The sequence below is a fragment of the Paenibacillus sp. NMA1017 genome (genome assembly GCF_058895805.1).
Window position 1 is genome coordinate 57672 of record NZ_JBZXYR010000001.1, and the last position, 57671, is coordinate 115342.

General features: G+C 46.7%; 48 protein-coding genes (2 of these 48 cut by a window edge). 4 read left to right on the forward strand and 44 right to left on the reverse strand.

All coding sequences use genetic code 11. From position 1 onward, the window contains the following. The 9 genes from AC5ELV_RS00300 to AC5ELV_RS00340 all read right to left on the reverse strand — a co-directional run. A protein-coding gene (locus AC5ELV_RS00300) for an MFS transporter (protein ID WP_049827761.1) crosses the window boundary here: on the reverse strand, positions 1–1070 show its 5' portion. It extends 313 nt beyond the left edge of the window; the window shows 1070 of its 1383 coding nt (coding positions 1–1070); it begins with the start codon at positions 1068–1070; its stop codon lies beyond the left edge, outside the window. Positions 1071–1163: 93 nt separating this feature from the next. Next, the gene (locus tag AC5ELV_RS00305; RefSeq protein ID WP_493428702.1) at positions 1164–1631 is read right to left on the reverse strand and encodes a MarR family winged helix-turn-helix transcriptional regulator; all 468 of its coding nucleotides are present in this window, start codon (positions 1629–1631) and stop codon (positions 1164–1166) included. 228 nt (positions 1632–1859) lie between these two features. Continuing rightward, complete coding sequence (locus AC5ELV_RS00310) at positions 1860–4865, reverse strand: GAP1-N2 domain-containing protein (RefSeq protein ID WP_493428703.1); 3006 nt, start codon at positions 4863–4865, stop codon at positions 1860–1862. Continuing rightward, positions 4862–6127, reverse strand: coding sequence for a TRAFAC clade GTPase domain-containing protein (locus AC5ELV_RS00315; RefSeq protein WP_023988391.1), 1266 nt, complete (start codon positions 6125–6127; stop codon positions 4862–4864). The genes AC5ELV_RS00310 and AC5ELV_RS00315 overlap by 4 nt, the downstream gene beginning before the upstream one ends. A 16-nt stretch (positions 6128–6143) precedes the next feature. Beyond that, on the reverse strand, positions 6144–6797 hold the full coding sequence (locus AC5ELV_RS00320) for a beta-mannanase (protein ID WP_493428704.1): 654 nt from the start codon (positions 6795–6797) through the stop codon (positions 6144–6146). 18 nt (positions 6798–6815) lie between these two features. Continuing rightward, positions 6816–8105 (reverse strand): vWA domain-containing protein, encoded by a 1290-nt coding sequence (locus AC5ELV_RS00325; protein WP_493428705.1) that lies wholly within the window; start codon positions 8103–8105, stop codon positions 6816–6818. A gap of 45 nt (positions 8106–8150) precedes the next feature. Continuing rightward, the gene (locus AC5ELV_RS00330) at positions 8151–10517 is read right to left on the reverse strand and encodes a transcription initiation factor TFIID (protein ID WP_493428706.1); all 2367 of its coding nucleotides are present in this window, start codon (positions 10515–10517) and stop codon (positions 8151–8153) included. Positions 10518–10520: 3 nt separating this feature from the next. Continuing rightward, the gene (locus tag AC5ELV_RS00335; RefSeq protein ID WP_493428707.1) at positions 10521–13910 is read right to left on the reverse strand and encodes a tubulin-like doman-containing protein; all 3390 of its coding nucleotides are present in this window, start codon (positions 13908–13910) and stop codon (positions 10521–10523) included. A 24-nt stretch (positions 13911–13934) separates the two neighbouring features. Then, on the reverse strand, positions 13935–15737 hold the full coding sequence (locus AC5ELV_RS00340) for a vWA domain-containing protein (protein ID WP_493428708.1): 1803 nt from the start codon (positions 15735–15737) through the stop codon (positions 13935–13937). 317 nt (positions 15738–16054) lie between these two features. Here AC5ELV_RS00340 and AC5ELV_RS00345 point away from each other — a divergent pair, with 317 nt between their 5' ends. After that, positions 16055–16207: a hypothetical protein gene (locus AC5ELV_RS00345; protein ID WP_023988385.1), complete on the forward strand. Its 153-nt coding sequence runs from the start codon at positions 16055–16057 to the stop codon at positions 16205–16207. Further along, complete coding sequence (locus AC5ELV_RS00350; RefSeq protein WP_493428709.1) at positions 16200–17117, forward strand: hypothetical protein; 918 nt, start codon at positions 16200–16202, stop codon at positions 17115–17117. The genes AC5ELV_RS00345 and AC5ELV_RS00350 overlap by 8 nt, the downstream gene beginning before the upstream one ends. A gap of 144 nt (positions 17118–17261) precedes the next feature. On the opposite strand, the gene AC5ELV_RS00355 is transcribed toward AC5ELV_RS00350, so the two are convergent. The 3 genes from AC5ELV_RS00355 to AC5ELV_RS00365 form a co-directional block, all read right to left on the reverse strand. After that, the gene (locus tag AC5ELV_RS00355) at positions 17262–20018 is read right to left on the reverse strand and encodes a PHB depolymerase family esterase (RefSeq protein ID WP_493428710.1); all 2757 of its coding nucleotides are present in this window, start codon (positions 20016–20018) and stop codon (positions 17262–17264) included. 194 nt (positions 20019–20212) lie between these two features. Continuing rightward, entirely contained in the window at positions 20213–21343 is a 1131-nt protein-coding gene (locus tag AC5ELV_RS00360) for a bifunctional cystathionine gamma-lyase/homocysteine desulfhydrase (RefSeq protein WP_493428711.1), read from the reverse strand. 1 nt (position 21344) lies between these two features. Then, entirely contained in the window at positions 21345–22268 is a 924-nt protein-coding gene (locus AC5ELV_RS00365; RefSeq protein WP_023988377.1) for a PLP-dependent cysteine synthase family protein, read from the reverse strand. Between the two features lie 255 nt (positions 22269–22523). Between AC5ELV_RS00365 and AC5ELV_RS00370 the strand changes: the two genes are divergently transcribed. Then, entirely contained in the window at positions 22524–22886 is a 363-nt protein-coding gene (locus AC5ELV_RS00370) for a hypothetical protein (protein WP_493428712.1), read from the forward strand. 123 nt (positions 22887–23009) lie between these two features. Here the strand turns inward: AC5ELV_RS00370 and AC5ELV_RS00375 are convergent, their stop codons facing one another. The 28 genes from AC5ELV_RS00375 to AC5ELV_RS00510 form a co-directional block, all read right to left on the reverse strand. Continuing rightward, complete coding sequence (locus AC5ELV_RS00375) at positions 23010–23303, reverse strand: DUF6509 family protein (RefSeq protein WP_493428713.1); 294 nt, start codon at positions 23301–23303, stop codon at positions 23010–23012. Then, a complete protein-coding gene (locus AC5ELV_RS00380) occupies positions 23297–25264 on the reverse strand; it encodes an ATP-dependent DNA helicase (RefSeq protein ID WP_493428714.1) in 1968 nt (655 codons plus the stop codon). Before AC5ELV_RS00380 ends, AC5ELV_RS00375 begins: the two co-directional genes overlap by 7 nt. Positions 25265–25765: 501 nt before the next feature. Then, complete coding sequence (locus AC5ELV_RS00385) at positions 25766–26485, reverse strand: hypothetical protein (protein ID WP_493428715.1); 720 nt, start codon at positions 26483–26485, stop codon at positions 25766–25768. A 78-nt stretch (positions 26486–26563) separates the two neighbouring features. Next, positions 26564–27058, reverse strand: a complete 495-nt coding sequence (locus AC5ELV_RS00390) for an RDD family protein (RefSeq protein WP_493428716.1) — start codon at positions 27056–27058, stop codon at positions 26564–26566. A gap of 397 nt (positions 27059–27455) precedes the next feature. Beyond that, positions 27456–28592: a glycoside hydrolase family 88 protein gene (locus tag AC5ELV_RS00395; protein WP_493428717.1), complete on the reverse strand. Its 1137-nt coding sequence runs from the start codon at positions 28590–28592 to the stop codon at positions 27456–27458. Positions 28593–28648: 56 nt separating this feature from the next. Further along, entirely contained in the window at positions 28649–30559 is a 1911-nt protein-coding gene (locus tag AC5ELV_RS00400; RefSeq protein ID WP_493428718.1) for a glycosyl hydrolase, read from the reverse strand. A 28-nt stretch (positions 30560–30587) separates the two neighbouring features. Beyond that, positions 30588–32492: a heparinase II/III domain-containing protein gene (locus tag AC5ELV_RS00405; protein WP_493428719.1), complete on the reverse strand. Its 1905-nt coding sequence runs from the start codon at positions 32490–32492 to the stop codon at positions 30588–30590. Positions 32493–32698: 206 nt separating this feature from the next. After that, complete coding sequence (locus AC5ELV_RS00410) at positions 32699–33691, reverse strand: cation diffusion facilitator family transporter (RefSeq protein ID WP_025724173.1); 993 nt, start codon at positions 33689–33691, stop codon at positions 32699–32701. A gap of 239 nt (positions 33692–33930) precedes the next feature. Continuing rightward, positions 33931–34200: a 30S ribosomal protein S14 gene (gene rpsN, locus AC5ELV_RS00415; protein ID WP_493428720.1), complete on the reverse strand. Its 270-nt coding sequence runs from the start codon at positions 34198–34200 to the stop codon at positions 33931–33933. 262 nt (positions 34201–34462) lie between these two features. Continuing rightward, positions 34463–35431: an ABC transporter ATP-binding protein gene (locus AC5ELV_RS00420; RefSeq protein WP_493428721.1), complete on the reverse strand. Its 969-nt coding sequence runs from the start codon at positions 35429–35431 to the stop codon at positions 34463–34465. Then, entirely contained in the window at positions 35424–36407 is a 984-nt protein-coding gene (locus tag AC5ELV_RS00425) for an ABC transporter ATP-binding protein (RefSeq protein ID WP_493428722.1), read from the reverse strand. Before AC5ELV_RS00425 ends, AC5ELV_RS00420 begins: the two co-directional genes overlap by 8 nt. Before the next feature lie 13 nt (positions 36408–36420). Continuing rightward, positions 36421–37347: an oligopeptide ABC transporter permease gene (opp4C, locus tag AC5ELV_RS00430; RefSeq protein ID WP_493428723.1), complete on the reverse strand. Its 927-nt coding sequence runs from the start codon at positions 37345–37347 to the stop codon at positions 36421–36423. 15 nt (positions 37348–37362) lie between these two features. Continuing rightward, a complete protein-coding gene (locus tag AC5ELV_RS00435; RefSeq protein WP_307350198.1) occupies positions 37363–38316 on the reverse strand; it encodes an ABC transporter permease in 954 nt (317 codons plus the stop codon). Between the two features lie 107 nt (positions 38317–38423). Beyond that, positions 38424–40145, reverse strand: a complete 1722-nt coding sequence (locus AC5ELV_RS00440) for an ABC transporter substrate-binding protein (RefSeq protein ID WP_493428724.1) — start codon at positions 40143–40145, stop codon at positions 38424–38426. 202 nt (positions 40146–40347) lie between these two features. Continuing rightward, positions 40348–41283, reverse strand: coding sequence for an ArsR family transcriptional regulator (locus AC5ELV_RS00445; RefSeq protein ID WP_493428725.1), 936 nt, complete (start codon positions 41281–41283; stop codon positions 40348–40350). Positions 41284–41536: 253 nt separating this feature from the next. Then, positions 41537–42946 carry a discoidin domain-containing protein gene (locus AC5ELV_RS00450; protein WP_493428726.1) on the reverse strand — a complete coding sequence of 470 codons (1410 nt, stop codon included), beginning with the start codon at positions 42944–42946 and terminating at the stop codon, positions 41537–41539. Between the two features lie 370 nt (positions 42947–43316). Then, on the reverse strand, positions 43317–43670 hold the full coding sequence (locus AC5ELV_RS00455) for a hypothetical protein (protein ID WP_493428727.1): 354 nt from the start codon (positions 43668–43670) through the stop codon (positions 43317–43319). A 76-nt stretch (positions 43671–43746) separates the two neighbouring features. Next, positions 43747–44025, reverse strand: a complete 279-nt coding sequence (locus AC5ELV_RS00460) for a hypothetical protein (RefSeq protein WP_493428728.1) — start codon at positions 44023–44025, stop codon at positions 43747–43749. Positions 44026–44236: 211 nt separating this feature from the next. Further along, positions 44237–45394, reverse strand: a complete 1158-nt coding sequence (locus AC5ELV_RS00465; RefSeq protein ID WP_493428729.1) for an amidohydrolase — start codon at positions 45392–45394, stop codon at positions 44237–44239. Positions 45395–45450: 56 nt separating this feature from the next. Then, a complete protein-coding gene (locus AC5ELV_RS00470; protein ID WP_493428730.1) occupies positions 45451–46467 on the reverse strand; it encodes an LLM class flavin-dependent oxidoreductase in 1017 nt (338 codons plus the stop codon). Between the two features lie 15 nt (positions 46468–46482). Then, positions 46483–47235 (reverse strand): amino acid ABC transporter ATP-binding protein, encoded by a 753-nt coding sequence (locus AC5ELV_RS00475; RefSeq protein WP_025722945.1) that lies wholly within the window; start codon positions 47233–47235, stop codon positions 46483–46485. Next, positions 47232–47942 (reverse strand): amino acid ABC transporter permease, encoded by a 711-nt coding sequence (locus AC5ELV_RS00480; RefSeq protein WP_493428731.1) that lies wholly within the window; start codon positions 47940–47942, stop codon positions 47232–47234. Before AC5ELV_RS00480 ends, AC5ELV_RS00475 begins: the two co-directional genes overlap by 4 nt. Continuing rightward, positions 47939–48718 carry an amino acid ABC transporter permease gene (locus tag AC5ELV_RS00485; RefSeq protein ID WP_493428732.1) on the reverse strand — a complete coding sequence of 260 codons (780 nt, stop codon included), beginning with the start codon at positions 48716–48718 and terminating at the stop codon, positions 47939–47941. The genes AC5ELV_RS00480 and AC5ELV_RS00485 overlap by 4 nt, the downstream gene beginning before the upstream one ends. 76 nt (positions 48719–48794) lie before the next feature. Then, positions 48795–49646: a transporter substrate-binding domain-containing protein gene (locus AC5ELV_RS00490; RefSeq protein ID WP_493428733.1), complete on the reverse strand. Its 852-nt coding sequence runs from the start codon at positions 49644–49646 to the stop codon at positions 48795–48797. Between the two features lie 160 nt (positions 49647–49806). Further along, positions 49807–50697, reverse strand: coding sequence for a LysR family transcriptional regulator (locus AC5ELV_RS00495; RefSeq protein WP_493428734.1), 891 nt, complete (start codon positions 50695–50697; stop codon positions 49807–49809). Positions 50698–50806: 109 nt separating this feature from the next. Next, entirely contained in the window at positions 50807–51337 is a 531-nt protein-coding gene (ssuE, locus tag AC5ELV_RS00500) for an NADPH-dependent FMN reductase (RefSeq protein WP_493428735.1), read from the reverse strand. 17 nt (positions 51338–51354) lie between these two features. Next, entirely contained in the window at positions 51355–52695 is a 1341-nt protein-coding gene (locus AC5ELV_RS00505; RefSeq protein WP_013310067.1) for an LLM class flavin-dependent oxidoreductase, read from the reverse strand. 73 nt (positions 52696–52768) lie between these two features. Beyond that, entirely contained in the window at positions 52769–53038 is a 270-nt protein-coding gene (locus AC5ELV_RS00510; protein WP_493428736.1) for a glutaredoxin family protein, read from the reverse strand. Between the two features lie 272 nt (positions 53039–53310). On the opposite strand from AC5ELV_RS00510, the gene AC5ELV_RS00515 reads away from it, so the two are divergent. Further along, a complete protein-coding gene (locus tag AC5ELV_RS00515) occupies positions 53311–54180 on the forward strand; it encodes a DUF421 domain-containing protein (protein WP_493428737.1) in 870 nt (289 codons plus the stop codon). An 87-nt stretch (positions 54181–54267) separates the two neighbouring features. On the opposite strand, the gene AC5ELV_RS00520 is transcribed toward AC5ELV_RS00515, so the two are convergent. The 4 genes in view from AC5ELV_RS00520 to AC5ELV_RS00535 are tightly spaced (at most 57 nt apart) and all read right to left on the reverse strand, a layout consistent with a single transcriptional unit that may run on beyond the window. Next, entirely contained in the window at positions 54268–55392 is a 1125-nt protein-coding gene (locus tag AC5ELV_RS00520) for a sensor histidine kinase (protein ID WP_493428738.1), read from the reverse strand. Continuing rightward, positions 55389–56063 carry a response regulator transcription factor gene (locus AC5ELV_RS00525; protein ID WP_493428739.1) on the reverse strand — a complete coding sequence of 225 codons (675 nt, stop codon included), beginning with the start codon at positions 56061–56063 and terminating at the stop codon, positions 55389–55391. The genes AC5ELV_RS00520 and AC5ELV_RS00525 overlap by 4 nt, the downstream gene beginning before the upstream one ends. 57 nt (positions 56064–56120) lie before the next feature. After that, positions 56121–56936: an ABC transporter permease gene (locus AC5ELV_RS00530; protein WP_493428740.1), complete on the reverse strand. Its 816-nt coding sequence runs from the start codon at positions 56934–56936 to the stop codon at positions 56121–56123. After that, positions 56933–57671, reverse strand: the 3' portion of a protein-coding gene (locus tag AC5ELV_RS00535; RefSeq protein ID WP_493428741.1) for an ATP-binding cassette domain-containing protein. Its footprint extends 281 nt past the window's final position; only the last 739 of its 1020 coding nucleotides appear in the window; its start codon lies off the right edge, out of view; its stop codon occupies positions 56933–56935. The genes AC5ELV_RS00530 and AC5ELV_RS00535 overlap by 4 nt, the downstream gene beginning before the upstream one ends.

Here is a 57671-nt window from a genome sequence, read left to right on the forward strand (position 1 = left end):
CCTACGTTTCCGAAAATAAGCAAAAATAAAATCAGGTACGGAGACGCACCCACAAACGTAGACAAGCTGATAAAACAGATAAACAAAAGCGACACAGCTGTATAGACGAGAAACGAATTTCCTTTGCTATCCGCCAAACGCCCCCCTCTTTTACCCAATAGAGCCGAAGCAATAGCAGCCGGAAACATAACCAGTCCAATTATGGCCGGCGTAAGCTGATTGAGACTGTTCAGAAACTGCGGTGCCAAATACGGCAATCCAAAGCTAATCCCTGTCCCTAAAAAAGCGATAAGGAGCCCATATGAATATTGCTTGTTACGGAACAGCTTCGGCTGGATGAATGGATCATGCGCAGTGTTAATGCGCCATATAAACAGTGCAAATAACACCATACCGACCAGAAAAAACATCATATTGGTTTGCGAAATGGAAAGTAATAAGAAGGCTACTGTTCCCCCCAGCAATAATCCACCAAGAAAATCGAACTTCTGATCCTCTCCACGCTGATCGTCCAAATATTTACGAAAGAACGGCAATGCGATCAGTGGCAGCATGGAAATGACGAACAAAAAACGCCAGCTTGCAAAGCCTGTGATCAAACCGGAAATAATCGGAGCCAGTGCAGTACCTAACGCCAAGCCGATTGCTGTGACGCCCAAAGCACGTCCTCTTTTTTCAGCCGAGAAATAACGGACGGGGACGATCATAGCAGTTGCCGGAATAACAGCAGCCCCTGCAGCCTGAAGCAAACGAGCTACAATGAGCATCCAAAATTGATTGGCCAACAGTCCAATAAGCGAACCCAGTGCAAAAAAGATAATACCAAACGTCAGCAAATCCTTAAGACGATATTTATCTGCCAATTTGCCGTAGGTCACCGAGCCAACCGCATACACGATCATATAGCCAGTCAGCAACCAACTTACATCGGAAGCACTAATATGAAACTCCTCTCGAATCACAGGCATAACCACATTAAACATAAAAGCATTCATCACTGAAAAAACAAGTGTGAAAGCTAGCACACGCATAAGCTTATCCGCATTCGGATAAGTTTGTTCATTTATCATTTGGTTGTCTCCCTCTCCTGTAAACCTCTTATCTAAGATCGTAATTTACTGCTTTTGAATATCCCTATCCGGGTAAAATCTCTATATATTCGCTCAAGCGCGGGCGTCCGCAGGGTGATAGTCGCGAAGAATTTTTTTAAGCAGGCCGCGCAGCGTCTCCGATTCTCCGACAGATAACGTTCCACCTACCGAGTTTTTAATTGCCTCAATAGTACGTTCAGCTACCTTGTGAATCTTCAAGCCTTCCTCCGTTAAATAGATTTGCTTCATTCGTGCATCTTCCGGGTGACTTTTGCGTACTGCCCAGTTTTTCTTAACGATCCCGTTAACCAGGCTAGTAACGCTTGATTTATCAATAAGCAACAGCTTTTCCAAATCCGTATTGGTGACTCCAGGCGACATCGCCAGTATATAGAGCGTCTGCGATTGTGGGGAAGTGAGCCCCAAAGGGCGCAGTGCTGTTTCAATTTCGCGCCGGACGGTAGTGAAAATCCATTTAATTAAATACATCGTGCTCTCTTCCTCCCAAGGAAGACAAACGGGATACACCTCGCTTCCCATCTCACTACGAACCTCCATATCTATCTAATTTTAATAGTTTGAATTCCAACTAATTTTAATCAGCTGTCTACTTGGTGTCAATACTTCCGTAACATGATGCTTTATTAGATAGGGTTAATTTTAAATTATAAATTCATCCTTTATGGAAATATAGGCATAATAAAAGACGAGTCCTTGAAGGAAACCCGTCTTTTACTTATTCATCATTCATTTCTGTTTTATAGTTGCTTAGTCCGTAGTTTTCACTTGAACTAGCGGATATTCTTCTCCATCAACAGTAACCGTGCTAGCATCATTCAGCTCCAACCGTTGCCAAAGGGTCAACAGCGTACGATAAGGATACTTCTTCAGATCATACTCCGATGGTGTGTCTGTGTCTGTTCCATTACGACTACCCTCAGTAGTAATCTCCGAAGTCGAACCTCCGTCCGTGTTGCCTGTCACTGCTCCAGACTGATCACCGCTTGTTCCACTGGGTTTACCCCCACGAGCTGTGGAACCACTGTCTCTGGATTGTCCATCTGCTGTCGTGCTTTTTGTAGTGACGCTCCCAGTGTTTACGTCACCGGATGGATCATTGTTCGCTTTACTGGCTGCTTCCTTGTCGTTCTGTTCAGCAAGCGTAAAATTTTCGTATAAGTGCTCCTGCTGATCCGCCCCGACAATGACGAGCTTCTTTGGCTTAAATTCTGCCTGCTCTGTCGATGTCTGAAACGCAAACAACAGCTTGACCATTTTCGTAGTGGACTTGGTATTAGGCACATGTGTCACTATCGCCGTGGGCTCCTTTTTTACGGGCACTGTAGGCTCCACAGGCTGTTGTTGTACCGGCTTCGGAGCCGCAACAGGTGCAGGTGTGTCACCAGATCCGATCACCCCGGTTGCTTTCAGGCCGCCTAGCGTACCTGCAATGACAATCAGCACGATCCCGGAAATCACCCCACCTTTACGGAAACGACGAAGCGTTTTGACCAGAGGCGTATCTGTCTCACGCTTTGCTGCCAGATAGAAATTTTTAAAGACAGGCTTTGCAGGTTCAAAATATTGACGCCACAGCGTTTTTTTATGCAGTCCCTCTCGTCCTTCCTTTTGGAAGAATAGAAGTAGCGCACGTCTGTAGGATGGTTCGAAACCGCCGCGTGGAGTAGCAAACTCAGGGTGTTCCTCCGACCATCGGATAAAGCGGTACATCGTATCGTTATCCTTTGCCCATTTGCGAATCGAACTGACCAGGCGAGCGAAGTCCAATATTCCCTCTCCCGGCCCGTCAGAACGATAGAAAGCAGGCAACAGACGGGCAAAATGGCCTTCCGCAAGCTGCTGGGGCAGCCAGCCGTAAGCCCAATCCTGTACCTTTTCTACTTCGCCGGGCTCCAGACCGTCAAGCACCGACGGTTCCGGGTCCTCCGTGTTAAACCAATCATAAGCCGCAACTAATCGCACAGCTTGTCCCTTAAGAGGAGCAGGCAGCTTTCCAACCCACTGCACCAAATCGGGCCGTGTGAAAAAAGGAATCTGTACGACCTGGTCGGGTGATATTTCCTTTAGCTCTACTTCGGTAAGTAAATACCGATCCGACGCTTCCTGCAAGCGTTCTGTCAATCCAGATTGCTCCAGCGGGGACAGTTTGCCTACGGCAGAGCTGCTGTCCCATTGACGCAAGCGTTGGTGAATGGCCGCCACAGCCTCTACTGGTCTTCTTTCCGCACGCAGTCTGCCCATCAGTGCAGATTCTGCCAAAAGCTGAAAATCGGCATTCGCCGACACTTCGATATACCGACTGCCCCATTCGTGCACAACAGCCAGCAGCCCCTTGGCATCCGGTGTTCTTTTCATCTGACTGTCCATGTAGGGAATGAACAGCATTTTTGTAAGTGCCGGATTACCCAGCACTTTCGTAAAATATGCCTTGCCTAAGGATGGATTCTCTTCAATTGTATGATAAATATACGTGACTGCTTCCGTATTTCTGGCAGTATAAGCATTGTTTAGCGAACGGATTAAATATTCCACCAACCGATTTTCGCTGCTGCGTGCATGAACTTTATAATAGTCCTTGAAGCAATCGACCAGGCCTACATCTGGAATATATCCATCCTTCACCCGATCAAATTCATGATCAAAAAACGACAGAAACAGATCATTCAGCCTCATTTTACGTGGCAACGCATCGGATGGCGATAAATAATCAGTCAAGCTTCGCAACACAGTGATTCGTTGTTCGTTGTATAATGCCCGCTCTCCCTGCTCAATTCTGTACAACGTAATGAGCTCATGATAGCTGGATGGCGTCAAATCACGCCCGGCCTCCATACCTGTCAGCATTTGCTCGGCAAATTTGAAGAAATCGTCCGGCGTCTCACCATTCAACAACGTACGGACAATCCAGTCAAAATACGGCTGTCTCACCTGCTCTGCATCCACATTAAGTATTCGACTATGATTAGACAGGTCAAATACAAAGTCTTTTTCCACATTCCGATCACCGGGACGCAAACTAAAAGGCTCGACGAACATCAAGTGAATGCCTTTTCTGCTGTTCGGTTCCTGTGCATATGTAAGAAATCCGAGTCTGTTGCGAAATGCATAAGGCAGTGCTGCATATAACACACCAAGCAGTTGCTTGGCTGAAGATCCGACCGCTTCTACAGGAACATTCAGCGCTACATATACCTTTTTGCGACCCGCTGCGGACATCATGACTGCGTATAAAAGCTGTTTGAACACTTCTTCGCTCAGCTGCAATTGAGCCAGCACTGTAGACGGGTCAATAGCCGGAAATACACTTCCACCTGGTAGACGCTCCAATTCCGGCAAATCCGTTCCCTGCTCAATATCATAAGTATCAACAAAGGATGTGTTCAGCCACTGCTTATAGTCAGACGGGGATTCACCATGTCCGGCTGGAATCACATAGTTGTGCGTGAAAAGGGCGCTTCGCAGCCCAGTAAAATCCGCGGCCTTATAAATACTGCGGCCAAGTACTACATCCCCGGACTCCGTCCGTACCAGATGTATGGCTTCCGGATAGACACTTTCCTGTTTCTCGCCGCGCGCCGTCAAAGCAGCAGGCGCATCATATACACATAAGGGATGCAGCACCTTTTTAATAAAAGAAGCATCCAATCCTTTGGAATTAGCCACTGTATCGAAGCCTTCCGTAGAACGGAAAATACCACGCCGTTCCCGTGTGTACATCTGCTGTTGTATCAAATGAGAGGTAGCATAACTCACTGTGATTCTCTCCCCTCAATGTACTTCAACTTATAAAGCAGCCAAATGAATGGCTCATCCACACGGATCGGACTAACCAACCCTTGCAGCTTTTGCTCCACCGGATTGCTACCCAACGCGGAAACCGCGAAATAGGCCGTATCCGTAAAATATACATCCATCGTGCCCTTGAACGGTTTATCCACTTTTTCGATGAAGCGTCGAACTTCGCCATCAATGTTCGCAAACTCATCCAAATCCATATATTTGCGATGCTCCATCGGATTAAAAATATTGCTGTTCGTCTTGATGTATGTGCCTTCTTCATCTGCCAACGCAGTAAGCATATCACTTTTGGTCAGGACGACAGCGGTCGGAATGTCCGTTTTCCCTTTTTCCTGATAGGCGATAAAATCACCGAACATCGTAAGTACGACGTCACGCGGTTCATCATATTGCGAGACCCATTCACCTGGCTTATCGCCAAGGTTAATCTTAATGCGCTCCCGAATAGAGCGGATTTGCAGTGGATCGACCATAAAGAGAATACCTGCAGAATTTTTAATATGCTGTCCATGCAGTCCCAGATAGTCCTGATCTACCATTCCCTCACCGGCAACATCAAAAAATACCAGCGTCAGTGGCGGCTTTTCCTCATCCTTAAATACAAACTGGAAGATAAAAGGCTCCTGCATCTTTTCTTTTTGTGTCGATGTAAGCAGATCCCCTCGTTCAAATAAGGGTTCCTCATACATGGTGCGGAACTTGCGGCTAATCTCTGCATTGAGCGGCATGCATGCCGCGTCAAAATGATCGGCCGTAACATGCTGCAGCGTGTGAATCAGGGAGGTCATATAAACAGATTTCCCCGCCTGCGAAGCTCCAATAATTGAAATGATATTGCTAGGCACCTTACCCGCAGTCACGGGCAGCTCGTTATGGCAGTGCGGGCACAGTCGGTGACGCGTCAGCTCGCCATAACGGTCGGTCAGTCCTGTCAGTACATGATCAGAATACAATCGATGTTCCTCAGGAACATCATGGGGATGCAAAATCGCCTCCATATCATGCACACTGTCCAAGCCAAAACGCTCCCGATATTTGTTCAACAGCTCATCTTCACCCAAAGCGTAGTCCTCGTCATCTTCACGGTGATGAGAAGCACGGAATACCACTTCCTCCGGGGAAAATTTACTAAAGCAATAAGGGCACACAATATCATAAAATAACGGCCTTGGCGCTGCCTGTGGCTTTCTTCTAAATAAATTGCTAAGAAAACTCATCGGTTGCGGCCTCCTTTCATTCAGGGACTAATTCATATACCGTGCCATATCTCTGGCCGTCCGTAAAAAACAGCCGCACATATTCATCTCCCCCCACTTCAACAGCGGGTAAAACATTCCGTCCCGCGGCAAAAGGTGCAGTGAACGGATACAAGGTTCCATCGTCCCGGTCTGCTGGATAGCCCCCGCGCTTCTTTACGTAGCAAAGCGCCTCCTGCGGGACAGGAACTTCGGCTGTCACCTGAATCTGGACGGTTTTGCGACTGCGAAACCAACTTTTTTTATGGTGAACCGCATATCTGATTTTAGCCCTCCCCGTACTCAACTCCAGTTGGTTGGCTCCATCTTGCTGACGGATCACGTAAGTGTCTCCATCCTCCCGAACAGCCGGATACACGGTATACCGCACGCGTCCAATGCCTTCAATTCGGTCACGATAGCTGCCAGCAGCCTTATACTCCTCGCGTGTAAAAAGTTTTAGGCTTGAAAAAGGCGGTAAAATTTCACCCGCATTTTGCCCATTCACACCTGCATCGGCTGATTGTTTCGCAATATATACCACGGCTGCGCCCTCAGGCCACTGCCAGCGTAACACAACCCGGTTGTCGTCAATTTTGTGGCTCAGCTCCGAAATAATAGGATCACCGGGCTGTGCTTCCCTATACTGCATAAGTTCCAGCCTCCCGTTCTAAAATCCACTGCTGCGTCGATTGCGCGTTGGGGCTTCCGGTGCCCCTCTCCGGCGTCCTGACGGCGCACCCTGACTTCCTCCACCGGAAGATCGGCGAGTATTTTCCGCAATCGGCAGAACAAGCGAAAAGACAGCAATAAGGGCTGCCAGTATGAGCGCTGCCAACAAACGAATCATCAAGTCGCCTAAAGGCGAGCCAGATAATCCCTTTTCCAAAATAAAACCAGCGAGCAAGCCTGCCGGAACTCCACCAATGGCGAAATTTCGTGCGAGAAAACGGTTATCGAACATCAGCCCAAGAGCCAATCCCAATAGAGCGCCGATAATGACCAGAGCCGTTACACGATAAATGGCAAAATACAGACTGTCGGCATACTCACCTGTCCGCTCCGTTACCAGTGTGCGATCACCGATTTTGTTATATATTTTACCAAACGCCTGAGTAAGTCCTTGGGCATTTGCTACATTAGAATAAGTTCCGCCTGTCAGGTCAGCAATATTTTGCAATAAGGCTATACCATCCGACTCTGCCAGTTTCAGCCCGATCGTATTAATCGGAATCTGGCGGGTGATATAAGGAGCCAATGCTGTCTGGGTGTCCAGATCACTAAAGCCATCAGAGAGCATAATAACGAGAGAACCTTTTTCTGCATTGCCTTGGGTTTCAATCTCCTTGATCGTCTCGTCCAAAGCAAGCCCGATCTCTGTACCGCCTGACATGATAGTCTGCATACTATCGATTTTAGAATAAACCGCTTGCTTCTCTGCATCTGTGCCAATGGGAGTAAATGGCTGAACCAACTGTGCAGCAGATTCAAATGAAACAATGGCTACTCGCTTGTCTCCATCCATTTGGCCAATCAGACTCTTGGCAGCCGTTAGGCGTTCGTTATCAGGATCTGTTTGCTGCATACTCCCGGAATTATCAATCACAAGCACGAGGTCCTGTACGCTCTTGCGCCCTTCAGGGTTAACTTGGTAGCCCAACTCCAATAGCAGACCTGCCACGAACAACATGACCAGTGTAGCAGGCACCAGTAACTTCCAGGATAACCCGGAGTAGCGCTGCCGCCATGAGTGTCCATTTAACTGTGGCGAAATTAGTTCGCCGATCAAACAACCTAGGCCAATACACAGTGCCATGATGCCAAAATACAGTCCGATCACGATGATATGCGGCCAGTGCCCTATCAATTTGTGAAGAATAAGCTCTCCCAAGATGAAGCCTACTACAGCGCCCAGCAAGCCGAACAGCAATAGGAGAACGTTAAATTTACGCTGCTTCATAGAATCGTTGCTTCCTTCCATCATTAAAGTAGGATGAATATATGGCTACCGCAATTCCGGCAACCGGTCCACGTCGATTCCGTGAAACACGAAACCATTCGCAGTATATGTCTCATAATACGTTTTGCCGTTGCGATAAACCATCAGATCCTCCAGATGGAAGCCGCCCATCAAATGCAGCTTTTCCACCCCGCTGCTGCGACGCTCATGTACAAAACCCAGCTTGTAAATACGCGAAGTAATGTCCACATCCATTGCATAAGGAAGAAATTCGCCTTCGTAGTCACCAAAGAAGTACTTTTCTTCATACCGATGCTCATGGGTATAGTCGAGCAAACGTACGTTAATTCCGCCATGTTCCTCTAACGTTTGATACAGTTTTTTAAACAGTTCATCCTTCGGAACGACCAGCCGATTTTCATATGCAGCAGCTACATTCGCACGCCGCAATAATTCTTCTTCGAAGGTCTGATTAAACGGCTGTGAACTGAGAATCAAGGTGCGACAGGTCTGCGTAAGTCGATCCACCAATGCGGACAGGCCCCCGTCCAGCAATCCGGATACAGGCCCCATATGCCGGGTTTCAAAGAATATAGATTTTCCCCGCTTGCTTTCCAGCTCACGCATGACATCCTCCGTCACACGCTCGTAATACTCGAACAGGTTTTGACCTGTGTAACTATCGGCCTGCCGAATACTGTCCGTTGCAGCTTGATGCAGTTCATGCTCCAGGCTGGAAAGCTGTACTGTAATATGCTTCGCCTGTGCATGCCATTTTTCTAGTGCCAGTTCATAGCGGCGAAGCAGCTCCAAATCGGCTTGAATCCGCAGCATGTGCAGCTTGTGTCCGTAAACCGTCTCGGTCAGGTAACGAATCAAGCTGCGCACATTATGCTTATCCATGAGTGGCAGTCGTTGAAAAGGCTGGTCCTCCACTCGTCCGCTATACAGCGCATCCAGTTCGGCAGCACTAATCTGTAAGTCATTGGACGTATCCCGAATCAGTCCCCGAATGGCCGTAAGCACATTCCCTGTTTTATTTTCATCCGTCCAGTCTGTCAACTCGAATAATCCGATTTCAGGATATTCCTTGGCAGCTGCATTCACAGCCGACTGCAAACCAGATTCCGCCTGAAAATCTCCCAACCGTTTGTGGACAATCCGTTCACAGTTATCACGGAAAAAGGCTTCGCAGCCCTGACCAAACAAGGCTTCCTCCGCCTCACGTAATGTCATTCGCTTTAACGAGCCGTAGCTGGCTCCGCTGGTCATCAATGCGCTCATGTCCGTGATCGCTTCATTACCAGGAACTAGATCATTTCGTGTGCGACCGCGCTCGGCAGCATCTAAACCAAAATAATTCAGCTTATCTCGTATGTCCCACTCCTGCTCTGTTCTCATACGCTCTAACAGCTTCACATAAAAGTGATACAGCACCGTAAGTGCGATTGACTGGTTAGGACGGTTGACTCGGGAAAATCCAGCCGACACATAACCCTGTCGCCCGGATTCCGTCATGATGTTGTTTTTAAACGATGTATTGTTGTATCCTCCATCCTGTGACCGATAGGAATCTCCTGCCTGATAGCGGTTTTTGAGAAGCTGAATGTGGCAAATGATGTCACAGCTTTCTCGCAGGCTATTCGGCACCGTTACGCCGCGTTCGTTCTTGTCGGACAGCACATAGACGAGATCGAACAACGGTGATGGAGCATGGGTTACTGGAATGGTCAATTTGTCCTCGGTCATATGAAGCGGTGCCGTAAACGTATACTCTGGACTCTGGATATAGTCCAGCTCCCGCATGAAAGCAACGGACGTTGCACTACTGTAGCCGAATTGGACAGCCTGATCGCTTTCATTCACCAACACATACAGATCCATTTGTACCGATTTAAAAGACTGTGCAAAAATATACTCCGCCAACAGCGTAATTTCAGGGATTAATACGTTCATGGGGTCATCCGCTGTCGTCAAGATCGACAAATGGACACGCTCGAACGAAGAATACAACCGACCGTAATCTGCCAGATGTCCACTAGCCCGGCGCAACGCGGTGTTAAGCTCAATTAGCTGCGATTCATGTGTATAAAAAGCTTGGTGCAAGTCACGGCGTATCGTTTGGTGGCCACTTTCCTCCGGTACCGCTATCGTATGAACAATAGCATCCACCGAACGATCTACAGCCGCATGTTCTTCCTGCGAGCCGATTTGAATATACGTTACTCCCGTGCTGTTATCCCACTTGGTCCGGTTGATATCTGCAATTGTGTTCATCACCGGGTTCATGCGATCACCGATAAAAAGAAACACGGACGGGAAATGGATGCTGCTGCGTCCATCCCCGCTTCCGATTAATTGGTCCTCTGCGGCTGCATAGTCAGCCGCATAACGTAACAGCTGCTCTCTCATACTTTACTTCAACTTTCTACGAATGTCGTTTAATTTTCCAGTCATTTGAGCATAGAATGCATATAGTTCTGCTCCGTTAGCCAGCTCCACCTTTTCATATTCCAATTGATTGCGGGCCTCTGTGTAAGTTGCAGCCAGTTCATCCAGCTTCGACAGCAGTGGTGTAATATCCTCCGATGAAGTCAATACAGCATCACGGCGATCCGCCTTGCGCATTAGAGCTGCAAATTTCTTTTCGTCCAAACCACGGAAGTTTGTAAACACTTCAAACTCCACATAATTACGGCTCTTCATGACATTGGCAAACGGCTCCCAAGCCTCTTCTTCTTCGTCACGATCGTAGACGTACAAAGCACCTTTTTTCGTAATCGTGTCCGTATAGAGTGCCTGAATGAACTGATCCAGCCATTTTTCTTCATCCTGATATTTGCCCAGCAAAGCTTCCAGTTCAGCGGCTTTCGCTTCAATTTGTGTATATTTCGCCAGTTCTTCACGAACCACCTGTGTTAACTCCGGTGAACGGATCAGGTTTTCCTTCGCCATCTCTTCATTGATGCTACCAAAGATGTCCTTGCTTCCGGCCTGCTCCAGCCCTTCAACCAGTAGACGTTTCAACTCAGACCATGCTCTTTTTACCTCACCCAAATTCGGCTTGGATTCCTGCAAGCGCATATCGTAGCCTGCTAGCATCGCATTCAGATCTAGCGCATGTGAACGGATTACAGTGAAGCGGCTGCTCGTATTCTGATCGACATCCTTTTCCCGAATCACGCCAAGTGACTTGGCACGGTCAAAATCATTACGAATGCGGGCATTGTAAGCTTGCACACGCGAATTGACGTAAGTTTCGCCCCATGACTTTTCAGGAATCGGCGACGGCAGATTAGTCCAGTTGTTCTGACCTGTTTGCACCAGATGGCGGCCAATACCTTCGCGGTCAAGAATCGTTTTTTCATAGCTTTCTTCATACACTTTAAGTGGCGTATATACAAACAGAGGAACACCATTACGCGTATTGAGCCAGAAAATCCGGTTACGAACTTCACTCTCTTTAATAGTAAAGTGTGATTTGCCAATTGCATTATTTTGATAATTGCGAACGCCTTTCAGGATATTAGGCGACTGTACAGGTACTGAAACGAATCCCCATGACGGGAAGTACAAGTTGCCAGAGCTATTGCTCAAATGGAACACAGGTACAGCTTCCTCATCCAGTTTGCTCGCAATGTAGCGCTCCACAAATTTTTCAATGGCTTCATCTTGCCCATATTTCATGACGAGGAAATCCTCCATGGAACGGGTAATGAGATCACCGAACTTATCAGTCAAGAAATTGGAGATTGAGCTAATGATGTCCATATCCTGATCCTTCACCCATTGATCTGAATTTTCCAGCAATTCTTGGGCAAAATCACGAATCAAATCGTCACCGTTGCGGTTATCCAGCAGTTTGGTCACAACTTCAGAAATATCCGGTACACTTACCAGATTCCAATAGTACGTTTTGTTACCTTTATGATCGGACTGTTCCTCGCCGTTAATCAGCAGATCGCCATTCTTCTCGAAAATTGCGCTCAATGCGTTCAAAATTTCAGTAAATACATTATAAATACGGCTATTTTCCTTGTTCAACAGGTCATACAGGTCTTCATAAAATTCAATGAGCTGCTCTGTACGTTCCACATCAGCACGCAGCCAATATTCATTAATTTTCGCTTCAATGTACGCATTTTTCTTTTTATCCTTGGAAACAAACGCGCTCTTGGCATCACCCAGCTTTTCGTTCGCCTGCTCACGCGCCCATTCAATGTCCGTTGGAATACGGTGCAGTGATTCACGCAACGTTTCAACATATGAAAGCAGCATTTTCAGCAAGCTAAATCCTTTTTCAGTATAAATCATGCGGGATACATAAAACGGCCCTTGCTCAGGATGCAGAAACATCCGGCGGATTTGTTCCGTAAACTGTCCTGTAATTTCGCCAGGAAGCTGTTTCTTCGCTTTGATATACTCTTCGCGGGCACGCGTCAGGAACGTTTGCTCCAGCTCGGTGTCCATATTGACAACTTGCATTTTAACGACATTGCTATAACTTAACCGTTCACTGTTTTCAAAGCCCGGAAGCGGCTCAGGTACACGGGATTCAAAGTTTTTGATCATGCTATCCAGATCCACGCCCAGCTTGCGGGCAAACTTCTCTACGTCCTCTTGATTTGGCGATTGCTCGAACATTTTGGACATTTTGCCAAACATTCGATAGGCCAGATAGGTCGTCATTTCCTCCATTGGCAGCACCGCCGAGGAAGCCCCGATAATATTGTAATCGTAGTTTGCCGGATACGCCTTATTCATTTGTGCGATGTTGGTACGGATATTGCTGATATAGTCATGAATGGCAAACTCTTCGCCCGACTGTTTTTCCTCACTCGCCATAAAGTTAGTGATGTTCTCAGCGGTGACATTCATGCAGTAATCATAAGCATTTTCCAACAGCTTGCCTTCCGTATTCGTGGCCGAAATGAGATGGCACAGATTAAACGGTGGAAGCGGCGAGTTCACGGTCAAAATGTTGCCGTACTGCTGCTTAAAACGTTCACCACGGCTGTCTACATTCATCCAATAGTCCAGTTCTTTCAGTGCAGCATAGCCGTTCTTTTTAATATATTCACGGGTATGCTCGCTCAGGCTTTTGTTCGCCAGATTAATATCCGGTGTAAACAGATAGCCTAATGTATTTACACGGTCTACGCCTGCAGAACCATAGTCGCGCTCAATAATTCCTCGGACGATATATGAGATATCGAGGAAGGTACCGCTTCCTGTACCGCCGGACAAACCGGACAGCAGGAACACCATGAGCTTCTTGTTGGTGCCTTCAGACAGGGTTTTGATTTTTTTGTCAATGCTTTGTACGACCTGATTAATTTTGGTGAACAGCAGCAATCGTCCTGCCTGCCGCACCCCTGCCGCACCATTCATACCATCGGTAATGCTTAGTTCGGGAGACAGCCAATCGGTAATGTACGGCTCTAGAATGCTGCGGTTTTGCAGCAATCCGCCGATCTCCGCATTGGACAGCAACACAAACTCATTGATGGGGTCCAAACCAATCCCCTTGTATTTTTTGTTGCGGTCTTGTTCATTCGTTTCAAAAGCGAGAAATTCCACATTATCTGGTTTCTCGCTCTTTTTCTTGGAGATCGGATCTGCTGGGAGCTTGAACCTACGGTTAATTTGATATTTCAAGCGGAGAAGGGCATCAATTCCCGTACCTCCGAGTCCGATGATTAAAATAGGGTTATCAATAGTATCAACTCTGATCTTATCGCTTACGATCCCCCCGCCGAGTGATACGTCTAATTGTTGGATATGCTCTCTAACTACTGGTTTCATAGATATGACCTCCTAAGGGTTCGTTTAGCTGTTTACTGAAATAAATTCCAGCAAAATGGTTTTGTCCACACTGGCTAACGGAATGGTCAGACGATCACCGTTTTTGAGTTCAAGACCGTTGCCTTTGTCTACAGCCCGCCCGGATTTTTCAATCGTAATCTCGGGAGTACTGCGCACAATGATACGATCCTGATTGGCTGGTGTGAACACGACCTTGTCGGTTCCAGCAAATTCCGGTGCCAGTTGCAGCAACTGGTGCAGATTAAATTTGCCCCGGAAGGTGTTCAGCTTCTTGTATTGCGGATACGTTTTTTCGCCAGTGTTCTCATCCCGGATTTCCAGTACGATTTGACCGACAAAGCCACGGTTGGCCTTTTTGACAGCCTTCCAGATGAAATATGCGGCAACCAGCAGAACGAGCAGTCCCAGCCCTAAAAGAATGAGTGGTATTAGCTTGGACTTTTCAGCAGGTGTAGTTGGCTGAGTCGTGCCCGTATTTGTACCGCTCGTCGCCCCTGCTTTAGCACTGATGGTTACAGGCTGTGTTTCACGATAGAAGCTCTTCTCCTCTGCTCTAACGGTTAGTTCGTAGTCATGCTCATCTGGAATCGTATAGGAACCGGTAAAAGAATCCCCTGCATTGGTTAACGGCACCTCATTCGTTGTACCGGAATCCAGATCCCTGACCTTCAGAACAGCATTCATATTCGCATACAATTCCTGATCCTGAAGCTGCTGGCTATTGCTCGTCAGGTAGGAACGAATTTGAACCGCGTCACCTTTTTTGTATGATTTGGCGGGCAGTGCTTCCATTTTCAACTCCAGATCATAGTTAAACACCAGATTAATATCAATCTGATCCTGCTGGACTCCCTTGACTTGGAGCTTCCAGTCGCCAGCCACAGGCTTGAGCAGTTTAATCAGCGAGTAGCTTTTCGACTTGGACAGCAGTACATCGCTCGAAGGAATCGGCTTGGTGTTGCCCGACGGATCTATCAGTCTCGCGTCCACCGGTTTCGAGGACATGATCGAAATGTTAGCCTCCAGCACACTATCATTCGGTACAGTTACCGTAACATCCTGATAGTCACCATTTGCCGTAATGGACTGCAAGGGCACAACTTTCAACTTCAAATTGCTGGCGAAAATTTCACTCAAAATTTTCGGCAGGTCATCCGCCGAGCTTGTAATAAAGGATTTGCCGCCCGTTTGCTGCGCTATGTCGGCGAGCTTGTTTTTATTCAGCTTTCCATCTGCATTCAAACCGATGGTGTAGATTGGAACGCCGTTATTTTTAGCCTCGGCTACAGCCTGTGCCATATCCTGATCGGATTGGCTTTCGGTTCTGCCTGTCGTCTTATTAAAATCGTTGTTACCGTCGGCAAGCATGACGATCATAGGCGCATGTCCAGCTGTTTTACCATCCTGCAAAATGCGGTTCGCTTCCTTGACACCCACGGAGGTGTCAGTATACGCCCCCCGGTTCAGTCCGTCAATAAACGTCTTCAGTTCCTGCTTATCCGCTTCGGATGTAATATTAAGCAAGGCTTTCTCGCGCTGTACGACATCCGTATACGCTACAATCCCGACCTTGTCATTTTGCGTCGACAGCATATCAATGAACATTTTCATGGCTTCATTGCCAATTTTCCCAGGATCACTAGTGTTCATCGAATTACTTACATCGACGACCAGCACCGCATCCACCTTAGAAGCAGAGGGTGAAGCGGCATTCGCCATCTGTGGCTGCCATGCCAAAATCGAGGTCATGATCATTGTACATATGATTCCGATGACCAAAAACCATTTTCTGTCTCTACTAAACATCGCTTGTACCCCTTTGCCGGTTAATTCTCATTCTAGAAACTTCTCATTCTAAATTACAGTTGTACTCCCCTACTCTTAAATTATAATGAGTTTTACATGAGCGCCAGCTGAAAATCACTGCCTGAATGGTCTGAATGCAACCAAAAAGCCTATTATACCGCGAGATTTTACCAATATCCTGCAGTAATGATATAATTATACCCCAACAAGGGCAATCGGGCACCAGCCTTCTCCTTTATACGACAAAAATGACAGTAGCGAAACCCGCCCATGTAAAATATTGAAGTAAAAATCCAAGCAGAAAGAGGAAGTACACTATGATCTCATACGGATGTCTGGCGATTATGTTTCTTTTTGTCGCCATCAAATCACTAATTTACTATATACATAAAAAACGTGCCCCGTCGATTACACAAATCGACACCGAGCTTCTGGCCCTGCTGAACCGGAGAAGTGAACGCAATGAATAGTTCCAAACAAGCTGTACAATTTCGCCCATTTACCCGCACAGAGCACGCCTTCCAAAAGCTAAGAGTCTGCAAGCGTTGTGGACAATTCACCGCCCTTTGGGAAGAGAAGTGTACATCATGTGGTCGGGATACATTAGTTCCTGTAGAGCAATATGCCAAACTTAGAGCCAAACGTTATTTTCGTAAAGACTTTGCCGTCGGCGTCATACTGCTGGCCGCTACTGTCTTTTTCGGCCACTCGCAGCAACAAATGTTTCTGTGCGGTATCGTCGGTGCGCTGCTTCTGCTGCCCTTAGTGCTTCTACAGCAGGGTATTTATCCTTATGAGCAGCGTAGGCAGCTTATACGTCTGTTTAGAGGCCGTATAGAACAGATCCAGGAAGGGCTAAACGTTAATCATAAAAACGCGGTTGCCCTGCGGCAGCTCAGTGAGCGTGTCTCCTATGAGATGCTGCGTGAGATGGCTGTACTCATTCATAATGATCGGATAAGGCTCCAGCAGGTTGCCCTGCTGCAATCTTTTGTTCTCCGTAAAGACATGGAATTAACGCTCGATCCTCTCCTGATCAAGAGCTTTGAGCCGCTTATGGTCAGATATATCGGAGAGATTGCCAGACTCAATCGTGAGCTGATCAAGGACCGGACATTCCGATACGTAGTCTTTTATGAGCGCCGTATTCTGGAATTGGCAGGGGGCGAAGATATTCTCGTCCGTGTAGCCAGTGCAGCTGTTCGTAAAAAGCGCTACGTAGTCACCCATGCCGCTTTCATTTCCAGATATGTACGCAAACTGCCAAAGGAACGAGTCCGGCGTTTATATCATATCATTCAAGAGAATCCGTTAGAACCCTTTGGAGATTTGGCCGATGAAGTAAAGATCATGTACCTGATGGAGCAATATAAAAGCTAAGCTGCCCAATGCCCTTCTTTATATGACGTCATCCCGATCACAAATCACTGCAATGAACCAGCAAAAAACCGTCAGGATCGCCAATGTGCCTCCGGACGGTTTTTTTAATTATGGATTATTATAACATTGTTACTTTTTTATTGGCTATTGGCCTTGCAGTTTTTGCTGCGTATGTCTAATGGAAGTAAAGTTAAAAGCACGCACTCCCTGGCTATCATACACAATAATCTCTTTATTCAAATACGGGTGTAGACCATTAAAGTATCCGGGCATAATCAGTCTGCGCATAAATAGGTTTTTACCCAGCATACGGGGAGAATTGGTCGCTACGACAAGCATTTTCTGGGTTGCAGACCAAGGGCTAGGTTGAATATATGAAAGACAATACTCGCCTGCCGTAAAATCGCCGCCCAATGTATACCCTTCCTCCGTACATGTGATTTGCAGATCGGCTTGGTGCTTCTGAAGCAGCTCATGTCTGGACAAGCCCGAAGTGACACAAATCACGTTGCTATCAGCCAGTGCTTCCTCCGTAATATCATTGGAAGACACCACCGGATAATGAACACCGATATACGGATTCCAAGTTGCTGTTCGGGGGCTAGCCAAGGCGTTCGCCGTCCGTCTCACCGCCTGCTCTTCCTCCGGTGTAGCATAGCTGGATGGAAGGACAATGTGAAGACGATCCATATAAACGTCAAGCACACCCATACCATGGCTCAAAGCGTTTCTTCCCACGCTTTTTGAATCCACAATTTTCTTTTTAGCATCCGATTCTTTTGTAAAGCATCCACTGCTTTCTTCCTCCCGTTCGGCAATCAAACGGTATTCAGGTGAGGGACGTTTATGTGAGTGTGTTTTAACAAAGCGAAAGCGGCTGTATTCCCGCAAGTCCAACACGAAAATACGGGCTCCGATACGAACTTGGGCCAATTCCAAGGGCATGACCTCTTGAGAAAGATGAATGATAAATTCTTCGGCGTGAACTGCCTCGATATCCAACTCACCTGTGGCACTCATTTCACCGTACAACTCGGCATATTCCTCATTTTCATCCATTCGCGTCAGTTCCAGCCAGTAAGCCCGGTTATGTCTGCCCCGTTCCGTCCGATAGGCAATACGCTGAGGTACGACATCTCTTTTCCATTGCAAAAGCCAACCCAGCACGCCGTCCAGAAGTCTCAGCTCATGCGTATCCCAGTGATTAGAATGACGTTCTACGACACCTTTAAAATGATCAGATGGAAGCGCTGTTACAGGGGCTGTGTATGCTTGTGCAAATAAGTAATCCTGATCTCCGCATACATTCAATATTGGCATATTCAACAGATTTATCAGATGCTTGGGATGTGGCGCTCCAGAGATAACCGCGATAGCCGCAAAACGAGAAGGATAAGCCTGTGCCATCGCCCAGGCAGCGTATGCTCCGTTCGAATAACCCGTCAGATAGACCCGATCTTCGTCCACTCGATACGCTTGCAGTATGACATCCAGCCCTTCCAAAAAAGCAGCTTCTCCAATATAACTGCCCAACGTTACACCACGGCACGAAAAAGTAACGAATATAGCTTCCTCTTCCCAGTCTTGTCCAAAACCTCGATTCTGAAAATCCGGCAAGCCCAGTTCATATCGCTTGCCTGGCATCAGAACGATCAGAGGATACTGTCGGTTAGTCGAATAGTTTCTGGGAAGCTGAATGGTATAGCGCTGCAAACTGTTGTCCAAACGGGAGACAAAAAATCCTTCCCCAATTCCATCATTAGACAAAAAGATGTGTTCTTCTTGAATTAAGGATGAGGAGTGTGGCTGTTCGGTATGTCCAGACGTGAAGATCTGTTTTAATAGCTTGATATATTCACGTACAACTCGGTAATCCCAGATTTCAAAAGGATCTTCCGGCAAATCCGTTAACCTTTTTAATTCCTCAAGCAGGCCCTCAATTTGTATTTTCTGCGCAGATTGAAGAATATCTATAGCGCGTGCTTGGATGTACTGGTCATACTCTTCCCGCAAGCCCTCCACGACGACTGACAAAGGCCGCACAAGTACCGAATACACAAAATGATGCTCCACAGCATCATGATCCCGATATGTAACGGTGAAATGCAGCATTCCCGTATTCCCGGCCTTTTCCTCGTCCCAGTCATAGCTTTGCTCCTGCTCCCAATGTGCTGGAAAGCGATCCAGCTTCATGCCCTCATCATTCGTTACCTCGACCCATAACGTTTGGTCTAAGGGAAGATCTATCCGATCCTTAGGCAGTAAATAAAATAAGATCGGGCTGTCTTCACCCTCTCTGCCAGCACTTTTCTCAACCTCTAGCCATGCCATGTGAAAACGTATATTACGCTCTACAAATTCACGATGCAGTTCTGTCACATATGGTTCGTCGCATACCTGATTTCCACTGATACGAATAGAGCGGGCCTCCTCGGGAATAAACGCAGCAATGATAACTACCGTGTGATCGCCTTCCTCCAGATACAAGCGAAAAGGACCGGATTCCGCATATACCAGTGTACCATCTATCCAAATTTGTCCCGTTCCTTCAAAGGGTCTGAAAATCACTTCCTGTGCAGCCATACAACGAAGATTTGAAACCAGCAAAAGTCTTTCTTGTTCGGCCAAAGGCGGAAAAACACCTAGATTTAGTTCCGCAGTCCGAGGGTCCAGCTCGGTCAATAATCGGCAGGCTGCCTTTCCTCCGGCTGAAAGCTCTACTCCTTCTTCACCACAAGCCTTTTCCAAATTCCAATCCTCATGAGCAAAATAACTTGACCATTCCCTACCCACACCGCAATTTTCCGGGAGCACGACCGGACCGACTGCATAAGCAGACCTCAGACGTACCGGATGATCCGACAGCACAGTTGTTGCTTTTTCCAGATGTGTGAACCTCATAACATTCCCCCTCCAGGTTTTTGTTTCCTCAGAGACGTAGTCGCGGTTATATTCCGTTTAACATTCAATTTAACTATATAAAACTATTCGTTATTACCTCTACGTACTCCTCTGTTCTTCTCAAAAAAGTAGTTATGATAAAACAAAAAAAGAGGCAGCCTCAGCCACCTCTCTTGATCATTACGCTTATTCTCTTACAATGCTGCTTGCAAGTCTTCGATCAAATCTTCCAGATCTTCAATCCCAACCGAAATCCGCACCAAACCTTCGGTAATACCTAGCTCTGCACGACGTTCTACCGGAATAGAGGCGTGCGTCATACGTGCCGGAACGCTGATCAGACTTTCAACCGCTCCCAAGCTCTCAGCCAGTGTAAAATATTTCACCTTTTTCAGAAGTGCAACCGCGTTAGCGTCGCTACCTACATCAAAGGAAATGATGCCGCCAAAGCCTTCGGCCTGGATTTTGGACAGTTCGTGCTGCGCATGGCTTTCCAGTCCAGGATAGTACACTTTGCTAACCTTCGGATGTTTTTCCAAAAAGGAAGCAATTTCCTTCGCATTTTGCTCAATCGCTTCCATACGCAGACCCAATGTTTTAATACCGCGGATCAATAACCAAGAATCTTGCGGGCCGAGAATAGCACCAATGGCGTTTTGCAGAAAATGAAGTTGTTCACCCAGCTCGTCACTGTTCACAACAGCCAGACCAGCTACAACATCGCTATGGCCGCCCAAATACTTGGTAGCAGAGTGAATGACGATATCAGCCCCAAGTGTAATTGGCGTCTGCCAATAAGGGGTAGCAAATGTGTTGTCGACGATCAGTAAAAGATCATGTTTTTTTACAAGCTCCGAAACAGCGCGGATATTAGTAACCTTCAAAAGCGGGTTCGTTGGCGTTTCGACATACAATGCCTTCGTATTCGGACGAATTGCTTTGGAGATGGCTTCCAGGTCAGTCGTATCCACAAATGTGGACTCAATTCCGATCCGGCTGAGCACTTTGCTTACAATACGGTAGGTGCCTCCGTATACATCATCGGTCAGCAAAATATGATCCCCTGCATTAAACAGTGAAAATACCGCATGAATGGCTGCCATACCTGAACCGAAAGCAAAACCACGCTTTCCTTCCTCCAGATCCTTGATCAGCTCCTCCAGGGCAAACCGGGTCGGATTGCCTGTACGCGAATATTCGTATCCCTTATGGACGCCAATTTCCTCTTGCTCATAAGTGCTTACCTGATAAATAGGAACGTTAACCGCGCCTGTATGGGGATCGGTAGGAAGCCCGCCGTGAATCAGTTTTGTTTTGCGTTTCATTTTATATCCCGCCTTCATATATTTTTTTACTCAGATAACGTTCGCTGCTATCCGGGAAAATGGTAACAATATGTGCGCCATCTGGTGCATTTTCTGCTTCCAGTAAAGCGGCATGTAAAGCAGATCCTGAAGAACTGCCAACAAGAAGACCTTCACGTGCAGCCAGTTCCTTGACACGGTCAAAAGCATCGACATCGCTAATGGTATGAATGGCATTAAAATATCCTTTATCCACAAATTCAGGGATTAATTCCATGCCAATTCCTTCTGTTTTATGTGGGCCTGACTCGCCGCCATTCAAGATGGACCCTTCCGGCTCCACGATGACCGTTTTAAGGGCTGCATTTTGTTCCTTAAGGTAACGCGAGGTTCCCATAAACGTTCCCCCCGAGCCTGCACCTGCCACAAATACGTCTACTTTGCCGTCCAGATCGTTCCATATTTCAGGTCCCATTGTCGTATAATATGCCTCGGGATTATCCGGATTACTGAATTGCCGTGGCAAGTATGCATCTTTTATTTCAGCAGCCAATTCTTTTGTTTTTTCGATAGCTCCTTTCATCCCCTCACTTGTCGGGGTATGAACGATGCGTGCTCCCAATGCCTTCATCAGGTCCTGCTTCTCTTGGCTGAACTTCTCAGGCACAGCAAAAATAACTGAGATATTATAATGAAGCGCTGCCATCGCAAGACCAATACCTGCGTTGCCTGCTGTTGCTTCAATTAATGTCCCCCCTGGCTTCAGCTGACCTGTTTTTAATGCTTTTTCAATTAGAGCCTTACCCACCCGATCCTTAACGCTGCCGCCGGGATTCATAAACTCCAGCTTCGCAAACAGGCGAATGCCTCTCGGTAGAGAATAGCTGTTCAGCTCCACTAATGGCGTGCGTCCGATGAGTTCAAGGGTATTTTGATATACATTCATAATTTCAAGCTCCTTTTAATGGCGAATCCAAAATAAACCAATGGTCAAAAATTAACGCCTATTGTCGGAGAAGTTCGCTATTATCTCCGGGAAAACACAGTAATACGGTAAGTATTGATGCAATAAGATTTTATGTGTATTTGAAGCTTTTGTCAAATGGACCAGTCACAATACCCACACCTCCTACCTGCTGGCTCGATAGGATAGAGAAAGATTCACAAAATATCCCCGTGCAACATAAGGAGGAGTTCATATATGGGGAAGCAATTTTTAAAGATAGCTGCCGTATATTTTGCCCTCAGTGTGCTACTTAGTGTAATTATCGGCGTGTCGGGTGATTGCAGGCTGTCCAATATTCAGTCTCATATCCATTTGTTGGGTTGGACAGCACTTGGAATTATAGGTCTGATCTATGTGACCTTTCCTGCACTTTCAGTTACTATTCTGGCACATATCCATTTTTGGATGCATAATATCGGTCTGCCCGTGTTGATATTGGCGATTATAGGTCAAAATTACAAGGTTCCAGAGGCTGAAGTTTGGATCGTCACAGGGTGGTTGTTACTCGCAGGGGGGACTATGCTGTTTATGGTGAATGTATGGGACAGACTGCGCTAGAGCAAATAAGTCCTCTTCATTGGCCATAAAAAAAGGAGCCTGATCATGTCAGGACTCCTTGATATCTTCGTTATATATTAGCTATACATCAGCTGTGCTAGCTAAGTGTTCTATACTGTTACTTCACTTTTCATCCTGTACATGTTCTTTACAGAAGTTCTCAACAGCTTGCAGCTCATCATCTTCAAGTTCAAGATCAATGTAACGATTCGTTACTTTTTCAATTAATTCATACTTCAGCAGTCCTGTCTTTTCTTCGTCTACTAAATAAAGACAACGGATATACAGTCCGTTTTCAGTGTATAGCTCGTCGTCCTCCTCTACCTCTACATCAATGATAAATTCATAACGCTGTCCAGTCAAAATACCAAAAGCATCTTTAATCTGATCTACGGTGTACGCTGTAAAGTTCAACATGTTTTTATTCCCTCCGGATTTCCTTCAATTACGGTGCATTCTACGCCCGCAGGCAGTAGTTGTTCAACTTGTGTACGTACTTCTTGACGACTCAAATCCTGGCCCATGATGGATATCCAGCCCCGATCATTACGCGAGCGAATTAAACGCCCTATGCCTTGTCTGAGTCTAAGTGCCATGTGAGGCATATCTATCTGAATAAACGGATCTGCTGCATCCTTGCGCAGAGCCGTAAAAACCGGATCATTCGGAGGAAATGGCAGGGACCAGATAATGACGTGCGATAGAGAAGGTCCAGGAATATCCAATCCCTCCCATAATGTAACAGCGCACAACACACTTTCCTCATCATTCTGAAAAGCTGAGATCAGATGGCTGATTTCAGCCGAACCTTCGTACAGAAAACGATAGGCAGACGCCTCCGGGTAAGCAACGAGACCCGTCTGGAATGCAGCCAATTCCTCCTGTGAAGGAAACAGGATAAGCGCTCTTCCCTGCGATTTCTCCAGCAGTGCCAGCGCTCTCTGGATTGGATCATCCCCCGCTTGCAACGGGTACAGTGCAGCTTGCATCTGATCGCTGTAGTCATAAGGTGAAGCAACAGAGAACGTTAGCGGATTTTCAATACCGAGACTCTGCGCCATATAGTCAAAAGAGCTTTCTATGGAAAGCGTAGCTGAAGAGAACACGATCGGTATATGCTGTGCAAATACTCGCTCTTTGAGAATCTCTTTTACCATCTTCGGCATAACCACAAGCGTTAATCCATCTTGATCCTCCATCACCCACGAAATGAGAAGTTCAGGACGCTTAAACAAAGCCAACGCGGTTTGAATCATTTCCAAATGTTCTTCCACAATTTTGACTTGATACTCATCCAAAGAGAATAGCCCGCTTTCAAATACAAGCTCTTCCTCGATCATGCCGATCAGTTCTCCGAAGCGGTTTACCTCTCGAGTTAGTGATTCATTCAGGATGAACTCCTTGCGATTAGAACCCTGGACAGGCTGACTGTTCTTATCAAGCGCAGCAAACAAAGCCTCGCTTTGAGAAATCGCATCTTCAATCGTCATTGCCAGAGATTCTCGCACTTCTCCCTCCAGCAGTCGGGTAATTATAGACTCAAACTGGGCGTGCTTAAGCTTGTAAGTAAGCGCATTTTGTGCCGCTGTCTCCAGCAAATGCCCTTCGTCAAAGACAACAGAACTGTGCTCCGGCAGCAACGGCAGCTGACCCTCGCGCTTTCTCGCTTCGTAGGTCCATACATGCTCCATATAAAAATCATGAGAGCAGATGACCAGATCTGCCGCTTTGCGGTAATGATCACGAGACAACGTCTGACCGCAACGATGCCGCTGATGGCAAACGAGACAATCTTGAAATACGTCCCATCCGAGTCTGCTCCACTGTCCATCTGTTAGCTCAGGATATTCCTTTCGGTTCCCGTAAGGAATGAAGGACTGTAGCGTATCTGGAAAATGAACAAAATCCGGTAGATCCTGATAAATATCACGGAAAACATCTGCGTCCTCATCCAGTCCGCTTCGCACCTCATCCAGCTTATTCAAGCAAATATACTGATCCGGCGACTTCCCCAATCTGGCATCAATCGTCAGACTCAAATGCTGTGCCAGCTTGGCGATATCCCCTTCCGGCTTTACCAATTGTTCAATTAACGATTCATCCGCACAGGCGATAATCGCCGGTTTTCTCATGTATCGGGCATATGCAATAGCGTACAGCAAGTATACCAGCGTTTTACCAGTGCCCACACCTGCTTCTGCAAAAATGGTCTTTTTTTCCTTATAGGCACGTTCTAGCTGGAATGCCATATAAATTTGTTCATCCCGAACCTCAAAGCCAACTTCAGGCAAAACTTCATAAAATACATCCGCAATCCAGTCACTTGCCTGCTCAATAAACGGCTTGGACGGATCAAAGGCAAAAGGGTAAGTAGTCAATCGGGCTGTGCCTCCAATTCGTTCATAATGTGCATCCTTTCATTATAACGCAAAACAAGCTAAAAAGAACATGAAAACTGTAAGAACAGCTTACATTTTTTATTTCGCTATAAGAATCCCTTTAAAATAAAGGGACATACTTTCGTCTGAGTGAGACGCTACGTGTAGCATTTGATCCTACAATCGCTGTTGCCCCGGGATTCTCAGATTTTCATAAACCTTTTAAAAGGTAAGAATCCCATGGCAAAGGCGAACGCTACGCTTCTTCAGATTCAAATCCTCCACTACGCTGAACACCACCGTTATATTAATATTTCATAAAGAAAGCTACATAGACATCTACGATGGGAAAATTTTTGAAAATGTCTACTTTTGCCCGTAATAGTAAATGAAGAAAATTATCATGACAAAACAAAAAACCAGAAACCAGCTAATGTATTGCAAGCATTAGCTGGTTTCTGGTTTTTTGATGAATATGCATTAAGCAGAAGCTCGTTCTCCTTAACTTATGTTTAAAATTCGCCAATTAGATCCAATTTTCCCCACGCTTATTAATACATGGTTTTGTTCTTCTCCATCTATATAAAGCTTAACTTCAAGCACCTGTATTTCTTGTATTTTCATACTTTGCTCCATAACATTTTTATTCTTTTTACTATGATTCGCAACTATTTCAGGCTTAGAATATGCGCTACTCACCTTCATTTCTTTGATTTTCTTCAGTTCCGTAGCGGCATTGGCTTCACCCATAACGATACGTTTGCTCATTATATCCGGGTTTGAATTTAAGAACAGTAGCATAAAAAATTTCTCCCAATACTGTTCATATTCCAAAAAACTTTTAAAAAAGTTATGGCTCTCAAAGGAAGGAATGGGAGCGCCCGCTTGAAGCTCATATGTATGCAGTATACTGAAATGATTATCTACCGTATTCGCACGATACTTTTCCATAATAGGGAAACATTTCAACGCGCTATCGAGATCATGATCATTTACAGCTTCAAAAAAGGCTTCTACTACCGATTCGGGCGTGGAAAATTGCGCCTCAGTGGGTTGTGGCAGATCTGCCTGCAAGTTCTCCAAAAAAGTACTTCCAGGCTGATCTTTTCTAGCATCTCCAGAGCTGATCTCTCCGGGGCTTCCTAAATTCGTACAACCCGCAATCATTATGAACAGCAGCAGAACTACAACTAAACAAAACATCCATTTTCGTTGTTGCATGAATTCATGTTCCCCCATTATTTTGAAAATCAAAGACTACCTAAGCTTTCCTTAATAATTGGTGATCTCCTCCGATACTTACAGAAAAGACGACTGCTGATTATATCGCTGCAACTCTTTTTTATGTACAACAAAGGTGTTGGTACAGAGATCATGGACTCCCTGTTTTTTAGGGGTAAAGGCAACTACAATATAAATAATATGAATAAACATAAAAGTAATAGCTTTAATCCAGTAACGCCCGGAGGCGTGCCAGAATTCAAGCCGCTTTCCTTCCTTGTCCACTACAATTAGAGAAAGCACAAGCTTACCTGGTGTTGCTTTTACCTTCGATGTTTCCCAGAGCACACAATACATCCACGGCACCACGAGCCATAAAATCAGTGGCCATAGCAAAGCTAACACGTATACAAAAGCAGTTTCCCCTATGCCAAGAAGGGATAGTATACTGGATACTCCTCCTCCTATTAAAAAAACGAGTACAGTGACAATGATGAAATCCAGCACAAACGCCGCCGTTCTTATCCAGAATCCTCCGTACATCCGTCTTTCAGTATCACTTGTTCCTGTCATGATATGTATAACTCCTTTTGCAAATGAGATTTAAAATCCAGTTTATTCCTTTACACAAGATGATATCATACGGTTACCTACCTATATTGTCAATTTACGAATAAATAATCTTAAACAAGTAAAAGGACCTATTTCCATGCATTAAAATGAAAATTTTATAGGAATTAAGAGCTTATATACAATGATTTTTCTTGGATTGGGTACAAAATAAGCGCTGCTACAATCTCTTAATCCCCTATAAGTAGTACTTTGGCATCGAAATAAATAAAGTCTTTTAATGCATAAAAAAACAGCATATATGTAATTGAAATTACACATACGCTGCTTCACAATTCATTCCGTAAATCTGACAAACGACAGTACGATTAAAATGAGTTCGTTCTTGCGCGCTTATATACTATATTTTCTTGCATTCAACACTAAACAAACCTTCTTCACCGCGCAACTTTGCCAATGCCTCGACAAAGAAATAATCGCCATAGATAATGGGAACGTTGATGTATTTTTGCTCAGGATAATGTACGGTCCCGTTTATCAGCAATCCCTCATGCTCCTCGCCCCACGCTGTACACGTATGATGCAAGCCCTCGAGGATAGATTCTGCAGCTTCTGTAAAATGCTCCGCACGGGTCGAATATTTTGCCAGCTCCAGCAAACCACTGACCGCAATTGCCGCAGCCGATGAATCCCATGCCCCGCGGTACTCTTCTTCTGCTCTAAAATCCCACACAGGCAGGCAAGCATCACCCAACTGGGATAGGAAAAAATCAGCCGTGTTCTCGGCCACCTTCAAATAACGCGAATCACGCGTGTACCCATACGAAAGCGTAAAACCATACAAAGCCCAAGCCGTGCCACGTGCCCAGGCAGAACCGGGAGCAAATCCCTGTCCGCCATGCTCGGCGACCTTTTTTCCAATCTCCGGATCGAATTCGACTACATGTGCGATAGAACCGTCTGAACGGACAAATTCACGTGCTATGGTATCTGCATGCTGCACAGCGAGAGCGGCAAAACGCGGATCTCCACTTTCCTCCGAAGCCCAATAAAGCAAGGGTAGATTCATCATACTGTCTATAATCGCAACGCCCCGTGTGTCCATGTCCTTCGAGGGGAAGTTCCACGCGCGAATAAAACGGCCATTCACGTTAAAACGGGCAGCCAGCAGATTGGCAGCCAACAACCCACGTCTTCTGGACTCTAAATCTCCGGTCAACCGATGGGCGGCCACACCGCTGAGCAGCCAAATAAAACCAAGGTCATGGTCTACAGCTTCGCTATTATAGAGTATTTTTTCCAAACGACCCTCACACCGCTGTGCAATCCCGGCAACTACACCGTCAGGACGCGCCCGATTAGCTAGCCATAGCAGTCCCGGATAAAAGCCTGCTGTCCACCACGCTTCTTCACGATTATCATAACGTCCACCCTCAGCAACATGTGGAAAAGCGTCCCCCAGTCTTGCCGCCAAGGCAAGCGTTTTATCCAAAGCCAGCTCCCACGATTGCTCCAGCCACGCTTCTGTTTTCGTCATTTCTTTTTCCTCTCCTTTTCCCACATGTTAAACCATATTTATGGCTCTAGCTCTATCTATTCAGGTAACCGAATGATAAAGGAAATGCGATTGCTTTCACATTCCAGACGCGCTCCCTTAAGTAAACCATTCCGACAGGCCACGGAAGCTAATTCTTCCGGCCATACCACGTTCGTTCCATCCGTCGTCGGGATGACTTCAAGACTTGCACCTGCGTATTCTACTCGAATGCTTTCCGTTTCTTTCCCAGCTGACATGACATGATGAATAACGCTGCGCTCCCGACCGTCGTACGCCATTAGGGGAATAAGTGCCCCTACATTCTGAATATTGCCTTGAAGCTCATACGCCACTTCAATTTTGCCGGGTACCTGACGATAATGCGTTCGGATTTCCCTCACTCCCGGGAATGGACCTTCCCACAAGAGAGTAAAATCCGTTGCTCCGTCAGACGCTGAGCTTTGTTCCAGCTGTACGGTTCCTCCGCCATCCTGCGGATCAATCCCTCCATCCCGGTCGAACTCCAACGTACCGGGAATACCTTCCGACAAGCTGTGCCACTTTCCGTCCTCCGTTTGCCAGGCCGGGGTATAGCTCAGCGGGAAAATATCTCCCTCCGCGAAGCCTGTAAAGCCGCGGTCTGCGTGACCTGCTGAGGACGGACCGATCAGCGACGGCAGCGCAGACTGCTGAATACGCACGATGCCCGGAACATTGTACGGGTCGTTGACCGATGTTTGCACAAGCATTTGCTGCCCCTCTACGGCTGCAATGACAGTCTGGAACCAACCGTCCGTTGCCAACACCCGGCTGCCGATCTCCGCCGGGATGAAGGTTGGGGAAATGCGATCCATCTCCTCATCATGTAGAAGGGTGTGGGCCAGCACAGCCGCCGTCCACAGACTGTAGCAGGTATGATTCGAGTACACCTCAAAGCCATGTCGTGCCTCGGACGAATAATGATTGCGGACGATATGCAGCTTGCCGTCATCGGTCTGCCAACGGCTAATCGCTTGCCAGCATAGATCTGCTGCCCGTCGGAACGCACCTGCGAGCCCATGCTCTCCTGCTGTCATAGCCTGCTGAGCATGTGTTGTAAAGACAAAGGCCGCCGCCGCTTCGTTCCACTGATGCTGCGCGCTTCTTCCACGCGGCGGAATTTCCCCGTGCGGGGATAGCGTCAGTAATGTGCTGAGCGCCCCCCTGCGAAGGTGGTCACGAAGTTCGAGTGCGCAGCTGCCATCATACCCGTTCTCCAGCATCACGCCCAGGTGGAAGCGTGTAACGATATCGTAGGCAAATGGGCTATTGGGCCGATCCAACGGACCATCCTGATACAGACCCAAACCGGTAAAACGAGGCAGATGATAGCTGCGGATATACGTTTCCATCCATTCCGAATCGGCTGCAATTCCTTCCGCTGCACGCAAAAACTCGCCGGAAATCATAATCGCATTCCAGTTAATCATCCGGTTCGGATTTTTCATTTTGCTCATCGTAAAAATGTAGGTCTGCTCCGGCTGAATTCTGCTCAGTTGCTGCTTCCATGCCGTGGCTTGTTCTGGCAGCAGATTTTTAAGGAGCCGATACGCTCCCATCATCATAATTGGAAAAAAGTCTGGGTGGTGATCTGGCGCTTTTCCCTCCACTACACAAGCTATGCTATGCGTCAAGGCCGCAGCAGCAGATTCCAGTAAATCATGCCGACCTTCTTTGACCAACACCGCCGCAGCCAACGCATAGGACGGGGTGGAGTAGTACCGTTCACTTTCAGAATGGGGGTCAATAATAGCTCCGGTATCATCCTGATGCAGGGCATATGCACGAACCAGCTTTTCCAGCACAGCCAGCTTATGTTGGTGAGTCCATCCGTCATTCACTCGGTTCGGTGCGCTTTCCACCTGTTCTATAAATCTCTCCAGTTCCTTCTGCCAAGGGTACGCGCTGCCTGTCTTCAGCTTATTCATCCTGTCTGCCTCCCATTCAAAATGAAAATTAATGTATGGTAAAAAACAGATTGCAATCTACGCTTGCAGAACCGTTCCAGTGATTGGAGCTCAGCTGCAGCGATGTTTTATAAAACACAAAGGGAACTCCGTCATGATCTATGTGCTTCACAGCCTCCACCCCCGCCTGCAGCACGCTGTCATCATAATCCAGCCTGACCACTGCGTTCGTTCCCTTCCATTCCGCGAAGCCTGCTCCCAGATTAGGCTGAATACGGCTGATGAAAAGCTCCTCCACATCCCATGACTTCATGCTCACGCCAGACGTTTCAAACTCAAAATGATCTGTGACGGTAAGCCTTGCTCCCTTGCTTCCCTCCAGTACAGTCCATGTGAAGGAGCGGGTGAAGACTGCCAATTCTTCTACGGGATAAGCAGATGTCAAATCAAGCTTAAGTCTTGTGCCTGGCTGTACCTCCTCCTGCTCATCCAAAGCAATATCCAGTACAACCGCCTTTGCCTTTGCGCCCGATTGCTGCATAGTCCCATTGATGACAGGCACGGAGTGACCTCCGGAGGAGATATTGATAATCGACTCTCTTCCCGGTGAAAAATAGGCTTTCGTGTATAAGCCTGCTCCCAGATCACACAATAGATTTTCGCCACCACCATGAAGGATAAAGTGTCCAAGATCGTTATGATTGTGCGGTTCATTGTTATGCCCAGCCTTCGCTGAAAATGCAAGCATGACACCTGATTCACCCTTTTGGTATCCAAGTCCACTATGGCTGGAACTGCGGCTGCGGCACATCAGCCAACCAAGTTGCGGCAAATAATTGGCAACGGTCTCACCGCTCCCAAATGCCAAAGGATTCGTCCAGACCAGATTACGCAATACATGAGCCCAGCGGCGACAGGGGTCTTCCAACAGACCAGGTACACGGAAAGGGAGTGTAGATGGTCGTTCTTGCAATGAATTCAAATGAGAGATGAGTCCGGAAGGCAATCGTTCCGTTTCACTACTGTCCGAATAATTAGCAAAAATGCCATCCGACAGATGAACCCGCTCTGCAAAGGCTGCAATTTGCCTAACCTTTTCCGAGTTCAGAATATCCACAGCTTCCTCGGTAAATTCACGCAGCATATCAGCAAAATAAACGAAAAAACCAAAGCCGTACACCCAGTATCCTACGCCTTCGGGGCATCCCCCGTCCTCACTGTAGCCTGCCAAAAAACAATCCAGCGCGCCCAGCATACTCTCGATGGCTGCCGCTCTCGAAAAGTCGTCTTCTACCAGCAGCAGTGCTGCAATTCCGCAACCCGAAGCACATACTGCCGACCAGTTATGATCTGCGGTTTCCCATCCAAAATGACGAGGCTGCCAAAAAACGGGTTCGAGTACACGACGTTCGATCTCTTCGTGCACCTGAGCAACCACATGGCTAGCCAGTTGTTCTCCTAGCAGCAATAAAATTTCAACCAGCATTTGTGCTGTTTCGGACGCGAATAAATCTACCTGCTGCCAAGGCGGTGTTACTGTGTCCTCTTCATTGACATGTGCTGGAAGCGCCCATGTGTACTCGCTGCATATGTCCAGCAGACCGCTTTCCACCGCTTTCATCTTTCGAGGCTCCGGCTTGACAACCGCTTCCAGCACTATAGCAACCAGTCGTCCACGCCGTTCGAAGTACACATCCTCATACGGCTTGCGCTCTCCTGTATTAACAAATTCCCGAAATAGAGACAACGGCAGTTCAGGCCATGATGTTTCCCGATTATCTTTACAGACACGCTCAATATCCATCCAAAGCTCTGCGTATATCGGCTCAGAGACAGTTGTCCGCAGCCTTTTTGTCCAATTACTCCTTAACCGTTGTCTTGCTGAATCCTGCATACCGCCAGCCATCGCCTTAACGAGCCGCGAAGCAGGCCAAGCCTCCCTCAGAAGACTCATTTGCCTTTCCTCCCCATGAGAAGCATTCGTTTCACCCTCTTTTTTGTTAACGCTTTCATTGTATCTAACAATCATCCTAAATTCAAAGGGGTAGTAAAACAATTGAGAAAAAATAAAAGAACCTCCCTGCCCCGTTGCCGTGGTCATGGAAGTTCTTGTTTTACACTATTGCCAATCTCTGTCCAGATTCGCTTTGATCATGTTTTCTAAACTGTGGGTTTCTCTTGTTTCCACTTTCTAATCCCATCATCCTCCAGAATACCCAATGCTGCATCTGAGATATTAGGATCACGTAGCAAAGCGTCCTCGACTCTAAATTTAATATCGTCAGCATCTGCCAGCGTCATGCCTGGTGTTAGCTCAATCAACCCTTCCACGTGATAGTAGCGTCCCTCCTGCAAAATGCGCATTTGATAAATATCCGTTACATGTGTATCTGCTAGAATAATGGAAGCCACACGTTCTTCAATATCAGGAGGAGCAGATACACCGATCAAACCTACCATGTTGTCGTAACCGACCCGGAAAGCAACACCGACCATCAAACAACCGATGAGAATACTCGAAATTCCGTCCAGCAGTTTAAAATCTGTCAGCGATGTGACCACCACTGCTAGCAGGGCGAGTACTCCACCCGTTGTTGCTACCAAATCTTCATAAAATACCAGACGGGTTGGCGGTGCAGCACGCCCCACATGGCGGAACGCAGTGGTGAAAATGCTTAGCCCCTTCGCTTCTACTCTGGATTCATGCAGCACTTCTTTCATCGCTTTGCTCCATACAAATCCGTCCACCACTAGTGACAAAATCAGCACTACTACATTAATCCAGAATCCATGTGTAGATTCAGCCGGATGCTGCAGCAAATGAATGCCTTCCAATGCGGTTTCATAGGCCATAATCGTTACGACAATAACGGCAACCATACAGAACAGGTTAATTACTCGTCCAAAGCCGGTAGGAAAGCGTTTTGTCGGTTTTTTCTCTGCCAGTACACTGCCCGCGAATACAAACATTTGATTCACTGCATCCGCAATGGAATGCATCATCGTAGCAAACATAGAACCACTGCCTGTCAAGGCAAAAGCAATCCCCTTAATCAAGGCAATGCCGGTATTACCTAACGCCGCCGAGCCCGAGGATTTGTTTCCTTTTTTGACCATACTCCAAAAGGAGTCCTCTTTCTGTTTCACTTCCATCTTGTAGCTCCTCCTGAGGTATACATAATCTGATCGTTTGTTATGTATTATTTTTAACCCGTCCATATTCTACCTAACCAGTTGAGGAGAATCAATACAAACGATAATATTTTCCATGGAAAAGGAATGCCCCATGTCCCCTACGACATGAAGCATTCCCGTTAAGACCTTCTATCAGACATACCCTCAGGTTAACAACACAGATAATCTCCATGCGCTGACGATCGACATAAGCCTGTTTACCAGCTTGATTTCGTAATGCCTGGTATTTGGCCTTTATGTGCCAGCTCGCGGAACGCGATACGAGACAGCTTGAATTTGCGCAAGTATCCTCTGGGTCTGCCTGTCAGCTCGCAACGGCTTTTCAGGCGGGTTGGAGATGAGTCACGCGGAAGCTTTTGCAAAGCTTGGTAGTCCCCTTTTGCTTTCAATTCACGTCTTAGATCCGCATATTTAGCTACAATTTCCTGCCGTTTCTTCTCTTTTACGACTTTTGACTTCTTGGCCATGTAAAGCTCCTCCTTGTGATATATGCCAATCATGAAGGTTCACCCTCACTACCGCGAGATTGATGAACACGGATATGAACATGATTCCACACCATTAATAGTAATAATTACGATTAATATTTAATATACCGCTGCTCCAGGTGTGTTGTCAACCCAAGCGGTTTGAATCACAACATTAAAAAGCCGTTGAAACAGTAGACCCCTTTCACTCTTGTGATCGGTCTGCCGTTTCAACGGCTTTAAATTTGTTGACTAGCTCTGTTCATTCAGCTAAATGGCAAGCGACCCAGTGATCTGGACGAGCCTCACGATAGAGTGGAATCTCTTTGGAGCAACGGTCGATGGCAAAGGGGCAGCGAGTATGGAATTTGCAGCCCGAAGGCGGATTAACCGGACTTGGAATATCCCCTTTGAGCAAAATTCGTTCTCTTTTCAGCTTCGGTACCGGAATAGGTACAGCCGACAGCAATGCCTTCGTATACGGATGCAACGGATTTCCGAATAGCTCGTCACGCGAAGCCGTCTCGACCATGGAGCCTAGATACATCACGCCAATACGGGAACACAAATGTTCCACCACGCTCAAATCATGCGAGATGAACAAATATGTCAGACCCCGTTCGGCCTGCAATTTGGCGAATAGATTAATAATCTGCGCCTGTATGGACACATCCAGCGCTGATACCGGCTCATCAGCGATAATTAGATCCGGCTGAAGCGCCAGCGCTCGGGCAATGCCGATCCGTTGGCGTTGACCTCCCGAGAATTCATGGGGAAAACGGTCGATATGATACTCCGACAATCCACATAGCTTGAGCACGTCCAGCACAATCTGCCGGACCTCCTCCTTCGTTGCTATACCGTGATCCAGTAGCGCCTCACCAATGGCATCACCAATCCGTACACGCGGATTCAGCGAGCTATACGGGTCTTGAAAGATCAGCTGAATTTTGGGACGAAGTTCCTGCATCCCTTTGGCAGACAAGCTGTGCAGATCCACCCCTTTGTATTTTACGGTACCGTCCGTTTTATCCGTCAATCTAACAATCGTACGGCCCACTGTGCTTTTACCGCTCCCCGATTCCCCTACCAATCCGAACGTTTCGCCCTGACGGATCGTAAAGCTGATATCGTCTACCGCCCGCACATGTCCTGAAGTACGGTTCATAAACCCGGACTTCACCGGAAAGTACGTTTTTAAGCGTTCTATTTCCAACAACGGCTCAGCCATGAACAACCGCCTCCTCATATAACCAGCAGGATGCTTTCTGCTGAGCTGAAACTTCTTTTAGTGTAGGCTCCTTTACACGACAAATGTCCATGCAATGCCCACAGCGGTCGTGAAAATAACAGGAAGTCGTCAGCTCCAGCGGATTAGGGACCTGCCCGGGAATGGAATACAGTTCCTCTTGGCGCTGATTAAGCACCGGTTTGGATTTTAGTAACCCCTGTGTATAAGGATGTTTGGGATGATTGAACAGCTGTACCACTTCGCCTTCCTCGACGATCTTGCCTGCATACATCACAATGACGTAATCAGCCATTTCGGCGACAACACCCAGATCATGGGTGATTAGCATGAGCGACATATTGGATTGGGCTTTAAATTCACGCAGCATATCCAGAATTTGCGCCTGAATCGTTACATCCAGCGCCGTGGTTGGCTCATCCGCGATAAGCAGCTTGGGACCGCAAGAAACAGCAATCGCAATCATAATTCGCTGCAGCATCCCTCCGCTCAGCTCATGCGGATAGCTTTTTAAAATCTGCTCCGGTCGGGATATACCGACCTGTTCGATCAGCTCCAGTGCTCGCTTACGAGCTTGCTTACGACCCATTTTCAAATGCTCAATCAGTGGTTCGGATAGCTGTTCGCCAATGGTCATGACAGGATTCAATGAAGACATCGGCTCCTGAAAGATCATGGAGATTTCATGCCCGCGAATCGTGCGCATTTCATTTCTACTAAGCTCTAGCAGATCGGTTTCCTCAAAACGGATGCTTCCGCCTGCCACTTTACCACCGGGACTCTGGATCAGACCCATGATCGACATCGCGGTAATACTTTTGCCACAGCCCGATTCACCGACAATGCATACCGTTTCCCCCGGCTTCACACGGAAGCTGATATCATCCACCGCTTTAACCGTTCCTTCTTCTGTATAAAAATGAGTGCTTAAATGTTCAATGGAAAGTAAATTGTCCATGGTGTATGATCACCTACCTCTTATGTTTCGGGTCAAGTACATCCCGCAGCCCGTCACCAAAAATATTAATAGCGATGACTGTAGCAAAAATAGACAGTCCTGGCGGTATCCACAACCACGGTCGTTGCTGAAAATCCAGCACATTGTTAGCGGCATCAATCATATTGCCCCAAGTCGGTGTCGTGGGCAGCACGCCAAGGCCAAAGAAGCTAAGTACAGATTCACTCAAGATAGCTCCGCCAATATTCAATGTAGCGATAACGATCAATAACGGCAAAATATTCGGCAGCAGATGCTTGAACAGCTTTCGACGATTCGAGAGTCCCAGTACCGTCGCGGCTTGCATAAATTCACGTTCCCGCAAACTAAGCATCTGGCCCCTCACCATCCGTGCAATCCCCGGCCAGTTGACCAGACTAAGCATCAACATAACAATATACATCCGTTGATCGGGTGGAACCTTCCAGTCAGATAGCAGCGCGCCCATAATAAATAGCAGGGGCAAACTGGGAATTGTCAGCAGCAAATCAGCAACGCGCATAATAATCTGATCCGCAATCCCGCGAAAATATGCGGATATGACCCCCAGCGTAGCCCCCAAAAAGACAGACAATACCATCGAAGCCAAACCCACGGTAAGAGAAATTTGACCTGCCTGCATCACACGTGTCAGCACATCCCGTCCCAGCTTGTCTGTTCCTAACCAGTGCTGGATATTGGGCGCCTTGTTCATCATTAATATATTTGTTTTATTATCGGAATAAGGAGAAAATAACGGACCTATAAAACAGAGCAAAAACATAAATACCACGACGAGCAGACCAGCCATAGCAAGCTTGTTTCTGAACAGCTGCCGGAGCGCTTGCTGCCACATTGAAGATTTAACAGTTGTTCGCAGTCTGCCGTTGCTCTTGCTCAAATTACTGCTCACGGATGACATTCCTTAGCCCCCTTCTTACACTTTCACACGCGGGTCCGCGATGCGATACAAAATATCGGACAACAGTGTCCCGATCACGCTCAATATGGCAATTAGCATCGTAAAGCCCATAAGTAGCGGATAATCCCGGAGCGAAAAGGATTGCATGTACAACTGACCGATCCCCGGCCAATTAAAAATCTTTTCAATAATCAGGGACCCGCCAAACAGCGCAGGTAATTCGAAGCCAACGAGCGTAATGGCAGGCAGTAATGCATTTCTCAATGCGTGCGTAAAAAGTACCTTTCTTTCCTTTAAGCCTTTTGCACGGGCTGTGCGTATATAATCCTGCTGGATTACGTCGATCATATTGCTACGGAAGTAGCGGGTCAACGACCCCAGTCCCAGCAGCGTCATAACGATCACTGGCAAGGTCATATGCTGGAGAACCTCCTTCACATACTCCATACCTGTAGCGTTACTGCCCGTATTGAGCATGCCACCGGGTGGCAGCCACTTCAGGTCAACCGCTGCGATTTTAATCAGATACAACCCGATAAAAAATGAGGGCACAGACATGGCAGCGAAAATGACCACCATCACCAACGTATCAAACCATGAATACTGCTTGTAGGCAGCAACCACACCAACAATGACCGCAATCAGCCAGGTCAGGAAGGTCGATACAACGGCCAGCAAAAACGAGTTCCAGATATACTCATTAAATAAGGTCAGCACGGGCTTCTGCTGAGCAAGCGAGTAACCAAAATTTCCATGCAGCGCATTGCCTAGCCAATTTCCGTAGCGCTCAAGAATAGGCTTATTGAGGCCGTAAATTTCCCTCAGCTCCGCCTTTCTCTCTGGCGACAGCTTCAGATTTCCGCTAATGAAATCTCCCGGTGTCATGGCATACAGGAAAAAAATCATCATCGAAGCGGCCAACAAAATAATAACCATATACGTCAGTCTTTTCGTTAAAAACGAGCTCATGACAGACTCCTTTCAATTCAAGGTCAGGCTACTCATGAAGTTTCCCCCATTTGGGAGGCCCCTTGATCCGAACCTGATGTTCTTCACAAGGGGCCCGCAAATGTGGCTTATTTAAGGGACCATTCGAACAAATTACCAGACAAGCCAATGAACGGACTGACCTTTACATGTTCCATCCGACCATTGTAGGCATACACCGTCTTCTTATAGTTGGTAAAAATTACGGGCAGTTCATCGTTTAGCAGCACATATAATTCTTGATATATTTTCTTGCGTTCTTCCATATTCGTCGTAGACAAGCCTTTTTCATATAGCTCTTTTACCTTTGGATTGTTATATCCCTTGACTTCTCCATTGACGAATTGCTCGATTCCATCTGATGGATCTGTCAGCATGCCTGTTGAGAAGGCGGCAAGATCATAATCTTTACCTTCTACTTTGGCGACCATTGCATTAAAGTCTGCAAAGATTTCCGGCTGTAGGTCAACGCCAATCGCTTTGTAATTTTCAGCCGCAAGCGCAATAAAGGTGTCTGTTTCTGGACGTTTAGAGGTCAGCAGGTGAATGGTCAGCTTCTGTCCATTTTTCTCACGGATACCATCACTACCTTCTACCCAACCCGCTTCATCCAGCAGCTTTTTCGCTTGCTCCGGGTCGTAGTTGTATGGATTGATTCCATCGGTAGTGTAAGACCAGAATATTGGGGAAGCTGGAATGTTTGCGACCGCCCCTGCTCCCTGAGCTGCATCGACATAAATGCTTTTCCGATCCAGTCCATAGGTCAATGCTTGACGAACCTTTTTATCCTTAAGCTTTTCATTTTCAAGATTTACTTGCAAATATCCATAAGTGCTAGGGGTATACGGCAAAATGTTTAAAAAGCCAAGCCCTTTCAGTTTGTCGATATTTTCCTGAGTTGCGGTGAATTGAGCAAAATCGGTATCGCCTGTTTCTATGAATTGCCAAGCGTCGCCTTCTGCTGTTTTGTAAATGAAATGCTGTGTTTTCGGTTTGCCTTTGAAAAAGTGATCATTCGCCTCCAGACGAACTTCTTGCCCTGGAAAGAATTTTTCCAACTTATAAGCCCCATTTCCCAGGGGGCTACTATGTAAATTTTTAAAATAATCCAGTTGTCCAAACTTATAATCCTTGCCGTAGTAGGCTTTGGACAGTACATACTCACCCAGAATCGGCAGAGCCAGCGCGTTTGGTTTTTCCAACGTCGCAGAAATGGTCTGCGCATCAATTACCTTGATTCCTGCAATTTGTTTTGCCTTGCCTTCCGTATAGTCTTTGCCGCCTTTAATGTTCAGCTTTCGGATTTGGCTGTCACCAGGATAAGCCTTGTCATAGATCAACGTCCAGGTAAAAGCGACATCCTCTGCTGTCAAAGGAGAGCCATCACTGAATTTTGTACCAGGAATCAGATGAAACGTGTACGTTAGATTATCCTTGGAAATATCCCAGCTCTTAGCCAGATTGGGCAGCGGAAGCCCCTTCTCGTCTACCGTGACCAGCGGAGTCCACAACTGGGAAATCACGTTGCCGTCATAGCCGCTTTGGTTAAAATACGGAGTGAACACCCCGGCTGGATCAGTCAGGCCAACAATAATCGTGTCGCTTCTCTTTTTGGACACTTCCGGCAATTTGGTTAAATCAGAAGCTTGTACCAGACTTGTTAATGGCTGCGCTGTAGAGGTTGTCTGTGCGGCATCACTATTTTGCGAAGTAGCATCGCTAGCGCTATCTGATCCACCACTCGAGCAAGCTGCTAATAAGGTAGAACTTGCCAGAAGTAGGCTGCTGAGTAGAATAATTCCCTTTTTCAAAATAATCCCCCCAAGTTAATTTATTAAATTCCGATCGAACAAGTTGTAATTAATAAGATAAATCTCATTATAGGAATCTATTCCGGTTCTGTAAAGAGAGAACTCCATTTTTATGTAAAAAAAATAGACGTCCACTCATTTGGATTCCAAATGGTCGGCGTCTATTTGTTTAAAGTGTTAAAGTCTAACGGGTGCGTGCAGCCTAATTTCGCTCCATATAGCCAGTAATGCTCCGATGCATTTCATCCACAGCCGAAAGCCGTGCGCTATAGCCGAGCAATGTTTCACCATCAAAATGTGCATGGATGAAGCCAGAGGCACGAAGCTTAAAAATATGGTCGTGCGTGATTCCCTTGGACAGCTTGAGATGACGGACAATCTCAATAAAGGTTCGTGGAGACTGACTTTGATACAAATATTTTAAAATCTTGAGCCTGCTCTTCTCCCCCAAACTTCGAATCATTCGATATTCCTGTGGGGATAAAAAATCGTCCTCCTGCACATAAATACCTGCCGAATAATGACACAGCAGGAGCGATCCAAATCGATAAATGATATTAATCGGCTGAAAATGGTATTGCGGTACCAGCAACACCTGCGTCAACCCTTCGGAAGGCTCGAATCGGAAGCCATTAGTTGTACGATCCACCCACTCCATAGAGCTATATGCGCCCTTCTCCCGGTTTCTGCGTTCCGCTTCCTGTTTCAGCCCGCTTAGAATCCTTGTATCCACATGACGAAAATACTCTTTATCCCAACCGGATAGCAGCTGCAATGCAAGTTTGCGAAGCTTCTCCATGTCATCAGGCAGCGGTATCCCATAGGCTGATGCCTGTTCGTTTAATTCCTGTACAGTCCGGTTCTCCAGATGGTCTACGACCTCTTCAACGTTCCCGTGGTCAGAAAGCATACAGGCGAGTCCATAAATGACCTTCCAATCTGCATTGATTTCCATAGACTCCAGCAATTCGGACAAACCTGGAGACAGCGTTCCACGCACTTGCTCCGCCCACTCGGCTGATAAATCGGTCTTCTTGTAAGCCTTGCGGCAAATAAAGGTGTGTAAGCTGCTGAGCAGTTCAAACACCGGTCCATATGCTACATGTACATCGTAAGGAGCATTCACGTCGTGACTCATCGCTTTCTGTCCTCTTTTCTTTCATGTCTGATGTCCATTATACATACTATCGTACACCCGTTCATTCTTAGTGATCCATTCATACGAGAATTTAGCAAAACACAGATACAAATATGAAGGAAACAAGTGTCATAATCAAGACGAAAAAAAAAGCCTGATCTCATCAGACTCTAACTGTTCAGCTATGAATTAAAAAAGATTATCTCCCACAAAAATATCGCAGGAGACAACCATTGGACAAATAATATGATGTTTAAAGTTTGTTAGCTGCTACTTTCCACTCTAATATTCCTGTGGAGGCTGAACCTTTGGACACCATTTCAATTCTTAATTTCGTTGTTTTTACAGGCGTAAAAGTAGTCGTATTATACTGGTCTACTGAAGTATCCAATCCATTAGCCTGCTTGACATTAGACCAGCTGCGACCATTCCAATACTTAATCTTGTAAGACTTAGGAACATCAATGCCACCGCCATCTTTAAACCAATAAACATCCGTTTGGGATACCGTATATTCCTGATCAAAATCATATTGGACCCATTGTGTACCCGTCTCAGGCCAGTTACCATACACGGCATGACTTCGATCATTAGAATTAGCAGGTTCAAATCCATCGTTTAGCGCGCTTACATTTTCCCAAGATGAAGTATAAGAGCTGCTAGCCGTTGCCGCAGATGCAATGTTCACGATTTCATCAGGATCTGTTTCAATTGGGCCATCGTCGTCTTTAGTCGTGATTGGGAAACGAGCCGTATCCTTTTTGATTTGACTCCAGGTATACCGCAGCATCCAAACATCCCAGTCGGTGATATGATCGGAATTGCCGGCCCACATAATCGTGTTCGTTGGAAATCCACCTGGTGGACGCTCATGTTCTTCATAAAAGTCGTTTAATCCAAATCCATGCCCAATTTCATGTTCAGTAATCTCAATCTCATCCGAATTCACCGTACTCAGAACGTATTCATCATTCATACGCTGTCCCCAGTCGCCGCCGGCTCCCCCGCCAAAATTTTCTGTGGCCCAGAGATACATATCAAAGCGTTTATCCAATCCACCCGGATACGAATAGTTCGGGTCCGAAAAATGCTCAAACCGGGATATTTCATTAGGCGCAACTGGAAGCGCAGCAGGAATTTCCGGTTTTTCAGAAGCCAGTGTATCTGTAATGGTATCCGTATAAATGACCTCGTCAGGCTGCTTGTCTAGGAGCAGTGAAGGATCAGCAACAGCCCAACCTACCACTTTTACTTTAATATTCTTATAGGGCCAGCCGTCATATCCTTGAAGATGATCTGTCCAATGGTTCATCTGCCGATCTATCATTTTAGTCATATCTTGACGTTGCTTCAGTGTAACGGGCTTAGAGGATTGCCAGCGTATAACATAATTAAGAGTCCCTTTTCCCGCAAAAATTTGATCAAAAATCGTATTTTTACGAGCCGTCGAGCCTTCGGTCAACATTCTATTCTTCCAAACCCATTCCACCGATGATTTGAGATAAGCTGGCATATCAGCTAACGTTGAATCACCCGTTGCCGCAACCACAGAATCCCCGTTTAGATGAGAATCCGCTGATACAAAACTAGCGTTTCCCATCAGTAGTGAGCTAGCAATGACTACTGAAAAAGAAGCCATCATCATTCCTTTTCTGTTCAACATGTATGTACCTCCATATCTATTTGTATTATTGCAGAAGTTTTTCAGAAACGATGATCTCTATCACCTCTCTTTTCGCATTTACGAACAAATCTAGGAGATCAAGAGTACACTATCAAATCTCCTTGTCGTTTTTTGTAAATAATCACAAATCATATTATCACTGGATTATTGCATCGTCAATATTTTCCTTAATGATTTAAATTAGTCATTTTAATCGTATCTTGGAACATATACTTGATCTTTGCATGCAAAAAACTGGTATTTTATAAAATGAAATAACCGTTTATTCACTAAATCAATTCCACCACAGAATTTGATTTTGGAACAAACGGCTCTATTTATAAGCTTTTTCGCACTACTCTAGCATTTTTTAGCGGGTAGGAAAACGGGAGGTATCCTTCTTGACCTGGGTCCAGGTATAACGCAACATCCAGGTATCCCACTCTGTTATTTTGGGAGAATTTCCGGCCCACATAATCGTTGGCACAGGAAAACCACCGGGTGGACGCTCATGTTCTTCATAGAAGTCAGGCAAGCCGAATCCATGCCCCATCTCGTGCTCTGTAATCTGGATTTCATCCGAATTCAAGGTGTTCAGGATATAATCATCAGGCATACGTTGCCCCCAATCACCGCCGGCTCCGCCTTGAAAATTGGACGTTCCCCATAAGTACATATCAAACCGTTTGTCCAGTCCACCCGGGTAAAAATAGTTAGGGTCCATAAAATGTTCAAATCTCGATAGTGCGTTAGGAGCAACCGGAAGTTTAGCAGGAATATTCGGGTCTGTTTTACTTAAGTCATCCGTAATAGTATCCGTGTAAATAATTTAGCGTTCCTTTTCCCGCATAGATTTGATCAAAAATCAAATTTTTACGGTTGGTGGAGCCTTCTTTGACCATTCTATTCTTCCAAACCCATTCTACCGATGGCTTAAATTTAGCAGGTATATCAGCAGCAGCCAAATTAATATTTGTCGACTCTATATCAGAAGTGCTCTCCAAATCTGAGGCTGCTGAACCAATGTTAGCCCCGCCAACCAGTAAAGAAGCAGCCACTATCAATGAAAAAGAAGCCATGATCATTCCTTTTTCTTCGGCATTTCTTTAACCTCCATACCTTTTATTTTTACAAGACATCTAAAAGGACAAACGCCTACTCTATTAGTACACCCACTCTCGATTTTGAATAAAATTACAATTTTATGCTATCATTGGAATGATATAGCGTCAAACAAAAATATCCCCTCTACAAGGAGGGGATAAGTATCCATAGACTAGGCTCGAACTCCTACTCTATGGATTTCAGAGCCGAATCTGCCAGTGAGGCCAGCAGCTTCGCTGTTCCCGGCAACGCACGTTCGTCCAGATCAAAGGCAGGATGATGCCATTCCTGGCTTCCCGCAGTGCCGACAAAGACAAATACACCTGGGATGTTCTTCTGATAAAACCCAAAATCCTCGCTCGCCGAGGATGGTGTGGGACGAACTACATCCAGACCGGCCGCTTCCGCCACCTCCTCCGCGATGGCAGCCAACTTACCGTCATTCAGCACAGGTGGCGGACCCTCGATCCAGCGGATGGTTGCTTTCGTGCCGAAAGCATCGGCAACGCCTTTTACGACCTGTTCGAAGCGCTCAGTCACCTGGGCGCGAACATTTTCGTCAAATGTGCGAATTGTTCCGTCTAAATGGGCGCGGTCAGGAATGATGTTCCAGGCGTTGCCACTGTGCAGCTTCGTGACGCTAATGACCGCGCTATCCAACGGATTAACGCTCCGACTCACAATGGATTGCAGCGCGGTAATGATATGTGACGATACCACGATGGGGTCAATCCCTGCATGCGGCACTGCCGCATGTGTGCTCAGACCCTCCACCTCGATGTAAAAACCATCCGCTGCTGCCATTAGCGGACCTTCTTTGATGCCGACCGTGCCTACGGGCAGGTCCGGCTTGTTATGCAGGCCAAATATGGCCTGCACCCCTGCCAACGCACCGCTATCCAGCACTTGGGCAGCGCCTTTGGCCTTTTCCTCGGCTGGCTGGAACACCAGCCGAATCGTGCCTTTCAGCTCCTGCTCCCGCTGCTTCAGGAGTATGGCTGCTCCTAACAAGGACGCGGTATGAAAATCATGCCCACAGGCATGCATCTTGCCGGGATGCACTGAAGCATAAGACAATCCCGTCTCCTCCTGAATGGGCAACGCATCAATGTCTGCACGAAGCGCGACAATTGGTCCCTCCTGCTGTCCGCCGATTTCTGCTACTAATCCGGTACGTAGCGGCACATCCAGAATCGTTATGTTCTGTTCTTCCAGCAGATGGCGGATAAAGGCGGTAGTTTCAACCTCCTCGTTAGATAGCTCGGGATTTCGATGCAGATGGCGGCGAATGTCCACCAGCTTCTGCTCCAAGACCTGCTCCTTCGTTCCGGCTGATCCACTCATCCCTATACCTCCTTTGCGAACCCAAAATAGTTACAATTCTCTCAGACCAACAACAGCTAGGACTGCACAGGCAATCCGGCAAAAGCTTCATGCAACAACTCGAACGAGCGCACGCGCTTGTGTATATCCCTTATTCCTGTCGTAACAATCAGCTCATCGGCCTGATACTTCGCTTGAATTTCCGTCAGCACAGCATAGATTTCGTCTTTATTCCCTTTGTTAATTTGCGCTTGTGTAGCTTCAATTGTATATTCTTCACCCGATTGCTTGCCGAACTGTTCTGCACTTTCCAGCGTGCCCACCGTAGCCGTCTTGCCACTGGCCAGTTGAATTTTGTACAGCTTGTGCTCACCTGCTAACTCCGCAGCTTCCTCGTAAGTGTCCGCTACGATGACTGAAAGCGCAAAAAGAGCTTTCGGCTCACGTCCATAACTATAATCGAAAGACTCCCGATACGTACGGAATGAATCCAATGCAACCTGCTCACTACTATTGATAAATTGCGAGAAAACATAGGGCAACCCTAAACGCGCAGCAATTCCAGCACTGTCTGTACTTGTACCCAATACGTAAATATCCGCTGGTGTTTCTGGAATCGGATTCGCCTGCAACCCGGCTAACGGTCCTTCTTCAGACGGAATATTATGAATATAGCGACTTACTTCATCAATTTTTTCTTCGAGAGAAGGCGCATCATGCACATTGCGTTGTAACGCCTGTGTGGATTTCGGCAACCCGCCCGGCGCGCGTCCAATGCCCAAATCTACGCGACCCGGTGCAAGAGAGGACAGCACATTAAAGTTTTCAGCTACTTTATAAGGGCTGTAATGCTGAAGCATCACTCCACCAGATCCGACTTTAATACGCTCAGTGCGTGCCAGCAAATGGGAAATGAGTACCTCTGGCGAAGAGCCCGCAACCTGCTCGGAATCGTGATGCTCTGATACCCAGAAGCGCGTAAACCCCAATTCCTCTACACGCTGTGCTAGCTTAATCGTATTACGAAGGGCCTGCGCTGCTGTTTCTCCCTCGTGTATAGGGCTTTGATCCAATACTCCGATTTTAATACCCATGTCTCCCTCTCCCGTCTAAATTGAATAGTTATATTCCGGTGTAATCCGTTTCAGAAATTGTTTGGTACGTTCCTCTTTGGGGTGGTTAAAAATGTCGTCCGGTGTGCCTTCCTCGATAATATGACCGCCATCCATAAATACCACATGATTTGAAACATCACGCGCAAAGCCCATTTCATGTGTAACGACAATCATTGTAATGCCTTCCTTCGCAATCTTGCGGATCACCGACAGCACCTCACCCACCAACTCAGGGTCCAGCGCCGAAGTCGGCTCATCGAACAAAATCACTTCCGGGTTCAGCGCCAAAGCACGCGCTATGCCGACACGCTGCTGCTGCCCGCCAGATAGCTGGCTTGGATAATGATTCAGCTTTTCACCCAGTCCGACCTTTTCCAGCACTTCAATGCTGATTTTTTTCGCTTCCTCCTGCTTGACCTTGCGGACAACGACAAGTCCCTCCATGACATTTTCCAGGGCTGTTTTATGCTTGAACAAATTGTATTGCTGAAAAACCATGGCCGTCTTTTGACGTAGAGCCAAAACATCCTTCTTCGCCGGTCGCTTGCAGTTCACTGTAAAATCGCCAATGCTCACTTCCCCATCATTCGGCTTTTCCAGATAATTAATGCAGCGCAGCAGAGTCGTTTTACCTGAACCGCTCGGGCCTAAAATAACGACGACCTCGCCTTTGTTCACGGTCAAATCAATGCCTTTGAGCACTTCATGTTTGCCGAACGACTTCGTTATATTTTGCAGACGGATCATGATGCTCGACCTCCATTAAACACATTGATTTTTTTCTCCACCAAGCCGGATATTCGTTCAATCAATACCGTCAAGCCCCAAAATAGCAGTGCAGCTGCGATATACACCTCTAAATATTTCCAGTTGGTAGATGCCAGAATTTCAGCCTGTGCCTGGATTTCTGTGACCGAAACCGTGAAGGCCAAGGTAGAGCCATGCAGCATCCCAATAACGGAATTCGTTAGATTTGGCAAACTCACCACGAATGCCTGCGGAAATACAATCCGTCTCAGCACTTGCCACGTCGTCATACCAACGGCATAAGCCGCCTCGATCTGCCCCTTGTTGACCGATTGAATTCCAGAACGGACGACCTCAGACATATACGCGCCACTGGTAATGGAAAACGAAATAAGTGCAAATACCATATAAGGAACATCTTTGGAATGCAGCGGCCAGCCGAAATGCTTCGCTCCCGCATCAATCAACAAAGGCAAACTGAAATAAATAAGCAGCAAATGCATCAGCATCGGTGTGCCACGGATAAAGGTAACGTAACCGTGAGAAATTTGCGACAACACAGGAACCTTATAGATTCGCGCCAGTGCCGTTATCATACCGATGACCAACCCTGCCAGTACGGAAACCACCGTAATAATTAAAGTGTTGGGCAGCGCGGAGAACAACCCTAAAAAGGCAGTATATATAAATCCAAAATCCAGACTCATATGCCTTTACCTCCTTTACTAAGACGGGGACTTCTCAGGTAACGCACCACAAAACTTTTTCGTTTTTCGGGTTCTTTCTGTACTGCATCCCGATGCTCATGCCGGAGAAGCGTATTTTCCAGCAGCTTGAACAATTTTTGTAAAATCAGACTGATCACCAGATAGATAAGGGATAACGCGATATAGGTTTCAACAAAATGCTGGGTAGCCGAGCCTAATGTCTGTGACTTCCCTGTCATCTCCATCGCTCCGATCGTAAATGCCAGTGAAGTATCCTTCAGATTGCCAATCACCAGATTGGAAAATACAGGAACCACGACAGCCAGCGCTTGCGGCATTATGATACGTGTAAAAGTCTGATAGCCTGACATGCCGACGGACTGTGCAGCCTCGATTTGTCCCCGATCTACAGCCTCTACTCCTGACCTGATAATTTCGGAAATAAAGGCTCCACTATTGAGCGCGTAGGTTGCTACGGCAAACCACAGCACATCCCATCTGGAGGAATTGATATCCACCAGCTTTAGTAGCTCTGGTAGGCCGTAATACACCAGAAACAATTGGATTAGAATAGGTGTTCCGCGAAAAAAGGAAACATACACCTGAGAAATACGTTTGAGAAATGGAATGTTATACATGCGAGGCAGCGCAACCAACAGACCAATGATAAGCCCCAATACAAGCGAGCTTGCCACAATAAACAAGGTGATGTGTAAGTAAGACAGCATTTTCGGGATAAAGCTAAAAACATAGTCAATATTGAACTCTCTGCTCATATGCCTGCCTCCTTTCTATACATCAACGGTCAGAATACATTGAGTACCCTGACCGCTGAAATGTCCAAGTCTATCCTTACTTCTTACTGCTGCTACCTTCTTTTTTCACATCTTCCAGAGACTTAGTGAAATCCTCTCCAAGCCATTTAATGCTCAGCTTCGACAGCGTACCGTCGTCCTTCACTTCCTGAATGGCTTTGTCCAGGTCATCCGCCAATCCTTGCTCATTTTTGTTCAGTACATACAGCACATCCGATTGAGTCAAAGGATCACCAACGGTTTTCAGAGCTACTTCTCCTTTTTCATCGGTGTTAAAACGGTTCGCAAAATCTGTCGTAACGGTAGCATCTATACGGCCGCTCGTAATTTGTTGCACCGTATCATTGGCTGCACCACTCGTATAAACGATATTCAGGGCATCTGCGTGGGTTTTGTTATACTCTTTCAGCACATACGCCGCATTACTGGTTGGGCTGGTGAGTACCTTTTTCCCTTTCAAATCATCAATTGAATGAATGGTATTGTTATCCTTCGCTACAGCGACTCTGTTCAAAAAAATGCTATACGGATTTTTGTTGAACAGATACTTGGCTTCGCGCTCCGGGTTTTTTTCCATTTGATGCGATACCAGATCAATTTTTCCGGCATCGAGACTTAGCAGCAAGTTTCCAAAGTCCATCGTTTTAAATTCAAATTCGTATTGAGGCAGGCGCTTGTCCAGCTCCTTAATCAGCTCCACATCAAAACCTGTTAAATTTCCGTTTTCGTCAATAAAGCATACATTTTTGAATTGAGTACCTGTGCCTACGATAATTTTCTTCACATCTCCATTTGAACCTGACGCGCTTGACGCGTTATCTGAGGAACCGCAGCCTGCCAACACCAGGATGATTGCCATAACTGACAATATTGCAAACCACTTTTTCATATGAATCCCCCTCATCTCTTTGTATATCAGCAGTTTGCGACATACATGGTAGCTACAACATCCAATAATTCATAATTCCTATAAGCTTAATCGGTTTTAGGATGTGATTAATTTAACATCTGGAAACCTATACGTCAATCTACCAAGCTATAGAACATTTCTATAACAAAACCGCACCCCGGAAACCCTCTGTCAGTGCATCTGCAAAATCCGAGGTCACTGCACAGTCTTCTTTGGTCGCAATTATGCTAATCTGCATCGACACCCCAGCTACCTCTGGAACATGGATACGGAACAGTTTCTGATCTTTCACTTCACGGTTTACACAGACATCCGGCAAGAATGCAATACCCGCTTCTTCCAATACCAGCTTTTTGGCCGTGACCACATTGTCTACCTGAAAAGCAATGTCCGGTGGCTGCTCCAGTGATTCAAAAGCGCGATGAATCCTCATCCAATCTAGTGATCCGCATTCAAAAAACACGAGTGTTTCACGTTGAATATCCTGTATGCTGGCCTTTCCTGTCTTCATAAACGGATGGCCGTCGTATACATACAGGGAAATCGGATCTTCATAAAAGGCAAGCGTACGGATAGCCGGATGCATCACTTTACGGACAAAACTAATGTCTACCTCACGGTTCAACAGTTTATGTAGCAGTTGATCCGTCGTAGCCGTCACAATTTTGTAATTAACCTCTGGATAACGAGCACGAAGCTGCTTTAATATTTCAGGAATAATGTAGTTCGACACCGATATCGTGCAGCCAATTCGAATTTGCTGAGGGGCTTTCTTACGCTGTTGGAGCTTTTGCTTCCCTTTTTGCAGCACCTGAAGCATCTGCTCCGCATAAGGAAGAAACTTTCGTCCATCCTCCGTCAAAACCGTTTGCTTGCTTTGGCGGTCGAACAGCTTGCATCCTAGCTCGCGCTCTAGCGTCTGAATCCGGGCTGTGACAGAAGGCTGGGACAAGAACAAGGCTTCTGCCGCCTTATTAAAGCTCCCATAATGATTCACGTATACAAAGGCTTCCATATTCTCGATATTCATACGCAAGTCCCCCAGTAAGTTTTTATAGACACTTATCCAATATGTTAACTTGGTTTTTTTGTATCATAAAACTCACTGAACGACCTGTCAATGGACATATTGAAAATATCTATAATTTTAATAGCTCATTTAGTTCTTTAACAGAACGTCCCAACCGTGCAACCAATTCTTCGGACAACCCGTACGCTCCATCTGGCAGACGTTCGACCCACTGATCCACTGCATACACACCGCCAAGAATATGTCTTCCGCCCAATGCATTAATAACCGGCTTCAATGCATAGTCAATGACCAGCAGGTGAGCCAGTGTGCCTCCGATAAATAAAGGCAGGACCGGTTTCCCTCTTAGTCCCTCCTGCGGAACCAAATCTAGGAATGTTTTCAATAGTCCTGAATAGGACGCCTTATAGACTGGAGAAGCCACAATGACGGCATCCGCTGCTGCAATCAGCGCAAGTGATGCTGTGATGTCGGGGCTCTTAAAGTTAGCTGTGACTAGATCCTCCGCTGGCAAGTCGACCACATTCAGTAATGTGACCTCCGCTCCAGCCTGCTGCAACTGCTCCGTTGTATAGTTAATCAAGCCATATAAACGAGATTGTGTAGACGGACTGCCTGATAGGATGACAACCTTGGACATATTTTTTCCTCCTTCTGTTATGCGTCAACCTTCACTTTGGATCTGGCTGCTGTATAGCGGTTCTCAGGAATAGGCACGCCCAGGTTTTCACGCAGTGTGCTAAATTCATAATCCTGACGGTAAATACCGCGTTCCTGCAAAATAGGCACAACCAGATTTACGAAGTCATGCAGACCCGATGGCACATCAGAACCAATAATAAACCCGTCTGCTCCTTTTCTTTCAAACCACTCCTGCACTCGATCCGCTACCTGCTCAGCGGTTCCGATAAAAGAGGTTCTCGGTGTAGCTGAACGCAACGCAACCTCGCGTAAGGTCAAGTTTTGTTCTTTGGCTACTCGTTTGATTTTATCTGTACCGCTGCGGAACGCATTGCTGCCAATACCATCAAGCTCAGGGAATGGCTCATCCAGCGGATATTGTGAGAAATCATGATGATCGAAGAAACGTCCCAAATATTTTAACGCAGCCTCAATCGTCACCAGATTAGTGATCTCTTCATACTTACGTTCCGCTTCCTCCGTCGTGCTGCCAATAATCGGCGAAATGCCCGGCAAGATGACAATATCCTCTTCGGATCTACCATAGCGTACCGCACGTTCTTTCACATCACGATAAAACTGCTGCGCTTCCTCTAATGTTTCATGTCCTGTAAATACAGCATCCGCTTCCTTGGCGGCCAGGTTTTTGCCATCCTCTGAGGAACCTGCCTGGAAAATAACCGGCTGTCCCTGCTTGGATCGTCCAATGTTCAGCGGACCCTGCACAGAGAAAAACTCACCTTTATGGTTCAATGTATGCAGCTTTTCAGGATCAAAGAATACGCCGGCTTCCTTATCACGAACGAACGCATCCTCTTCCCACGAGTCCCACAGTCCTTTGGTAACCTGTAAATATTCCTCGGCGATCTTGTAGCGCTGCGGATGCGACGGGTGCTCGCCTTTACTAAAGTTAAGGGCAGAGCCTTCCAGCGGGGAAGTCACCACATTCCAGCCTGCACGACCTCCACTAATATGATCAATGGAAGAAAACTGGCGTGCTACCGTGAACGGTTCGCTATAGGAAGTCGACAGTGTGCCGACCAGTCCGATGTGCTTCGTCACCCCAGCCAAAGCGGACAAAATCGTAATCGGTTCAAAACGGTTCAGAAAGTGGGGAATGGATTTTTCGTTAATGAACAGGCCATCTGCGATAAATACGAGGTCAAACTTTCCTTCCTCTGCCTTTTGCGCCTGCGTTTTATAAAATTCAAAGTTAACACTCGCGTCCGCAGGTACTTCAGGGTGACGCCAAGTCGTCATGCTTCCCCCAACACCGTGAATAATCGCACCAAATTTAATTTGTCTATTCTTAGCCATAACTCTTCCACCTCTCTTGAACATAATTGTTATCCTTTTGTATAGGCAGCGGAGTAACTGATCCTTTTCCTATCTATACTACTTGATTGTAACTTTCCAGCACTTTACCCAACTCTTCCAGATCCGGGTTGAGCAGTGCTTCATATTTGTTGTCCCCGCCTACTTCGACAACAGGGACATAACGAATACCATATTTGGTCTCCAGCACGTCACGCAGCGCATCATTTCCGTCCACTTGGATATTTTCATACGGCTGATTTTGGGATTCCAGGTACGATTTGATCTCTCCACAAAAATGACAGCCGGCTTTACTCCACAATACAACTTTAGGTTTGGACGACATATACATACCTCCGCGAGCTCAATGTTTATAATTCCGATGAATTAAATAAGAATTATATTTATAATGTATCCTGCCGTTCCTTTTCCGTCAATCGCTTGTGTAATAGACATTAACAATTCAACGATAGAAAATTTTAATTTTATATCGTAATCAATCGGTTTGTTGGCAGCTCGGTTATTTAAATTTAGGAGAATTGGAGTTTAAATGTGCCTTGACGCGGATATCCTTGGAATAGTAGCGCCCTTGTGGCGAAATGAAATGAGGTTGAGCAAATGCAGGATTGGGCCGAGGTTGCTATACGCACATTAATGGCTGTCGCTATATTATTTTTAATCACCAAAATTCTTGGAAAACGTCAGGTATCCCAGCTTTCCTTGTTCGAATATATAACAGGAATCACGATAGGTAACCTGGCTGCTACCATTCCTATGGAGCGTGAATCCACTTGGTATCTAGGCCTCATAGCCTTGTCAGTATGGGTACTGACAACACTTGGCATTGAATATTTGCAAATTAAAAGCAAGAAAATAAGAGATATAACAGATGGAAGGACAACAATCCTGATCAAAGACGGCAAAATTTTAGAGGATAATCTGAGAAAAGAACGGCTCACCCTGGATGAACTCATGGAGCAGCTTCGAAGCAAGAATGTATTCAAAGTAGCTGACGTGGAATTTGCTCTTATGGAAACCAGTGGCGAAGTCAATGTGCTGTTAACCAAAGACAAGCAGCCTGTGACACTTAAGGATCTGAATATGCAGCAATTACCGGAAAAGGAACCAACAGCAGTCATTATGGATGGACAACTTATGGAGCAACAAATGGCATATATGGGGATCACTCAACAATGGCTGGATGCCAAGCTAAAGGAAAAGAGTCTAACGGTTAAAGATGTGTTTTTCGCGCAGGTGGACCCGCAAGGAGAACTGTACATTGACCAATATAGTGATAATGTACAGCTTAGCAAGGTGCAGGATTCGAATCAAGCCGTGCTGACTTTGCTGGAACAATGCACAACGGAATTGCAAAAACTCGCATCTGGTTCCAGTGAGCAACAAAGAAAACAGCTCTATGAGCAATGCTCACAAAGCTTGAAAGAAGCTATACAGGAGATGCAGCCGGTAAATACATCTAAGTCCTGAGCACATACGCATATGCTATAAGAGTATAAGTATGGGAACTAAAAAGGAGCGTCCTTCAGCCGTTTATGGCTTTGAAGGCGCTCCTTTTTAACTTACTGTGCCGGTGTACATTTCACAGTTGCTGCTGCCTTTCATTACTTTCTGGCGCAGCGGGAGCATAACTGTAAATACCGTCCCTTCTCCCACCTTGCTGGATACAGAGATAGAACCGGTATGCATCTCTGTTATTTTATAGGCAATGGAAAGTCCCAATCCGCTGCCACCTGCGGATCGAGCCCGTGACTGATCGGCTTTATAAAATCGTTCAAAAATACGCTGCTGATCCTGTTCGTTGATGCCCTGCCCCGTATCCGCAATGCAGATAACCGCCTGATCACCGTTAACTGAAAGAGAAACAGATATGCTTCCACCCTGTGGAGTAAATTTAATGGCATTGTGAAGGAGATTTACCCAAACCTGACCCATCAGATCCTCGTCCGCGTTGATCTCAACTATATCCACTTCAACAGTCATCTCGATTTTTTTAGCCTCCCATTGCGGTTCGCAGGCGAGAATAAGCGAAATCAGCTGCTTGTCCAGCCGATAAAGGGACGGACGAAACGGATGCCGCTCCGAATCCAGAATTGCCAGCTTCATGAGATTATCGCTTAGCTTGGATAGACGAATACACTCCGTCTCGATGATCGTCAAATACCGATCTCGCTGCTCACGATCCAGATTCTCGTCCTTGAGCGCCTTGGCGAATCCAATTATCGAGGTCAGCGGTGAGCCGATTTCATGGGATACGTTCGAAATAAACTCCTCCCTCAGCTTTTCCATAGCCTTCAGATTTGCAGCCATATCATTGATACTGTCCACCAACTGTACATAAGGATGCGGCCTCCGATGTTTTCCGTTCCTCCCGCCGAGATCCCAATCCAGATTAATGTGAAAGTCTCCTTGCGAAATACGTTTTAAAGCATCGATCATTTCGGTAAAAGCGTGCTGCTCTCTAGGCTGGAAGAAACGCCTTACCGTCATACTGATGATACCGAAGAAGAAAAAGCCTAGCGTCGTATTCATAAGAAAGACGAACAAACCATGGGGAGCCCATGACATGTGCGAATAGATCGCCTCCATAATAAAGAACGCAGCAGTCCAGCTGAGATACAGCACCAACAACACCAGCATGAGTCTCGCAAGGATATGGAGGAATCCCGGTTCCCGCTTCATTGCCTTACCTCCAACCGATAACCCAATCCCCGGATCGTACTGATTCGGAAGGAGTGGCTTGCCTCCGGAAAACGTTCGCGAAGGCGTTTGATATGGACATCAACCGTTCTTTCATCTCCCTCATAATCATAACCCCAGATCTGTTCGATCAACTGGTCGCGGGTAAAGGTTTTGCCAGGATAGCTGGCCATCTTGAAGAGCAGCTCAAATTCCTTGAGCGGCAGGGTAATCTCCTTCTCTCCAGCCCGACACTCAAATGTATCGCTGCGCAGGACAAGATCTCCGACAGTTACTGATTTTGAAGCCATGATACGATAACGTTTTAATAAAGCTTTTACACGTGCGACAAGCACCATGGGGTCGAATGGCTTGACAAGATAGTCGTCCGTTCCGAGCGCGAAACCTTTCACGATCTGTGACGTCTCGCCTTTAGCTGTAAGCATAAGCAGCGGCAGGTCGGTTTGCTCTCGCAGCTTACGACACAGCTCCCAACCATCCATTCCCGGCATCATGATATCAAGAACAAGCAAATCGACCTTGATTTGATCAAAAATGCGCATCGCGTCCAAACCATCCACGGCCTCGACTACCTCCAGACCTTCCATTCTCAAAAAGTGTCCGACCAGTTCACGAATATGCGGATCATCATCAACAACCAATATACGTGTCATTTCAATCCCACCTAACTCTGCCTTAAATCTCTCGTCCTCGTCAAGAAGACCGCCATTTTATGCTTTACGCATATAAGCACGCACCGTAAGCGGCGCGAAGACCGCTACAATGACTGCAGCGCCAAGCAGGGAGATCGCCAGTTCTCCGCCAATCGTTCCCGTATTCGCAAGCTCCCTGACTGCGTTCACAAGATGCGAAATCGGGTTGGCGTTCACAAACCACTGCAGCCAACCAGGCATTGTGCCCACAGGCACAAATGCGTTGGAAACAAAAGTGAGCGGAAACAGAACAATCATAGAGATTCCCTGTACACTTGAAGCAGTGCGGGCAATCACGCCAAAGAAGGCGAAAATCCAGCTGACTGCCCAGGAACACACGATGACCAAAAGCGCGGCGATAGCGACACTCAGCAGTCCTCCCTCTGGCCGATACCCCAAAATATACCCCATGGCGAAGGTAAATACAGTCGCAATAGTATACCGGATACTGTCAGCCAGCAGAGCTCCAGCCAAAGGCGCAATACGTGCGATCGGGAGTGACTTGAACCTGTCGAACACTCCTTTGTCCATATCCTCACGTAGTTGGACGCCGGTAACGACGGAGGTCGAGATCACAGTCTGCACGAGGATGCCTGGAATAATAACCGGCAAATAATGCTGCACGTCTCCTGAGATGGCGCCGCCAAAGATATAGGTAAACATAAGGGTGAATATGATCGGCTGAAGCGTGACATCAAATAATTGCTCGGGAGTATGCCGAATCTTAAGAATGCCCCGGTAGGCCATCGTCATGGAATTGGAGAATGCCTGCCTGAAACTCACAGACTTCTTCAATGTGCGATCAGAACCTGTCATAACCGTAGTACTCTTCATGCTCTCGCCCCCTCCACAGCATGCGCTCCTTGGGACGTCTGCTGCTCGTTTACTTGTGCCCCATGACCAGTGATGGACAAAAACACCTCGTCAAGCGTCGGCTTTTGCACACTCATCTCTGCTAGGCGAACCTCTCCAGTACGGAGGGCAATCAGCAGGTCCGTTACCCGATCTGCATTGGCCATCGGAGAAATAATCTTTCCAGCTTCCACTGACACGCTGGACTTGACTGAAAGCACCTGTTCAACGATCTGAACAGCCCTCTCAATGTCCTGTTGATTTTGCACTTTAAGTTGCAGAGTCGACGCCCCCACAGCCGCTTTCAGTTCATCCACCGTACCCTCAGCGACTACCCGGCCATGATCGATCACCGCGATTCGGTCAGCAAGTTGATCCGCCTCGTCGAGGTACTGGGTAGTGAGGAGTACGGTGGAACCGGTCTTGACCAGACGTCGGATCGTGTCCCACATCTGGACACGCGTGCGCGGGTCTAGTCCGGTAGTCGGCTCATCCAGGAAGATCAGCGGCGGCCTAGCAATGAGACTGGCGGCCAAGTCCAGCCGGCGGCGCATGCCTCCCGAAAAATTTTTTAACGGTCGTTTGGCCGCTTCGGCCAAGCCAAATTCCTCCAGCAGCTCCGCTGCCTTATGACGCGCCTCGGCACGTCCCAGTCCAAGCAGTCTGGAGAAGATGATCAGGTTCTCGGTAGCGCTAAGCGACTCATCGACCGATGCA

What these genes read in the sequence shown, in the direction of transcription:
- AC5ELV_RS00305 (WP_493428702.1), bottom strand. Translation starts at nt 1,631, where the DNA reads ATGGGAAGCGAGGTGTATCCCGTTTGTCTTCCTTGGGAGGAAGAGAGC.
- AC5ELV_RS00315 (WP_023988391.1), bottom strand. Translation starts at nt 6,127, where the DNA reads ATGAGTTTTCTTAGCAATTTATTTAGAAGAAAGCCACAGGCAGCGCCA.
- AC5ELV_RS00320 (WP_493428704.1), bottom strand. Translation starts at nt 6,797, where the DNA reads ATGCAGTATAGGGAAGCACAGCCCGGTGATCCTATTATTTCGGAGCTG.
- AC5ELV_RS00325 (WP_493428705.1), bottom strand. Translation starts at nt 8,105, where the DNA reads ATGAAGCAGCGTAAATTTAACGTTCTCCTATTGCTGTTCGGCTTGCTG.
- AC5ELV_RS00330 (WP_493428706.1), bottom strand. Translation starts at nt 10,517, where the DNA reads ATGAGAGAGCAGCTGTTACGTTATGCGGCTGACTATGCAGCCGCAGAG.
- AC5ELV_RS00335 (WP_493428707.1), bottom strand. Translation starts at nt 13,910, where the DNA reads ATGAAACCAGTAGTTAGAGAGCATATCCAACAATTAGACGTATCACTC.
- AC5ELV_RS00340 (WP_493428708.1), bottom strand. Translation starts at nt 15,737, where the DNA reads ATGTTTAGTAGAGACAGAAAATGGTTTTTGGTCATCGGAATCATATGT.
- AC5ELV_RS00345 (WP_023988385.1), top strand. Translation starts at nt 16,055, where the DNA reads ATGATCTCATACGGATGTCTGGCGATTATGTTTCTTTTTGTCGCCATC.
- AC5ELV_RS00350 (WP_493428709.1), top strand. Translation starts at nt 16,200, where the DNA reads ATGAATAGTTCCAAACAAGCTGTACAATTTCGCCCATTTACCCGCACA.
- AC5ELV_RS00355 (WP_493428710.1), bottom strand. Translation starts at nt 20,018, where the DNA reads ATGAGGTTCACACATCTGGAAAAAGCAACAACTGTGCTGTCGGATCAT.
- AC5ELV_RS00360 (WP_493428711.1), bottom strand. Translation starts at nt 21,343, where the DNA reads ATGAAACGCAAAACAAAACTGATTCACGGCGGGCTTCCTACCGATCCC.
- AC5ELV_RS00365 (WP_023988377.1), bottom strand. Translation starts at nt 22,268, where the DNA reads ATGAATGTATATCAAAATACCCTTGAACTCATCGGACGCACGCCATTA.
- AC5ELV_RS00370 (WP_493428712.1), top strand. Translation starts at nt 22,524, where the DNA reads ATGGGGAAGCAATTTTTAAAGATAGCTGCCGTATATTTTGCCCTCAGT.
- AC5ELV_RS00375 (WP_493428713.1), bottom strand. Translation starts at nt 23,303, where the DNA reads ATGTTGAACTTTACAGCGTACACCGTAGATCAGATTAAAGATGCTTTT.
- AC5ELV_RS00385 (WP_493428715.1), bottom strand. Translation starts at nt 26,485, where the DNA reads ATGCAACAACGAAAATGGATGTTTTGTTTAGTTGTAGTTCTGCTGCTG.
- AC5ELV_RS00390 (WP_493428716.1), bottom strand. Translation starts at nt 27,058, where the DNA reads ATGACAGGAACAAGTGATACTGAAAGACGGATGTACGGAGGATTCTGG.
- AC5ELV_RS00395 (WP_493428717.1), bottom strand. Translation starts at nt 28,592, where the DNA reads ATGACGAAAACAGAAGCGTGGCTGGAGCAATCGTGGGAGCTGGCTTTG.
- AC5ELV_RS00400 (WP_493428718.1), bottom strand. Translation starts at nt 30,559, where the DNA reads ATGAATAAGCTGAAGACAGGCAGCGCGTACCCTTGGCAGAAGGAACTG.
- AC5ELV_RS00405 (WP_493428719.1), bottom strand. Translation starts at nt 32,492, where the DNA reads ATGAGTCTTCTGAGGGAGGCTTGGCCTGCTTCGCGGCTCGTTAAGGCG.
- AC5ELV_RS00410 (WP_025724173.1), bottom strand. Translation starts at nt 33,691, where the DNA reads ATGGAAGTGAAACAGAAAGAGGACTCCTTTTGGAGTATGGTCAAAAAA.
- rpsN (WP_493428720.1), bottom strand. Translation starts at nt 34,200, where the DNA reads ATGGCCAAGAAGTCAAAAGTCGTAAAAGAGAAGAAACGGCAGGAAATT.
- AC5ELV_RS00420 (WP_493428721.1), bottom strand. Translation starts at nt 35,431, where the DNA reads ATGGCTGAGCCGTTGTTGGAAATAGAACGCTTAAAAACGTACTTTCCG.
- AC5ELV_RS00425 (WP_493428722.1), bottom strand. Translation starts at nt 36,407, where the DNA reads ATGGACAATTTACTTTCCATTGAACATTTAAGCACTCATTTTTATACA.
- opp4C (WP_493428723.1), bottom strand. Translation starts at nt 37,347, where the DNA reads ATGTCATCCGTGAGCAGTAATTTGAGCAAGAGCAACGGCAGACTGCGA.
- AC5ELV_RS00435 (WP_307350198.1), bottom strand. Translation starts at nt 38,316, where the DNA reads ATGAGCTCGTTTTTAACGAAAAGACTGACGTATATGGTTATTATTTTG.
- AC5ELV_RS00445 (WP_493428725.1), bottom strand. Translation starts at nt 41,283, where the DNA reads ATGAGTCACGACGTGAATGCTCCTTACGATGTACATGTAGCATATGGA.
- AC5ELV_RS00450 (WP_493428726.1), bottom strand. Translation starts at nt 42,946, where the DNA reads ATGTTGAACAGAAAAGGAATGATGATGGCTTCTTTTTCAGTAGTCATT.
- AC5ELV_RS00455 (WP_493428727.1), bottom strand. Translation starts at nt 43,670, where the DNA reads ATGGACCCTAACTATTTTTACCCGGGTGGACTGGACAAACGGTTTGAT.
- AC5ELV_RS00460 (WP_493428728.1), bottom strand. Translation starts at nt 44,025, where the DNA reads ATGGCTTCTTTTTCATTGATAGTGGCTGCTTCTTTACTGGTTGGCGGG.
- AC5ELV_RS00465 (WP_493428729.1), bottom strand. Translation starts at nt 45,394, where the DNA reads ATGAGTGGATCAGCCGGAACGAAGGAGCAGGTCTTGGAGCAGAAGCTG.
- AC5ELV_RS00470 (WP_493428730.1), bottom strand. Translation starts at nt 46,467, where the DNA reads ATGGGTATTAAAATCGGAGTATTGGATCAAAGCCCTATACACGAGGGA.
- AC5ELV_RS00475 (WP_025722945.1), bottom strand. Translation starts at nt 47,235, where the DNA reads ATGATCCGTCTGCAAAATATAACGAAGTCGTTCGGCAAACATGAAGTG.
- AC5ELV_RS00480 (WP_493428731.1), bottom strand. Translation starts at nt 47,942, where the DNA reads ATGAGTCTGGATTTTGGATTTATATATACTGCCTTTTTAGGGTTGTTC.
- AC5ELV_RS00485 (WP_493428732.1), bottom strand. Translation starts at nt 48,718, where the DNA reads ATGAGCAGAGAGTTCAATATTGACTATGTTTTTAGCTTTATCCCGAAA.
- AC5ELV_RS00490 (WP_493428733.1), bottom strand. Translation starts at nt 49,646, where the DNA reads ATGAAAAAGTGGTTTGCAATATTGTCAGTTATGGCAATCATCCTGGTG.
- AC5ELV_RS00495 (WP_493428734.1), bottom strand. Translation starts at nt 50,697, where the DNA reads ATGAATATCGAGAATATGGAAGCCTTTGTATACGTGAATCATTATGGG.
- ssuE (WP_493428735.1), bottom strand. Translation starts at nt 51,337, where the DNA reads ATGTCCAAGGTTGTCATCCTATCAGGCAGTCCGTCTACACAATCTCGT.
- AC5ELV_RS00505 (WP_013310067.1), bottom strand. Translation starts at nt 52,695, where the DNA reads ATGGCTAAGAATAGACAAATTAAATTTGGTGCGATTATTCACGGTGTT.
- AC5ELV_RS00510 (WP_493428736.1), bottom strand. Translation starts at nt 53,038, where the DNA reads ATGTCGTCCAAACCTAAAGTTGTATTGTGGAGTAAAGCCGGCTGTCAT.
- AC5ELV_RS00515 (WP_493428737.1), top strand. Translation starts at nt 53,311, where the DNA reads ATGCAGGATTGGGCCGAGGTTGCTATACGCACATTAATGGCTGTCGCT.
- AC5ELV_RS00520 (WP_493428738.1), bottom strand. Translation starts at nt 55,392, where the DNA reads ATGAAGCGGGAACCGGGATTCCTCCATATCCTTGCGAGACTCATGCTG.
- AC5ELV_RS00525 (WP_493428739.1), bottom strand. Translation starts at nt 56,063, where the DNA reads ATGACACGTATATTGGTTGTTGATGATGATCCGCATATTCGTGAACTG.
- AC5ELV_RS00530 (WP_493428740.1), bottom strand. Translation starts at nt 56,936, where the DNA reads ATGAAGAGTACTACGGTTATGACAGGTTCTGATCGCACATTGAAGAAG.